This is a genomic window from Micromonospora sp. URMC 105 (assembly GCF_051386295.1).
Classification (GTDB): Bacteria; Actinomycetota; Actinomycetes; order Mycobacteriales; family Micromonosporaceae; genus Micromonospora.
Genome location: NZ_JBPQTL010000043.1, coordinates 1 through 45850, shown reverse-complemented (window position 1 = coordinate 45850; position 45850 = coordinate 1). Strand labels below are relative to the sequence as shown.

Sequence of the window (45850 nt, the reverse complement as noted above, 5' to 3'; positions counted from 1 at the left end):
GGGCGGAGGGACCGGGTGGGTGGGGCGGAGGTCCCGGGCGCGGGAGCGCGTGATCTTCTAGGGTGAAGGGCGTGGCCCGCAGCGTCTACCTGACCAGCGTGGGGTCCGGCGGGGGGAAGTCGACCATCGCCCTCGGCCTCGCGGAACTCCTCTCCCGACAGGTCGAGCGGATCGGCGCGTTCCGGCCGCTGGTCGCCGACACCGGCCCCGACCCCATCCTCGCCCTGCTCATCGACCGCTACCGGGTGGAGCTGCCGCAGCAGGAGCTCACCGGTGCCACGTACGCCGAGGCGAGCGCCCTGGTCGCCGACGGGCGCCGGGAGGAGCTGATCTCCCGGATCGTCGAGCGCTACCGCGAGGTCGAGCGGCGCTGCCCGGCGGTGGTCGTGGTGGGCAGCGACTTCGCCGACGGCGGCGACGGCGCGGGCCCCCGCGAGCTGGCCTTCAACGCCCGGCTGGCCACCGACTTCGGCAGCGTGGTGGTACCGGTGATCGACGGCTTCGGGCAGGAGCCGGAGTCGATCGCGGCGGCGGCGCGCGGGGCGTACCACGATCTGGAGGACCTGGGCGCGACGGTGCTGGCGGTGATCGCCAACCGGGTGCCGGGGCCGATGACCCTGCCGGAGCTGCCCGTCCCCGCGTACGCGATCCCGGAGGTGCCGACCGTGTCGGCGCCGACGGTGGCCGAGGTGGCGGCGGCGCTCGGCGCCACCCTGCTGGCCGGGGACGACGCCGCGCTCGACCGTGACGTGCTCGACTACGTGGTCGGCGCCGCGCACGTGCCCACCCTGCTCGACCACCTCACCGAGGGCGCGCTGGTGATCACCCCGGGCGATCGGGCCGACCTGCTGGTCGCCGCCAGCGCCGCGCACGTCGCCGGGCAGGTCTCGGTGGCCGGGCTGGTGCTCACCCTCGGCGAACAGCCCGACCCCCGGGCGATGCGGCTGGTCGAGGGGCTCAACACCGGGCTGGCGGTGCTCTCGGTGCGCAGCGACAGCTACGACACGGTGGCCGCGTCCAGCCGGATCGAGGGCCGACCGAGCCCGGCCAACCCGCGCAAGGTCGAGGCGGCGCTCGGCGCGTTCGAGGGCAACGTGGACACCGTCGACCTGGCCCGCCGGCTGCGGGTCAGCCGGTCCGAGCGGGTCACCCCGCTGATGTTCGAGTACGACCTGATCGACCGGGCCCGGGCCGAGCGCCGCCGGCTGGTGCTGCCCGAGGGGGCCGAGGAGCGCATCCTGCGGGCGGCGGAGGTGCTGCTCCGGCGGGGCGTGGCCGACCTGACCCTGCTCGGCCGCCCCGACGAGATCGCCCGCCGGACCCGGGAGCTGGGCATCGACGTCAGCGGCGCGGACGTGGTCGACCCGGCCACCAGCAACCGGCGCGACGAGTTCGCCGTCGAGTACGCGCGGCTGCGCGCCCACCGGGGGGTCACGGCGGAGCTGGCGCACGACATCGTGGCGCAGCCCAACTACTTCGGCACCATGATGGTCGCCACCGGGCACGCCGACGGCATGGTCTCCGGGGCCACCCACACCACCGCGGCGACCATCCGCCCGGCGTTCGAGATCATCCGGACCGTGCCCGGGCTCTCGGTGGCCTCCAGCGTCTTCTTCATGCTCCTCGCCGACCGGGTGCTGGTCTACGGCGACTGCGCGGTCAACCGCGACCCGGACGCCGCCCAGCTCGCCGACATCGCCATCTCCTCGGCGGACACCACCGCCCGGTTCGGCATCGAGCCGAGGGTGGCGATGCTGTCGTACTCCACCGGCGACTCCGGGGCCGGCGCGGACGTGGAGAAGGTCGCGGCGGCCACCAAGCTGGTCCGCGAGCGCCGCCCGGAGCTGCTGGTCGAGGGCCCGATCCAGTACGACGCGGCGATCGACCCGCAGGTCGCGGCGACGAAGCTGCCGCAGAGCGCGGTGGCCGGCCGGGCGACGGTCTTCATCTTCCCGGACCTGAACACCGGCAACAACACGTACAAGGCGGTGCAACGCTCGGCGGGCGCGGTGGCGGTCGGCCCGGTGATGCAGGGCCTGCGCCGGCCGGTGAACGACCTGTCCCGGGGCGCGACCGTCGCCGACATCGTGAACACCGTGGCGATCACCGCCATCCAGGCCGCCGCGGAGGCGTCATGACCGACCGGGTGCTCGTGCTCAACTGCGGTTCGTCGTCGGTGAAGTACCGGCTGTACGACGGCGAGACCGTCCGGGACTCCGGCACCGTGGAGCGGGTCGGCGAGCCGGGGGGCGGGCCGGCCGACCACGGCAGCGCCGTGCGGCAGATCCTCGACCGGCTCGACCTGACCGGGCTGGGCGCGGTCGGGCACCGGGTGGTGCACGGCGGCCGGCGCTTCAGCGAGCCGGTGCTCATCGACGACGGGGTCCTCGCCGCGATCCGGGAGCTGGTGCCGCTCGCGCCGCTGCACAACCCGGCCAACCTGGCCGGCATCGAGGTGGCCCGGGAGGCGCTGCCCGACCTGCCGCAGGTCGCCGTCTTCGACACCGCCTTCCATCACACGCTGCCCGAGGCCGCCGCCACCTACGCCATCGACCGGGAGATCGCCGAGCGCTACGACGTCCGCCGGTACGGCTTCCACGGCACCTCGCACTCGTACGTCTCCCGGCGCACCGCGGAGCTGCTGGACCGCCCGTACGAGGAGCTGCACACGATCACCCTGCACCTGGGCAACGGGGCGAGCGTCTGCGCCGTCTCCGGCGGGCGCAGCGTGGCCACCTCGATGGGCATGTCACCGCTGGAGGGCCTGGTGATGGGCACCCGCAGCGGCGACCTGGACCCGGCGGTCATCTTCCATCTGCGCCGCGAGGGCGGGCTGGGGGTGGACGAGATCGACGACCTGCTCAACCACCGCAGCGGGCTGCTCGGTCTCACCGGCGTCAACGACATGCGCGAGGTGCTGGCCCGGCGGGCCGCCGGGGACCCGGCCGCCGCGCTGGCCTTCGACGTCTACTGCCGCCGGATCACCGGGTACGTCGGGGCGTACTACGCGCTGCTCGGCCGGGTGGACGCGGTCACCTTCACCGCCGGGGTGGGCGAGCACGCCGCCGAGGTCCGGGCCGCGGCGCTGGCCGGGCTGGACCGGCTCGGCATCACCGTGGACCCGGCGCGCAACGCCGGCGGCGGCGACCGGGTGATCTCACCCGACACCGCCGAGGTCAGCGTGTGCGTGGTCGGCACCGACGAGGAGCGGGAGATCGCGCGGGAGACCCGGGCGGTGGCCACAACCGCCGGCTGAGGCGGAGCGGACCGGCTCCGAAGCTGCTGAGGGCGGCGCTCAGCCCAGGGCCAGCCAGGCGGCGACGGTGACCAGCAGCACCGCGACGACCGCCGTGGCGACGATCAGCGGCAGCCGGGACGCCGCCTCGACGGACGCGGCGGGTTCCGCGTGGGCAAAGGCGCGGAACTGCTCGGTGTTGCCGCTGGGGTCCAGGTACTCGTCAGACATGCCGGAGACCCTAGCGAAACCCCGCACCTCGCACGGCCCCGCCGAACCGAGGGTGAGGCCTCCGATCCGAGCGGTGGAGGCGAACCGGCCGGGCGGCGGGCGGCACCCGGTCCGGACGGTGGGGCCGGGACGGGCCGCCGGGCACCTACGGTGGAGGGATGGGGGTGCAGCGGCCGGTCGCCGCGCTGCTGACGGCGCTGCTGGCCGGCTGCGGCCCGGCCACCGCCGCGGTCGGTGGGCCGCCGCCGGCCGGGCACGCCCCGGACCGGCCGCACCCGGTGGCGGTACGCACCCTCACCGTCGACCCGACCGGGCCCCGGCCCCTGCCGGTGACGCTCTGGTACCCGAGCGAGGGCGGACGGGTCGCCCCGGGACGGTTCCCGGTGGTGCTCTACAGCCACGGCCTGCACAGCCTGCCCGAGCTGCACAGCGGGCTGACCACCCGCTGGGCGGCGGCGGGTTTCGTGGTGGCCGCGCCGACGTACCCGCACACCAACCTGCGGGCGCGGCAGTTCACCCGGGCCGACGTCCGGCACCAGCCGGCGGACGGCTGGCGGCTGGTCCGGCACCTCGACCGCCTCGACCGCCGGCGGGGAGACCCGCTGGCCGGGCACCTCGACGTCGACCGGGTCGCCGCCGCCGGCCACTCGGCGGGCGGCTTCACCACCGCCGGCATGTTCACCTCGGGACACTCGGCCCGGCTGCGCTCCGGCATCGTGATCGCCGGCGGCGCGCTGGCCGGGAGCTTCGCCGGGCCGCCCGCTCCCCTGCTCTTCGTGCACGGCACCGCCGACCCGGTCGTGCCGCTGGGCGTCGCCCGGGCCGCGTACGACCGGGCCGGCCCGCCGGCGGCCTTCCTGAGCGTGCTGGGGCAGGGGCACGGCGAGTACCTCACCCCGGGCCGTCCCGGCTTCGACCAGGTCCTCGCCACCACCACGGACTTCCTCCGCTGGACCCTCTACGACGACCGGGAGGCCGCCCGGCGGCTGCCGGTCGACGCCGCCGGCCCCGGCCTCACCGCCCTGCACGACCGCCTGCACCCGTGAGGCGTCACCCTGCGGCCAACAGTGGTCGCTCCCCCCGGTGACCCAGGCACAATCGGATTCATGTCCCGTCGCCCCACCCCCGCCCTGCTCGCCGCCGCGCTGCTCTCCGTCGGTCTGGCCGGCTGCTCGACGGCTCCCGCCCCGGCCGCCCGCCCGGCCGTCCCGGCGGAGCCGCCGAAGGCCGCCACTCCCACGCCGCGGGTCCCCGCCGGCACCGCCCCGGCGGAGACCTTCGCCGTCGGGGTACGGCAGCTGAAGCTGAACCGCGACGGCGCCCGCCCGCTGCCGGTGACCCTCTGGTACCCGGCCCGGGGCGAGGCCGGCGGCGCGCCGCAGCGGGGAGCGAGCGTGGCGGACGGGCGGTTCCCGGTGGTGATGTTCAGCCACGGCCTCAACGGCCGGCCGGACGACTACGCGGACCTGCTCACCCGCTGGGCGACGGCCGGGTTCGTGGTGGCCGCGCCCACCTTCCCGCACACCAGCCGGGGCGCCGACGGCAACGTGCTCGACGTGCTCAACCAGCCCGCCGACGTGTCGTACGCGCTGGACAAGGTGCTCGCGCTGGACGGCACGGCCGGCGACCCGCTGCGTGGCCGGCTGGCCACCGACCGGGTGGCCGCGGCCGGGCACTCGGCCGGCGGGGTGACCACCATCGGCCTGTTCACCGCCGGGCGGGACGAGCGGCTGGACGCCGGGGTGGTCTTCGCCGGCACCGCGCTCGGGGTCGGCACCGCCTTCGCCGGGGCCGCCGCGCCGCAGCTCTTCGTGCACGGCGAGGCCGACGAGGTGGTCGACTACGCCGCCGGCAAGGCGGTGTACGACGCGGTCCCCTGGCCCAAGGCGATGCTGAGCCTGCCGAAGGGCGACCACGGCCGGGCCCTGCTCACCGACGGCGCGGCGCTGCGGGTGGTCGCCGACACCACGTCGGAGTTCCTCCGCTGGACCCTCTACGGCGACGCGACCGCCCGGGACCGCCTCCCCACCGACGCCGCCCGCGGCAACCTCGCCACCCTCGACAACCGCCTCTGACGGGCGCACCTACCGAGAAAGAGTGGCCATCCGACGCGGAATGGCCACTCTTTCTCGGAAAGTGCCGGGATCTCGGGGGTGCGGGTGGGGGTCAGGCGGTGTGGTCGAGGACGACCTTGCCGAAGACGTCGCCGGAGTGCAGGCGGGCGAAGGCGTCCTCGACCTTGCTGAACGGCACCACGCTGTCCACCACCGGGCGCACCTCGTGCTCGGCGCAGAAGGCCAGCAGGTCGGTCAGCTCGTCCGGGGTGCCCATGGAGGTGCCGAGGATCTCCAGCTGCATCGCGAAGACGCGGCGCAGGTTGATCTTCGGCTCGTGCCCGGCGGTGGCTCCGGAGACCACGATCCGGGCCAGCGGGGCGGCGGACTTCAGCGAGTGGTCGAAGGTGGCCGCGCCGACCGTCTCGATCACCACGTCGACCCGCTCGGGCAGGCGCGCGCCGGGTTCGAGGGCGGTCGCCCCGAGGGCGGCGATCCGCTCCCGCTTGCCGGCGTCGCGGCTGGTCGCGTACACCCGCTTGCCGTGTCCCACGGCGAGCGCGACGGCGGCCGTCGCCACGCCGCCGCCCGCGCCCTGGACCAGGACCGACTCGGCGTCGTCGATCCGGCCCTTGGTGGTCAGCATCCGCCACGCGGTCAGCCAGGCCGTCGGCAGGCAGGCCGCGTCGGTCGCCGACAGGCCCGCCGGCAGCGGGATCAGGTTCACCCGGGGTACGGCCACCCGCTCGGCGAGGGTGCCGGGGAAGTGCTCGGAGAGGATGGAGACGCCGCGCGGGTCGCCGGCGGTGGGCACCACCGGGTAGATGACCACCTCGTTGCCGTCCGGGTCGGTGCCGACCGCGTCGCAGCCCAGGATCATCGGCAGCTGGTCGCGGGTCAGTCCCACCCCGCGCAGGGACCACAGGTCGTGGTGGTTGAGCGAGCTGGCCCGCACCTGCACGGTCACCCAGTCGTCGTACGGGTGGGCCGGCTCGGGGCGGTCGCCGACGGTCAGCGCGGCGAGCGGATTGTCGGTGTCGAAGCTCGAGGCATAGGCGGCACGCATGGTCGGCACCGTAACAAGCGGAGCCGCCCCGGACCCAGGGTCAAGCGCCGTAACCTACGCCGCACGTCGGCGAAAAGGGTGGCCGCCCGACACCGGGAGGCCACCCTTTCCGAGGAACTGCCGGGGTGCGGGTCAGACCCGGGCGACGCCGTCGCGGCGGGCCGCCTCGGCGACCGCCGCCGCCACCGCCGGGGCCACCCGCGGGTCGAGCGGGGAGGGCACGATCGCGTCGGCGGTGAGCGCCCCGGCCACCACCCCCGCGATCGCGTCCGCCGCGGCCACCTTCATGCCGTCGGTGATCCGGGTGGCCCGGGCGTCCAGCGCGCCCCGGAACACGCCCGGGAAGGCCAGCACGTTGTTGATCTGGTTGGGGTAGTCGCTGCGCCCGGTCGCCACCACCGCGACGTGCCGGGCAGCCACCTCGGGGTGCACCTCGGGGTTGGGATTGGCCAGCGCGAAGACGATGCCGCCGGGCGCCATCCCGGCGATCGCCGCCTCGGGGATCTGCCCGCCGGAGACGCCGACCAGGACGTCCGCGCCGCGCAGCGCCTCGGTGATGTCGCCGTGGCGGCCCTCGGCGTTGGTGGACTCCGCCAGCTCGGCCTTGGTGCCGGTCAGCCCGTCGCGGTGCCGGCCGATGATGCCCTTCGAGTCGCAGACCACCACCTGGTCGGCGTTCACTCCCCCGGCGACGAGCATCTTCGTCACCGCCACCCCGGCCGCGCCGGCGCCGCTGACGGCCACCCGCAGGTCACCGAGCTTGCGGCTGAGCAGCGTCGCCGCGTTGCGCAGCGCGGCCAGCACCACGATGGCGGTGCCGTGCTGGTCGTCGTGGAAGACCGGGATCGCCAGCGCCTCGTCCAGCCGGCGTTCCACCTCGAAGCAGCGGGGGGCGCTGATGTCCTCCAGGTTGATTCCGCCGAACGAGGGGGCGAGCGCGGTCACCGTGGCCACGATCTCGTCCACGTCCTGCGTGTCCAGGCAGATCGGTACCGCGTCCACGCCGGCGAACTGCTTGAACAGCACCGCCTTGCCCTCCATCACCGGCAGCGCGGCGCGCGGGCCGATGTTGCCGAGGCCGAGTACGGCGGAGCCGTCGGTGACCACGGCGACGGTGTGCGACACCCACGTGTAGTCGTCGGCCAGGGCCGGGTCGGCGGCGATCGCCTCGCACACCCGGGCGACGCCGGGGGTGTAGGCGAGGGAGAGGTCCTCCCGGCTGGTCAGCGGGACCGTCGAGGTGACGGCCATCTTGCCGCCGACGTGCAACCGGAAGACGGGATCAGCGGGATCCACGGTGGACGCAGACATGGTGACTCCAGGATCTGTCGAGCAGACGGAGCGGCCGGCGCGGGCGCGAGGTGAGGCGCCTGGCGGCGGCACGCGGTGCGGGGGGTCACCCGGGCACTTCCCGAGCATAGTCACGCGACGGGTGCGTCGATGTGAGCAGGGTCATAACGGCGCGCGGGGCAGCCGGCCGGGACGGGGCCAGTAGCGATACACCACCCGGCCGAGCACGTCGGCCACGCCGTACGCCCGGGAGTCGTCGGTGACGAGCCCGTTGTCGCCGCGTACCCACCAGCCGCCGTCCTGCGGGCGGACGGCGCGCTTGACCACCAGCAGCTCCGGCCGGGTCCGGAAGACCGCGACCACGACGTCACCCGGCCGGACCGCCCGGCCGCCGCGACGGACCAGTACGGCGTCCCCGTGCCGCAGCGTCGGCGCCATGGACGGGCCGGTCACCCCGACGGCGGTGAGCCGCCGGGGCAGCCGTGCCGGCGGGCGCGCCCCCTCGACGGTCATCACGTTTCCCCTCCGCCCCTGACGGGCACGCCCCCAGGAGTAATGTCGGCTTGGATCATCGCAAACATCCCGTGGAGGACTCTGATGCGACTTCCCCGCATCCTTTCGCCCCGTCTGACCGCCAGCGCCCACTGCGACCTGCCGTGTGGCGTCTACGACCCGGCGCAGGCCCGGATCGAGGCCGAGTCGGTCAAAATGATCTGCGAGAAGTACCAGTCGAACACCGACCCGGAGTTCCGCACCCGGGCCATCCTCATCAAGGAGCAGCGGGCCGATCTGGTCAAGCACCACCTCTGGGTGCTCTGGACCGACTACTTCAAGCCGGCCCACTTCGAGAAGTACCCGCACCTGCACCAGCTCTTCAACGAGGCCACCAAGATGGCCGGTGCGGCCGGCGCCAAGGGCGCGACCGACCCGAGCAAGGCCGACGAGCTGCTGCAGAAGATCGACGAGATCTCGAAGATCTTCTGGGAGACCAAGAAGGCGTGAGCCTGGCCTCCCCGGCACCGACGATCCGGCCGGCGCGTCCCGAGGACGTGCCGGCCGTCGTCGCCATGGTGCACGAACTCGCCGACTACGAGCGCGCCGCCGACCAGTGCCGGCTGACCCCGGAGCAGCTCCACGCCGCCCTGTTCGCGACTGCTCCAGGTCGCGGCGCGGCGTCAGACGCGCCGAGCTGGAGTGGTCGTAGGACTGCGCCGGCGTTGTTCGGGCACGTCGCGGTGGACGACCGGGACGAGCCGGTGGGGTTCGCGCTCTGGTTCCTCAACTTCTCCACCTGGGCCGGCGTGCACGGCGTCTACCTGGAGGACCTGTACGTCCGCCCCGAGTACCGGGGCACCGGCGCCGGCCGGCTGCTGTTCGCCGCACTCGCCGCGATCTGCGTGGAGCGCGGCTACGAGCGGCTGGAGTGGTGGATGCTCAACTGGAATCCGGCGGCCCGCTTCTACGCCTCGATCGGCGCGGTGCAGCTGGACGAGTGGGTGCCGTACCGGCTCAGCGGCCCGGCGCTGCACGGGCTGGCCGCCCAGTCGGCCACGGCCCCCGCCCGGCCGGACGCCTGAGAGGGTAGAGTCCCCGACCGGGGGGATGAGGCGTGACTCAACTGACCGGCCAGCCGACGACCGACGACGACGTCGTGCACCTCACGGTGCCCGCCGACGGCGGTTACCTCGGTGTGCTGCGCACCGCCACGGCGGGGCTCGCGGCCCGCCTCCAGTTCGCCCTCGACGAGATTGAGGATCTGCGCATCGCGGTCGACGAGGCCTGCGCCATGCTGCTCGCCATCGCGACCCGCGACGCCGAGCTGGAGTGCCGCTTCTCGGTCACCGAGGACGCGCTCACCGTCGAGGTGACCGTGCCGACCGTGCGGGGCGCCACCCTGCCGTCGGAGTCCTCGTTCGCCTGGAAGGTGCTCACCGCGCTGACCACGGCCGCCTCGGCCGACGCGGCCGGCGGCCGGGCCACCATCTCGCTGCTGACCCGCCGCTCCTCCGGCTACTGAGCCGCCCGGCGGCCACCGCCGGGGGTCACCGGAACCCGAGGGCCCGCGTGGTGGGCGGGCTGACCAGCAGCGCGCAGACACCGACACCGAGCACCATCAGCGGTACGCCGAGCCACCCCATGCCGCCGGAGATCATGAACCAGCCGACCGGCAGCAGCATCAGCTGAAGCACCATTGCGGGCGCCCGGGCACCCGCCCGGCGACGGGCCAGCGCCCCGCCGAGGGCCCAGAGCGCCACGGCGCCGGCGACCGCGAACCCGGTCACGAAGAGTGCCGACGCCAGATCGGTCTTGGCGGCGGTCAGGTCGGCCCAGATCAGCCAGGCGGCCAGCAGCGCCAGCGCGACCGCCTCGCCGCGCAGCAGCCGTACCGCCCAGCGGAGGGTGTCGGGTACCGGGTCGGAGTCGATGGTCACGCGCGCCACGATACTCGTGGCGGATCGCGGTACAGTGCCGCCCATGCGGGCCGTCCTGGTGGTCAATCCGAAGGCCACCACCACCAGCGAGCGCAGCCGGGACGTGCTGGTCCGGGCGCTGCGCAGCGAAGTAGACCTGTCGGTGCGGTACACCCGGCGACGGGGTCACGCCATGGACATCGCCAAGGAGGCGGCCGCCGAGGGGGTCGACGTCGTCGTCACCCTGGGTGGCGACGGGACGGTCAACGAGGTGGTGAACGGCCTGATGGCGGCCGCGCCGGTGGCCACCCGTCCCGGCCGTACCTCCGCCGAGCGACTGCCGGCCCTGGCCACCGTGCCGGGCGGTTCGACCAACGTCTTCGCCCGCGCCCTGGGGCTGCCCCGGGAGTGGCCGGAGGGCACCAGCATGATCCTGGAGGGGCTGCGGCTGGGGCGCTCGCGGACGATCGGGCTGGGCCGGGCCGACGACCGGTACTTCACCTTCTGCGCCGGCTTCGGGGTGGACGCGGCGGTGATCCACCGGGTGGAGCAGGCCCGCCGGCGCGGCCGGGTCTCCACGCCCGCGCTCTACTTCCGCTCCACGCTCAGCCAGTACTTCCTCGGCTCGGACCGGCGGCACCCGGCGATCAGCCTGGAACGTCCCGGTGAGGTGGCCGAGGAGGAACTGGCGACGGTCATCATCCAGAACTGCTCGCCGTGGACGTACCTGGGCGACCGGGAGATCAACCCGAACCCGGAGGCGTCGTTCGACCTCGGGCTGGACGTGCTGGCCCTGCGCCAACTCCGGGTCGCCAGCACCACACGCACAGTGACGCAGTTCCTGTCTCGACACCCCGATCCGCGGGGCAAGCAGGTGCTCCGGCTGCACGACGTGGCCGAGTTCACGCTGATCAGCGCTCGTCCGCAGGCGTTCCAGCTCGATGGCGACTACCTTGGCGAACGGGAGAAAGTCAGATTCACATCCGTTCCCGACGCACTGAGAGTAATCTGCTAGGTCTCGGGTAACGCCCTAGGTCGGCGGTCGTTACACCGCACGACGCGGTGGCCGTCGCCACGCAGAGGGGTGGTGCCGGAAATGTCAGCAATGTCACGCGCAGTGTACTATATTGATCCTCGACTGTGGTACGCCGGGTAACCAGGGACGCCTGAAAACCGGACAAAAGGGTCGTGAGCTTGCTCACCGTGCGGAGTTTTTCCTCGCGTCACCCTTGACATCGACGGCGTTCGTGAAAGTATTCACAAGCGAACTTGAGTTACCGGGACATTGCCTGGATATGCTCGTCAGGTTGAGCTGTTCCAGCAGGTCCAGGGGCTGAACAAACCTGCTCACGCAATGCCGAATAGTCGAACGCGAACCGTCACGACCGGCACTGCGGACGCATATAGGAAAAGCACCAGCGATATCTGCCACCCATCCAGAATGAGGAGTGTTGCCGCCATGGACTGGCGCCACGATGCCGTCTGCCGCGACGAGGACCCGGAGCTGTTCTTCCCGATCGGGACGTCCGGTCCGGCCCTCCTGCAGGTGGAGCAGGCCAAGGCCGTCTGCCGGCGCTGCCCGGTGACCGACCACTGCCTGCAGTGGGCGCTGGAGTCCGGTCAGGACGCCGGCGTCTGGGGCGGAATGAGCGAAGAGGAGCGCCGCGCGGTGAAGCGCCGCGGCGGCATCCGGGTGCTGCGCGCTCACTCTGCCTGACCCACCACACAGTCGTACGCCCCGGCCGGGTCCACCGGCCGGGGCGTTCTGCTGTCCGGACGCCGCACGGCTGCTCCGGTACCCGGCGGGGCACCGATTCGATCATCACCGGCACGGTGAGCCCGGTCACGGCCGCCGCACCGCGTCGACCCGCCGCAGCACCAGCTCGGCCAGCTCGGGCGCATCGGTCAGCGGCGCGCTGACCGCCACCGCCCCGGCCTCGCCGGCGGCCTGCACCACCCCGTCGTGGAAGAGCCCCGGCGCCAGGAAGTACGCCGCCACGGCCACCCGGCGGGCGCCGGCCGCGCGCAGCCGGGCCACCGCCACGTCCACCGTCGGCGGCGCCGCCGAGGCGTACGAGACGGTGCAGGGCACCCGCAGGTCGGCGGCGAGCGCCGCGGCGACCCGGCCCACCGAGCCGCGCGCCCGGGCGTCCCGGGTGCCCGCCGCCGCCAGCACCAGGGCGTCGAAACCATCCGGTGTGGCCTCCGCCAGCCGGCGCCGCAACCCGGCCAGCAGCCGGGCGTCGACCGTGCCGTCGGCGGGGCCGAGCACGTCGGTGACGCGTACCCCCAGCTCCGTCGCCGTCTCGCGGGCCGCCGCCACCGCCGCCGGGATGTCCACCCGCCGGTGGTAGGCGGCGGTGAGCAGCAGCGGCACCAGCACCGCCCGGGTGTGCCCCGCCGCCGCCAGCGTGCGCAGCACCGCCGTCGGGTCCGGTGCGGTGTGATCCAGCCAGCTCGGCAGGACCACCGTGCCCGGCTGGGCCGCCTCGACCGCCCGGGCCAGGTCCCGGGTCGCCTCGGCCGCCCGGGGATCACGGCTGCCGTGCGCCACCAGCACCACCGGCGAGAGGGTGCCGGGCGCCGCCCCGGTCAGACGTGCAGCCCGCACTCGGTCTTCTCGAACATGGCCCAGCGGCCGGCCCGTGGGTCCTCGCCCGCCTTCGTACGCCGGGTGCACGGCCAGCAGCCGATCGAGCCGTAGCCCCGGCTGAACAGCTCGTTGACCGGGATGTCGTAACGGGAGATGTAGGAGTCCACGTCGGCCTGGGTCCAGGCCGCGATCGGGTTGACCTTCACCCTGCCGCGCCGCGCGTCGAAGGTCACCACCGGCGTGTTCGCCCGGGTGGGCGACTCGTCCCGGCGCAGCCCCGCGGCCCAGGCGTCGTACCCGGACAGGGCCCGCTCCAGCGGCTCCACCTTGCGCAGCTGGCAGCAGTCGTCGGGCGAGCGGTTGAACAGCCGGGGCCCGTACTCGCCGTCCTGCTGGCCCACGGTGAGCCGGGGGCGGATCGAGCGGACGGTGACCGGCAGCCGGCGGGCCACCTCGTCGCGCACCTTCAGCGTCTCCGGGAAGTGCAGGCCGGTGTCGAGGAAGACCACGTCGACGCCGGGTGCGACCCGGGAGACCAGGTGGGCCAGCACCCCGTCGGCCATCGAACTGGTCACGCAGAACCGGTCGCCGAAGGTCTCGGCGGCCCAGCGCGCGATCTCCAGCGCCGGGGCGCCCTCCAGCTCCCGGCCGGCCCGCTCGGCCAGCGCGCGCAGCTCCTCGGGGTCGCGCCCGGCCGGTTCGGCCGGCTTCGGGCCGCCGATGCCGACCAGGCCCAGGTTCGCGGCGGACGTCAGCGTCATCGGGTCACCGCCCTGGCCAGCAGGCCGGCGAACTTGACGGTGAAGACGCGGGCGCAGGCGTGGCACTCCCAGGCGCCGTGCCCGGCCTCGTTCGGCCGCAGGTCCTCCTCGCCGCAGTACGGGCAGTACAGCGGTGCGGAACGGGTCTCGCTACTCATCGAAGCTCCTCCTCGTCGACCCTGATCACCCAGTTGGCGAACGTCTCGCCCTCGGTCCGGCCGGCCAGGTAACGGCGGGCCAGTCGTTCCACGTACTCGGGAAGCTCCTCGGCGGTGGTCTTCAGGCCGCGCAGCTTGCGCCCGAAGCCGGCGGTCTGCCCCTGGGCCATGCCCAGCCCGCCGCCGAGGTGCACCTGGAAGCCCTCCACCTGCCGGCCGTCGGGGCCGACCACCAGCTGCCCCTTGAGGCCGATGTCGGCGACCTGGGTGCGGGCGCAGGCGTTCGGGCAGCCGTTGAGGTGGATGGAGATGTCGGCGTCGAAGTCGCGCAGCCGCTCCTCCAGGCGAGCCACCAGTTCCTCGCCGCGGGCCTTGGTCTCGACGATGGCCAGCTTGCAGAACTCGATGCCGGTGCAGGCCATGGTGCCGCGCCGCCAGGCCGACGGCCGGGCCTCCAGGCCGATCCGGCGCAGCGCGCCGACCAGGGACTCCGTCCGCTCCGGCGGCACGTCGAGCACCAGCAGCTTCTGGTACGGGGTGAGCCGTACCCGGTCGCTGCCGTGCGCCTCGACCGTGTCGGCCAGCTTCGCGAGCTGGCCGCCGGAGACCCGCCCGACCACCGGGGCAGCCCCGACGTAGTTGCGGCCGTCGCGCTGCCGGTGCACGCCGATGTGGTCGACCGGCCGGTCCGGCAGCTCCGGGGCGGGACCGTCGAGCAGGGTGCGGCCGAGGTACTCCTTCTCCAGCACCTCGCGGAACTTCTCCACGCCCCAGTCGGCGACCAGGAACTTCAGCCGGGCCCGGTTACGCAGCCGGCGGTAGCCGTAGTCGCGGAAGATGCCGACCACCCCGGCCCACACGTCCGGCACCTCGTTCAGGGGCACCCAGACGCCGAGCCGCTTGGCCAGCATCGGGTTGGTGGAGAGGCCGCCGCCGACCCAGACGTCGAAGCCGGGGCCGTGCTCCGGGTGGTCGACACCGAGGAAGGCGACGTCGTTCGCCTCGTACGGGGTGTCGACCAGCCAGGAGATCGTCGTCTTGAACTTGCGCGGCAGGTTCGAGTACGCCTTGTCGCCGACGTACCGGCGGACGATCTCGTCGATCGCCGGGGTCGGGTCGAGCAGTTCGTCGCGGGCCACCCCGGCGACCGGACTGCCGAGCACGATGCGCGGGCAGTCGCCGCACGCCTCGGTGGTCTGCAGGCCCACCGACTCCAGCCGGCGCCAGATCTCCGGCATGTCCTCGACCCGGATCCAGTGGTACTGGATGTTCTGCCGGTCGGTGATGTCGGCAGTGTCCCGGGCGAACTCGCGGGAGATGTCGGCGATCACCCGGAGCTGGGCCAGGTTGAGCTGCCCGCCGTCGACCCGCACCCGGAGCATGAAGAACTCGTCCTCCAGCTCGTGCGGCTCCAGCACGGCCGTCCGGCCACCGTCGATGCCCGCCTTGCGCTGGGTGTAGAGGCCCCACCAGCGGAACCGGCCCCGCAGGTCCTGCGGGTCGATGGAGGCGAAGCCACGGTGGGCGTAGATGTTCTCGATCCGGGCCCGCACGTTCAGCGGGTCGTCGTCCTTCTTGATCCGCTCGTTGGCGTTGAGCGGCTCGCGGTGGCCGAGCGCCCACTGCCCCTCGCCGCGCGGACGGCGGGGTGCCCGGCCGGCGGGTGCCGTCGGGGTCTCCGGGCGGGCCGGGGTGCTGCTGACCGCCATCGCGGCGTCCTCCGTTGTCTGCTGTGCCTCAGTGGATGCGCGGGCGCGGCGGCCGACCCGTGGGACGGGCCGAGGACAACGGTGTCGGAACGGCCGGCGCGCACTACGCGCCCGAGACGGATGGGTCGGGCGTCGTCAGTGGGCCGGACAGATCGCGCTGCGCACGCGGCCGTAGTCGACGTGGCGACGGGCCACGAAGCGGCGGACGACAGCGGCGGTCATGGGGTCATGCTGCCACACCCCCAGGGGGCCAGCCAACGAGCGCGTGCGGCATCCCACATCACGGGCCGCACCCCCGCCGTCACCGTCCACCACGCTGCCGCCGGGCGCGAGAGGTGTCGATGCTCTCCACGCCCCGGTCGGCTCTCACCGCCTTGGGCTTCCGCGCTCCTCGGACCGCTCCGCTGCCGGGCTCGAATCGCTGCCACCAATCACCTCGTGCGGGCCCTGCAAATCTGATGTCGTAGCTGAATCAACCAGCAGGCACCGGCTGCTCTGCGGGTCGATTCGCTACGCCTGTCGAGTCGTGGGCACAGCCGGAGGGAGAGCGGCGCACCTGCCGCCGCACGGGGTGAATCATCTACGACATCAGATTTGCAGGACTCGCATCGGAGGTGCCTGGTCGAGCCAGGCGGGTTCCTGAAGCAGGACCGCCGTCCGGGCGACCGGGCGCTCTCGGCGGAAGGGGCGTCACGGCAGCTGTGGCAGCGCGGCCCGGCGCGGTGTGGGACGCTCGGGCGCGTGGGCAGTATGTCCGGAAAGCGGCATGCGATGGAGGGCTGGGCACGGCTCGTCTGGGTGCCGCCGCTGCTCGCCACCCTGGCCGCCGGGCTCTACGGCATCGGCCGTGCCCAGCCCTGGCGGGACGAACTGGCCACCTGGAGTGCCGCCACCCGCCCGCCGGGCGACCTGCTCCGGCTCACCGGCACCGTGGACGCCGCCACCGGCCCGTACTACCTGCTCATGCACGGCTGGGTCCGGCTCTTCGGGGACTCGGCGACGGCGCTGCGGCTGCCCTCGGCGCTGGCCATGGCCGGGGCGGCCGGGCTCACCGCCGTACTCGCCAGGTGGCTGCTGGGGACGCGGGCCGGCCTGCTCGCCGGCCTGCTCTTCGCGGTCCTGCCCGGCACCTCCCGGTACGCCCAGGAGGCCCGCCCGTACGCGCTGGCCGGTCTCTTCGCGGTGCTGGCCGGCGTGCTGCTGGTCGCGGCGCTGCGCCGGCCGTCGTGGGCCCGCTGGGCGGGCTACTCGGCCGCCGTCGCCGCGCTCGGCCTGACCCACCTGCTGGCCCTCACCGTGCTGGCCGCGCACGCCGTGGTGGTGCTGCACGCCCGGCGGCACGGCCCGGCGGCCCGGCGGCTGCCCCTGGGCTGGGTGCTGGCCCTGCTGCCGGCGCTCGCGCTGCTCACCCCGTTGCTGCTCGCCGCCCGGGCGCAGCGCTCCCGCCAGCTCGACTGGGTCGAACCGGCCCGGCTGGCGGACCTGGCCGCGCTGCCCGGCGGGGTGGCGCAGAGCGGGGTGGTGGGCGGCCTGCTGGTGGGGCTGGCCGCCCTCGGCGCGGCGCGGGCGGGTCGGCGGGCGCTGCTGCCCGGGCTCTGCGTGCTCCTGCCCGTGCTGCTGGTCTTCGCCGCCGGGCTGGTGGTGCCGCTGTGGGTGCCCCGCTACCTGGTCTTCACGGTGCCCTTCGCGAGTGTGCTCGCCGGCGCGGCGCTGGCGGGCACACCGACAGCGACTCCGGGGCCGCCGGAACCGCAGCCGCCCACGGCGACGGCGCGAGTCGGCGGCGCTGCCGCACCGGCGGGGTTGCCGGGGGCAGTGGCGGTCGTGGTGCTCGCCGGTCTGCTCGGCCTGCCCGACCAGGCGGCACTGCGGCAGACCCACGGCTGGCCGCGCAGCGCGACGGTCGACTACCGGGGCGCCGCGCACATCGTCGCGGCCGGACAGCAGCCCGGCGACGCCGTCGTCCTGCACCCCCGGGAGGGCTGGCTCTTCCTCGACCTCGGGCTGGCGTACCACCTCGGGGACGCGCGACCGCGCGACGCGCTGGTGGTCCGCGACCAGTGGCGGCGCGCGGACCTCTGGGTCACCGAGTGCGCCCGGCCGGTCGAGTGCCTGGCCGGGGTGCGGCGGGTGTGGCTGGTGGTCGCCGGGCGGCGGGCCGATCCGCTGGCGGCGGTGCCCGGCGGCAAGGGCGACGCGCTGCGGGCGGACTTCGTCGTCGGCCAGGTCTGGCAGCGCCCCGGCGTCACCGTCGCCCTGCTCACCGCGCGCGGCTAGCCGCGCTTTCTCGGCCGGCCGAAGCCTGCCGTGCCCGCGCTGAGTCAGCCGCGCTCCCCGCGGGCCAGCGGGACCACCAGCACCGCCTCGGTGCCGCCAGCCGCGCCCGGGCGCAGCTCGATGCTGCCGCGCAGCTCCCCGGTGACGAGCGCCCGGACGATCTGCAGGCCCAGCCGACCGCCGCGCTCGGCGTCGAACTCGGCCGGCAGGCCGCGCCCGTTGTCGGCCACCGAGACGTGCAGCTGTTTGCGGAACCGGTGCGCGGTGACCACCACCTGCGGGGTGGCGGCGCCGTCCGGGCCGGCGGCACCGTCCTCACCGGCCGGCGGAAAGCCGTGCTCGACCGCGTTGAGCAGCAGCTCGTTGAGGACCATCACCAGCGAGGTGGCGATCTCGGCGGGCAGTACGCCAAAGCTGCCCTTGCGGCGCATGCCAACGCTCACCTCGGTCGCCGCGACCTCGGTGGCCGCGCTGGCCACCCGGTCGACGATCCCGTCGAACTCGACCGCCTCGTCGCTGGACATGGAGAGCGTCTCGTGCACCAGGGCGATCGAGGCGACCCGGCGTACCGACTCCTCCAGCGCGACCCGGGCCTCCGGCATGGAGACCCGGCGGGCCTGGAGGCGCAGCAGCGCGGCGACGGTCTGCAGGTTGTTCTTCACCCGGTGGTGGATCTCCCGGATGGTGGCGTCCTTCGTGATCAGCGCGCGGTCCCGGCGACGGACCTCGGTGATGTCGCGGACCAGCACCAGCGCGCCGATCGGCACTCCGGCCGGCATCAGCGGCAGCGACCGGGTGAGCATGGTGGCGCCCCGGGCGTCGATCTCCCGGCGGGGCGGGGCCTCGCCGCGCAGCGCGGCGAGCACCCCGTTGGCCGCGTCGGTGCCCTCCAGCGGGTCGCTGGCCAGCCGGCGGTGCAGCTTGGCGAGGTCCTCCCCGACCAGGTGGGAGGCGAATCCCAGCCGCCGGTACGCGGACTGCGCGTTCGGGCTGGCGTAGGTGACCTTGCCGTTGGCGTCCAGCCGGACCAGGCCGTCCCCGACCCGGGGCGCCGAGGTGGTCTCCCCCGGGTGCCGGGGCGGCGGGAAGGTGCCGTCGGCGATCATCTGGGCCAGGTCGTCGGCGGTCGTGAGGTAGTTCAGCTCCAGCTGGCTGGGCGTACGGGCGGTGGAGAGGTTGGTGTCCCGCCCCACCACGGCGACCACCTCACCGGCTTCCCCGTCGGCGGTGCGCAGCCGGACCGGGATCGCCTCGTGCCGGGCCGGCACGTCGCCGTACCAGACCGGGTCGCCCTCCCGCCAGATCCGGCCCTGCCGGTGGGCGACCTCCAGGTGCGCCACCTCCGGCCCGCCGACGATCCGCCCCACCTGGTCGTCGAGGTACGCGGTGGGGGCGGTCGTCGGGCGGACCTGGGCGACGCAGAGGAACGTGCCGTCGCCGTCCACCGGCACCCAGAGCAGCAGGTCGGCGAAGGAGAGGTCGGACAGCAGCTGCCAGTCCCCCGCGATCCGGTGCAGGTGGTCGATGTCGGCCGGCCGGAGCTGGGTGTGCTCCTCGGCGAGGTCGCGCAGCGTGGACACGGGACACAGCGTGCCACGCCGAACCTCACCGCGTCGCGGTGACCTTCTTCAGCCCGCGCGGCGCGTCCGGGTCCTCGCCCCGGGCTAGCGCCAGCGACAGCGCGAGTCGTTGCAGGGGCAGGATGTCCAGCAGCGGGGCGTACCGCTCGTCGACCTCGGGCACGGCCATCCGGGTGGCCCCCTCGACCTCGGCGGAGCCGACCACCACCACGTCGGCGCGGCGCTCGCCGAGCCGGGGCAGCACCTCGCCCATGGACCGGCCGCCGGGACCGGAGCCGACCACGGCCAGCACCGGCACGTCCGGGTCGGTCATCGCCAGCGGGCCGTGCAGCAGGTCGGCGCCGGAGAAGGCGAGCGCCGGCAGGTAGGAGGTCTCCATCAGCTTCAGCGCGGCCTCCCGCGCGGTCGGGTACGCGTACCCCCGGCCGGTGGTGACCAGCTGGCCGGCGAAGCGGTAGCGCGGGGCGAGCTGGGCCGGGGTGGGGTCGGCCAGGGTGCGCTCGGCCAGCTCGGGCAGGGCGTCCAGCGCGGCCCGCTCCTCGGCCGGGAGCACCCCGTCGCCGGCGCGGACGCCCTCGACGAGCATCAGCAGGGCCAGCAGCTCGGCGGTGTACGTCTTGGTGGCGGCGACCGCCCGCTCGTGCCCGGCGGCGATGTCGACGGAGAGCTCGGCGGCCTCGGCCAGCGGCGAACCGGGGGCGTTGGTGACCGCGAGGGTGAGCGCCCCGGCGGCGCGGGCGGCCCGCAGCACCTCGGTCAGGTCGGGCGATTCGCCGCTCTGGCTGACCCCGACGACCAGGGCGTCGGAGAGGTCGGGGCGGGCGCCGTAGAGGGTGACCACGCTCGGCGAGGCGAGCCCGGCCGGCAGGCCGAGCCGGATCTCGGTCAGGTACGCCCCGTAGAGCGCGGCGTGGTCGGAGGTGCCCCGGGCGGTGAAGACCACGTGCCGGGGCCGCCGCTGCGCGATCACCGCCGCGACGCGGGCGATCGCCCCGGCGTACTCGGCGGTGAGCAACCGGGCGTAACCGGCCGGCTGCTCGTCGATGTCGGCGGCCATCCCGGCCCCTGGACGCATCACGGAAGCTCCTCCCACTGCGCGGTTGCCGCGCGTTTCGTGCTCAGTCTTGCACCATTGCTCGCATCTGATCAATCGTACGAGCAGTAATGCGCAGTGGATCACCAAATCCGGGCACCATCCCCTAGGCTTGCCCAGCCCCGGGAACTGCGAGTGAGAGGCCGACGTGACGGAGGGACCTGACGAACCCGTGCTGTCCGCCGCGGAGGAGCTCGCGCTCGCCCGGCTGGCGCTCGACGAGGGCGACCTGCCGCACGCCGCCGGCCACCTCGCCGCGGCCCTGGTCCAGGCCCCGACCCTGCCCGAGGTGCACGAGACGCTGGCCCGCATCGCGGCGGCCTCCGGCGGCGACCTGGAGCTCTTCCCGCTCGGCCAGCGGGTATTCGTCGGCGCGGTGGTGGCCCGCGCCCACCTGCTCGCCGCCGCCGGGCGCCCGGCCGAGGGGCTCGACCTGCTGGTCGCGGCCACCGGGCACGCGCCCGGCGTCGACTGGGCCGGCGTGCCCTGGGTGACCGCCCCCGAGCTGGCGCAACGACTCGACCCCGAACGCACCGCCCGCATCCTGATGCAGGTCTGCGCCGCCGTGCCCGACCCGGTGCCCCGGGCCGCCCGGCCGCCGCTGCTGCCGTACCTCACCCTCGCCCGGCACGCGGTGGCCGCGCATCCGCGTCACCCGCTGCTGCTGGGGGCGGCGTCCGCGCTGGCCCGGCGCCTCGGCGAGGTCACCCTCGCCGTCACCTGGGCCGGCCGGGGGGTACGCGCCGAGCCGTCCAAACTCGGCGAGGTCTGGCTCGGGTACGCGTACCGCAGCGCGGGCCGCACCCGCGACGCCCTGGCCGCCCTGGAACGGGCCGTCGGCCACGACCCCGACGACCTCGCCGTCTACGCCGACATCGCCGGCACGCTGGCCGACACCGGCCGGCTGGACGCGGCGCTGGAGTGGATCGACCGGGCGCTGGCCCGGGACCCGACCTTCGACTGCGCCGTGCACACCGCGCACCGGCTGCGCTACCTGCGCGACGGAAACGTGGCGCACCTGGTCGCCCTCGCCGACTTCGCCCGGGAACACCCCGACGACAGCCACGAGCACGGCGACCTGGCCGAGTGCTGCCGGAGCCGGCCCTGGCTCGGGCAGGTCACCCCGGCGGCCGGCGCGATGGTCGACGCGCTCCGCCGCGCGCTGGCCGCCGACGGCGCGCCCACCGCCGTACGGCTGGCGGCCGTCGAGCCGCCGAGCGCGATGCGTACCGTGACCGCGGCCGTGCCGGGCCTGGACGTCGAGGTCACCGGCGTGGCCGATCCCGACCCGCGGGAGCCCCGCCGGGCCACCACCTGCCAGCTCTGGCGCTACGAGGGCAGCACGGCCGCGCCCACCCTGCCGGTCCCCTCCGACGACGCGGCGGAGCGGGTACGCCACCTGGCACACCCGGCCTGGCCGCACCCGCCGGCCGCCTACGACGCCGCGGTGGGACTGGCCACGCTGGAGCTCGGCGACCTGCTGGGGCTGCTGGTGCACCCGCCCGAGGCGCCGGCCACCGCGCTGGGGCGGGTGCTGACCGGTCAGGACCCGTCGCTGTGGGTGCGTTGCGTGCAGGTCTGGGCCTGCCTCGGCCTGCTGCACCACCGCACGGACGAGGCGTGGGCGGACTCGATCCGGCGCCGGGTGCTGGTCGAACTGGTCTGGGGTGTCGAGGACTGGATCACCGAGGCGGCACTGTTCGCCCTGGTCACCGCCGCCTGGGTCGACCCCTCGGTACGCCCCGACGTGGCCGGCGTGGTCGCCGAGCGGCTCGCCGACGTGGCCGAGGTGACCCGCGACCGGCCGGTGCCGATCGCCACGTCGCTGGCCCACCTCGCCCTCGCCACCCCGGACCTGGACCAGGAGACCATGGCGCTCGCCGAGCGGATCGTCGCCGCCGCGGGGCAACCGTCCCGCCGCCCGGGGCTGCTGACCCGCCTCCTGTCCCGCCTGGCCCGCGCCTTCCGCCGCCCCTGACCCGCCGCTGCCCACCGCCGCCCGGCCCGCGGCCCGACCGGGTCGGCCGGGCCGGCTCACGGTTTGCGGCGTGTGGGCGTGTCCGGCGCCCCGGACAGGCCGACACGCCGCAAAGCGCGTCGATCATGGGCCGGGCGGTCGCGCCCCGTGGCGAGAGGGCGGACGGAGCCGGAAAACGGCGCGGGCGCGCCGTACCCGGGAAGGGACGACGCGGCCGCGACGGAGCGGGTCAGGCGACCGGGGCCTTGCCGAGGGCGGTCTCGGCCTGCTCCTCGCCGGTCGCGTCGGCCGGGGCGTCGTTGGACGACCGCAGCGGGACCTCCTTGATGAACCAGGCGAGCACCGGCACCACGACGGTGAAGAGGATCGCCCACAGGAAGACGTGGGAGATCGCGTCGGAGAGGCCGCCCAGCACCAGCTCGCGCGTCTGCGCCGGCAACTCTCTGAGCTTCGCCAGGTCCATCCCCTGGCCCTCGCCGACGCCGCCGCTGAACGCGCTGCCCGCGGCGGAGTCGGCGAGCCGGTTGGCGAAGATGGCGCCGAAGAGCGAGATCCCGAACGAGCCACCGATGGAGCGGAAGAAGGTGGCCGCGCCACTGGCCGCCCCGAGGTCCTTCTGCTCGACGCTGTTCTGCGCGATCAGCATCGAGGTCTGCATCAGGAAGCCCATGCCGACCCCGAGCACGACCATGTAGAGCGAGGACTCGATCTTGCCGGTGTCCACGTCGAGGCGGCTGAGCAAGGCCATGCCGGCGGCCATCACCACGCCGCCGACGATCGGGAACATCCGGTACCGGCCGGTCTTCGTGATCGCCCGGCCGACGACCAGGGAGACCACGAGCATGCCGAACATCAGCGGCAGCAGCAGCAGGCCGCTGTTGGTGGCCGAGGCGCCCTGCACGGTCTGCTGGTAGAGCGGCAGGAAGTTCATCGCGCCGAACATCGCGAAGCCCAGCAGGAAGCCGATCACCGAGATCACCGCGAAGTTGCGGTTGGCGAAGAGCCCCAGGGGCAGGATGGGCTCCGGCACCCGGCGCTCGACCAGCCCGAAGGCGATCAGGGCCAGCACGGCCAGCGCCGCCAGGCCGAGGATCTGCGGCGACACCCAGTCGTAGGAGTTGCCGCCCCAGGTGGTCAGCAGCACGATCGCGGTGATGCCGACGGAGAGCAGCGCGGCGCCCAGCCAGTCGATCCGGTGCTCGGTCCGGTACTTCGGCAGGTGCATGGTGGTGGCCAGCACCAGCAGCGCGACACCGCCCAGCGGCAGATTGACGTAGAACGCCCAGCGCCAGGAGAGGTTGTCGGTGATGAAGCCACCGACCAGCGGGCCGGCCACCATGGCGATGGCCATGATGCCGGCGATCATGCCCTGGTAGCGGCCCCGCTCACGGGGCGGCACCAGGTCACCGATGATCGCCATCACGCCGACCATCAGGCCACCGGCGCCCAGGCCCTGCACCGCGCGGAACGCGATCAGCTCGACCATGCCGTCGTCGGGACCGCCGAGCAGCTCCGAACCGGCCATGCCGCAGAGCGCCGAGCCGATCAGGAAGACGACCACCGAGGTCAGGAAGACCGCCTTGCGGCCGTACAGGTCACCGAGCTTGCCCCAGATCGGGGTGGAGACGGTGGTGCCCAGCACGTACGCGGTGACCACCCAGGTGAAGTGGTCGAGGCCGCCGAACTCGCCGACGATCCGCGGCAGCGCGGTGCTGACGATCATGTTGTCGAGCATCGCGAGCATCATCGCGATCATCAGGCCGAACAACACGACCCGGATGTTGGGGCTCGCCGCCCGCTGGCTTTCCTGGCTCATGGGTAAGCTCCCCCGGAGATCCGTCGCACTTACTTGCCGCCCGGCTAGTTACCTTACTAGCCGCACGGTAAGTTGGACAGCGAAAGACCGTCAAGCGAGTTGGGTGGTGCGGGTGAGGGAGAGCACAGGCGGCACGCGCGAGCGTATCCAGGCCGTCGCGCTGGAGCTCTTCACCGAGCAGGGGTACGAGCGGACGTCGCTGCGGGAGATCGCCGAGCGGCTCAACGTCACGAAGGCGGCGCTGTACTACCACTTCAAGAGCAAGGACGAGATCGTCAACAGCCTGGTCGAGGACCGCGTGCAGCGGATGGACGAGCTGATCGCCTGGGCCCGGTCGCAGCCGGCCACCCGGGCCACCCGGCGGACGCTGCTGAACAGGTACGCCGACATGATGTTCGCCAGCGAGCAGCCCTCGGTGATGCGGTTCTTCGAGCAGAACCAGACGGTGCTGAAGAGCCTCTCCGCCGGGATGCAGATGCGCGAGCGGCTGCTGGGCCTCGCCGACCAGCTGTGCCAGGGCGACAAGTCACCCGCCGCGCAGCTGCGCGCGACCCTGACCCTCTTCGCGGTGCACAGCAGCTGGTTCGCCGTGCGCGCCCCGAACATCACCGACCAGGAGCGCAAGAAGATCGCCCTGGAGGTCGCCGACGAACTCCTCGCCGGGATCGGCGAGCCGGCGCCCGACGCGGGTCAGGACTGAGCGGTCAGGTCCAGTCGCAGGCCCAGCAGGTCCACCCCGGGCACGGGCGACCAGTCCTTCTCCGGCAGCCGGACGAAGCCCATCCGCCCGTAGAGCCGATGCGCCGACCCGGCGAATCCGCCGCGTACGCAGATCACCACGGCCGAGCAGCCCAGCGCGGCGGCCCGGTCGACGCAGGCGCGGGCCAGCGCGGCGCCGGCCCCGCGGCCTTGGGCCGCCGGGTCCACGGCGAGCATGCGGAACTCCGCCTCGCCGGGACCGGAGAGCTCCGCGTACGGGGTGCCGGGCAACACGAAGGTCACCGAGCCGAGCACCTCGCCGGTCGCCTCGTCGACGGCCACCAGCACCTCGCCGTGGGTCGCCCGGTGCGTCACGTCGGCGAGCACCTCGGCGTACCCGTGCTCGCCCTTGAGCTGCCCGTCCGCCTCGTACGCGGCCACCGTCAGCCGGGCGACCGCGGCGAAGTCGGCCGGGGTCGCCGTCCGGACCAGCAGGCCGGTCAATCGATCACCGCGATCAGGTCACCGTCCTGCACGACGTCGCCCTCGTTGACCGCGAGCTGCTTGACCACGCCGTCGGACTCGGCGACGACGGGGATCTCCATCTTCATCGACTCCAAGATCACGAGCGTGTCCCCTTCGGACACGGTGTCCCCGGCCGACGCGACGACCTTCCAGACGTTGGCCACCATCTCGGCGCGGATCTCCTCGGCCATGTCCCGGCCCTCCCTCTCCCGATTGCCTGCCGACGTATCCAATCATGCGGCGGCATCCGATGGGCGGGGAGCGGGCCGGGCCACGCCCGCGGCCGGAAACACCGGGCGCTCCGGCCGCCCCGGCGGAGGACGGCGGGGACCGCGCGCACTAGCATCAGCGGGTCGGACCCGGGCGCCGGGAGGACCGGTGCGTGCACCGGCGCCGAGGGTCGCCGAACAGGGATCCGACCATCACGAGGAGGTCACCATGGCGAAGAAGGCCCGGAAGAAGAAGGCCCGTAAGAAGAGCGGCGCGAACCACGGCAAGCGCCCCAACTCCTGATCTCGCACGGCGGGTGACCCGCCGTCGCAGTCAGCACCGCCGGCCCAACGGGGGCCGGACAGACCGGTGGCCCGGGTCGGATCGACCCGGGCCACCGTCGTGTCGTGCGTAGCGTTCAGTCGGCCAGTTCGCGCGACTCGGTGGTCTCGAAGACCACCAGCTCGGTCAGGCGGATCCGCAGCCGCTCGCGCAGCTGGTCGGGGGCGATCTCGTTGCCGCAGCAGCGGGCCACGAGCGCCTTCACCTCCTGCTCGATGCCGTACTCGTGCAGGCACGGCCCGCACTCGTCGAGGTGGTGCCGGATCAGGGTGCGCCGTTCCTCCGCGCACTCCAGGTCCAGGTAGAGGTAGACCTCCGCGAGCACCTCTCGGCAGTCCGTCTCGTGCGGCTTCCCACAGCTCACGTCACACCTCCCGGCCGGCAGCGGCGGTCGAGCCCTTCGAGGACCGCGCGGAGCTGAAACCACGCTCCGCGGCGTAGCGCTCGAGCAGCTTCCGCAGATTACGACGGCCCCGGTGCAGGCGGGACATCACGGTGCCGATCGGCGTACCCATGATGTCCGCGACCTCCTTGTAGGAGAACCCCTCGACGTCGGTCAGGTAGACCGCCAGGCGGAACTCCTCCGGCAGCTGCTGGAGGGCCTCCTTGACGTCGCTGTCCGGCAGCCGGTCCAGCGCCTCGGTCTCGGCCGAGCGCAGACCGCTGGAGGTGTGCGACTCGGCCTCGGCGAGCTGCCAGTCGGTGATCTCGTCGGTGGGCGCCTGGATGGGCTGGCGCTGCCGCTTGCGGTAGGAGTTGATGTAGGTGTTGGTCAGGATCCGGTAGAGCCAGGCCTTCAGGTTCGTGCCCTGCTCGAACTGGTGGAAGGCGGCGTACGCCTTCAGGTACGTCTCCTGGACCAGGTCCTCGGCATCCGCGGGGTTGCGTGTCATCCGCAACCCGGCAGCGTAGAGCTGGTCGACGAAGGGCATCGCGTCCCGCTCGAAGCGGGCCCTACGCTCGTCCGTCTTCTCGGTGGTCAACCGCACATCCCCTCGCGTCGGATGCTTCCTCGCCGAGGATACGCGCACGGACCTGCCCACAGATTCGGTTCCACCGGGTGTGCCCGCTCTCACCACCGCCGTGCCGCCTGCCGTCGCGGGCCAGTCGGGTCCGCCCAGCAGCTGCCGGAGCTGCCGCGTCTCCCGTACGTCCCGTTCCCGGCTCCATGTCTCGGTCGGCACCGGTCACCCCCCTCGCCAGATGTGTCGTCCGGTGGTGGTAACGCCCGTTCGGGGTCCGGGCATTCCGCCGGCGGCCCCCGTTCCTGGTCCCGGCCTCGGCAGAACCGACGCTGGGACCAGGAAGGGCCTGGGAGGGACGGTGCCGTCGCCCGAACCGGTCCGCCGGCACCACCCATGCAACGACCCTGCGCCGCACCGGTCACGCTCGCCGGGGGTTGGGGGCGGCGACGCCGGCCGTTCCGGCCACCCGTCGCGGCTCAGGGCAACGGCCACCCGCCCGTGGCTCAGGGCAACGGCCACCCGCCCGTGGCTCAGGGCAACGGCCACCCGCCGTGGCTCAGGGCAACGCCCAGCCCCGCTCGCGGAGCCAGGCGAGCACGGCCGTGGCCACGGCGGCCGGATCCTTGCGCAGGTCGTGACGCTCACCGGGGCGGACGACCACGCGTACCGGGTCGGCGGCCCCGGGCACGCCGAAGGGGTCGCGGTCGCCGTTGACCACCAGGGTCGGCAGCCCGGTCAGCAGCTCGGCCGCGCGGGACCGCTCCGGGCGGCCCGGCGGATGCAGCGGGAACGCCAGCGCGACCACGCCGGCCGCGCCCACCGCCGCCGCCGTGCGGCAGGCCACCCGGGCGCCGCTGGACCGCCCGCCGACCAGCAGCGGCACGTCGGGATGCCCGGTACGCAGCGCGGCGACCACCGTCGTCCACGCCTCGTCGAGGTGCCCGGCCGGTGCCGGCGCCCGCCGCCCGGCCACCCGGTACGGCTGGGTCACCCGCGCCACCACCACCCCCGCCCCGACGGCCGCATCCCGGACCGCGACCAGGTCGGGTGCGTCGACGTCCCCGCCGGCACCGTGCCCGAGCACGAGCAGGGCGACCGGCGGGCCGGTCGGCAGGTCGGTCTCGACCCGGGCCCGGCCCCGTGGCGTGTCGATCTCGTCGTGGTGCGGCACCGGCCCATTCTGCGCCGCCGGGCGCCCCCGCACGGCGAGCAGGCCGACAATGCCCAGCGGCCCGGCCACGACGAAACAGCCCGGCACGGCGACGCGTACCGGCCGGAGCGCCGCGGTGGGCGTTCGGGCCGGTACCCGTCGACGAGCGGTGACGTGGGCGTGCGGTACGCGCTAGCTCAGCGGCACCAGCGTCAGGAGACGGTCGCGCACCGGCGGGCCCGCGTCGTCGGCGGCGTCCGGATCCGGTTGCACCTCGCTGCGCCAGGCGACCAGCATCGCCCGGCGTTCGCGCGGCGTGGTGCCGCCCCAGACGCCGTGGCAGTCGCCCACCTCCAGCGCCCAGGCCAGGCACGACCCCTGCACGTCGCAGCTGCGGCAGAGCGCGACGGCGGCGTCGGCCGGCTCGTTCGGTGCCGGAAAGAAAGTTTCCGGATCGACGCTCTGACAGGTCCCTCTGGTCCGCCAGGCCTCGTCCTGGCGGCGTTCGCGCAACGCCCGCAACAGTCGCGGATCTCGTCGTGCGGCGGCCACCTCGTGCGGTCGGGGCATACGCGCCCGGGTCATCACACCCACCTCCCCCGTGGGACCGGCAAGATCGACGGGCGTCGTTCGCACCGCGCGAAGACGCTCCCAGTGCCGGCGCTGTGTTCTATCGCACCCGCGGACACGGAGACAAGGGGGTGTGCACAAAGATGACTGAAGATCCGAGCGAAATTTCGCCCGGAACTCTGGCAATTCGTACGCGACAATGTCGCGAATCGCACTCAGAACAGCGTCATTTCCTCCTCCTCGATCCGCTCCTCGGGCAGTGGTACGCGCGCGATAAGCCCCGGACCGTCGTTGCGGACGTCGCCCACCGCCGGTCCGACCGGCCGGATCTCCAGACCGGCGAGCCAGTCGAGCGGCGGCGGGGCGAGCAGCGTGGCCGGCTCGTCGACCGGCCCGAGCCAGGCCGCCCAGCGGTCGGCGGGCAGCAGCAGCGGCATCCGGTCGTGCACCTCGGCCAGCTCCCCCACTGCGGCGGTGGTGAGCACGCTGAAGGTGAGCAGCGACTCCCAGCGCGACCAGATGCCCGCGAAGGCCAGCACCGAGCCGTCGCGCGGGGTCATGTAGTAGGGCTGCTTGCCGCCGGCGGGGCGACGCACCCACTCGTACCAGCCGTCGGCGGGGACCAGGCAGCGCCGGCGGGCGAACGGGTCGGCGTACGCCCGGCTGGTGGCGACCGTCTCGGCCCGCGCGTTGATCATGCGGGCGGCGCCGGCCGCCGAGCGGGACCAGTGCGGCACCAAGCCCCAGCGCCCGGCCGACAGCACCCGGCCACCCTCGGCGTCGACCCGGACCAGGGGCACCGGGTCGGTCGGCGCGACGTTGTGGTCCGGGCCGAGCCGGCCGTCGGTGTCGTCGTACGACTCGAACAGCGCGCTCAGGTCACCGGCGCTCCGGGTCGTGGCGTACCTCCCGCACATGGCGCACACGCTAACGCCCCGTCGGCTTCCCGGCTGTCCCGCCAACCGGGAGCACGGCCGACGGCCGGCTTCCGCGGGTCGGCGACCTTGGCAGAATGTAACCGTGGGGAATCCGACCGCGACCCGGCCGCCGCAGCCGTGGACCGCACCGACCGCCAGCGACCCGGTCGCCTCGACGCTGCGCCTGCCCGGCTCGAAGTCGATGACCGCCCGGGCGCTGGTGCTCAGCGCCCTGGCCAACGGACCGTCGACGCTGCACGGGCCGCTGCGCGCCCGGGACACCGAGCTGATGGCCGGCGGGCTGCGGGCGATGGGCGCGCACATGTCCATCTCCGACGACGAACGCTGGCTGGTCCGCCCGCACCGGCTGGTCGGGCCGGCCCACGTCGACGTCGGGCTGGCCGGCACGGTGATGCGCTTCGCGCCGCCGGTTGCCGGACTGGCCGAGGGGCGGGTCACCTTCGACGGCGACCCGCAGGCCCGGGTCCGACCGCTCGGCCCGCTGATCGGCGCGCTGCGGTCGCTCGGCGTCCGCGTCGAGGCCCCGGCCGAAGGCAGCCTGCCGCTGACGGTGCAGGGCACCGGCCGGGTCACCGGCGGCGAGGTGGTGATCGACGCCTCCGCCTCCAGCCAGCTCGTCTCCGGCCTGCTGCTCGCCGGTGCCCGCTTCGACCGGGGCGTGGTGGTCCGCCACGAGGGCCCGCCCGTCCCCTCCGCCCCCCACCTGCGAATGACCGTGCAGATGCTGCGGGCGGCCGGCGCGGCGGTCGACGACAGCGTCCCGGACGTCTGGGTGGTCGAGCCCGGCCCGCTGGCCGGGCGCGGCTGGGAGATCGAACCGGACCTCTCCGGTGCGGTCCCGTTCTTCGCCGCCGCGCTGGTCACCGGCGGCGAGGTGACGTTGCAGGGCTGGCCGCGCAGCAGCGCCCAGCCGGTCGAGCAGCTCCGGTCGCTGCTGCACCGGATGGGCGGCGAGGTGAGCCTCGGCACCGCCGGGCTGACCGTGCGCGGCACCGGCACGGTGCACGGCCTGGAAGCCGACCTCTCCGACGTCAGCGAGCTGACCCCGGCGCTGACGGCGCTGGCCATGCTGGCCGACTCCCCGTCCCGGTTCACCGGTATCGCGCACATCCGCGGTCACGAGACCGACCGGATCGCCGCCCTGGCCCGCGAGTTCACCAGCCTCGGCGCCGACCTGACCGAGTCCGCCGACGGGCTGGAGATCCGGCCCCGCCCGCTGCGCGGCGGCACCTTCCGCACGTACGCCGACCACCGGATGGCGCACGCCGCCGCGGTGGCCGGGCTGGCCGTCCCCGGCATCGAGGTGGACGACATCGCGTGTACCTCCAAGACCATGCCCGAGTTCCCGGCACTATGGTCGGCAATGGTGACCGGTAAGAACTGAGGCGACGAGGGGGCGGTCCTGGCGACCAGACGGCGGGAGTACGACGAGGACGACGTACGGGTCCGGCCCGGGAAGTCCTCGCGTCCGCGCACCCGCACCCGCCCCCGGCACTCCGACGCGGTCGACGGCTTCGTGATCGCCGTCGACCGGGGCCGCTACACCTGCGTGCTGCCCGGCGGCACGGTGGCGGAGACGGTGACCGCGATGCGGGCCCGGGAGCTGGGGCGCAAGTCGGTGGTGGTCGGCGACCGGGTCGGGCTGGTCGGGGACACCTCCGGGGCGGCCGGCGCGCTGGCCCGGATCGTCCGGATCGCCGAGCGCAGCTCCGTGCTGCGGCGCACCGCCGAGGACGACGCGACCACCGCCGAGGGGCGGCTGGAACGGGTCGTGGTCGCCAACGCCGACCAGCTGGTGATCGTCAGCGCGCTGGCCGACCCGCCGCCGCGTACCGGTTTCATCGACCGCTGCCTGGTGGCCGCGTACGACGCCGGGATCGAACCGCTGCTCTGCCTGACCAAGGCCGACCTGGCCGGGCCGGAGCAGGTGCTCGGCTACTACACCGAGCTGGAGCTGCCGTACGTGCTGGTTCGCCCGGACTCCGACCTGGACGCGCTGCGGGCGCTGCTCGCCGGCCGGGTGTCGGTGATGGTCGGGCACTCCGGGGTGGGCAAGTCGACGCTGGTCAACCGCCTGGTGCCGGAGGCCGCCCGGGCGGTCGGCGTGGTCAGCGCGATCGGCCGGGGCCGGCACACCTCCACCAGCGCCGTGGCGCTGCGGCTGCCGCCCGCGCCGGGCGTCGACGGCGACCCCGGCTGGATCGTCGACACCCCCGGGGTACGCAGCTTCGGGCTCGCGCACGTCTCGGCGGAGAGCCTGCTGCACGGCTTCGCCGACCTGGTCGAGGCGACCGTGGACTGCCCGCCGAACTGCCCGCACACCGCCGACGCGCCCGACTGCGCGCTGGACGCCTGGGTGGCCGCCGGCAAGGCCGACCCGCGCCGGCTGGCGTCGTACCGGCGGCTGCTGGCCTCCCGGTCCGGGGAGGGTGACCCGCGCGGCGAGCCCGAGCGGAATCCGGGCGACCCGCTCGCCGGGTCCTGAACCGGGCGTGGCTACCGTTGCGCCCATGACCGGGTACGCCGACGACATCGCCCTCGCCCACCAGCTCGCGGACGCCGCCGACGCCATCTCCACGGCCCGCTTCCGCGCCCTCGACCTGCGGGTGCAGGCCAAGCCGGACCTCACCCCCGTCTCCGACGCGGACACCGCCGTGGAGCGGGAGATCCGCGCGCTGCTGGCCGAGCGGCGCCCCGGCGACGGCCTGCTCGGCGAGGAGTACGGCGAGCAGCCCGCCGCCGGGCCGGGTGGCCGGCGCTGGGTGGTGGACCCGATCGACGGCACGAAGAACTTCGTCCGCGGGGTGCCGGTCTGGGCCACCCTGATCGCGCTGCTGGAGGGAGACCGTCCGGTGGTCGGGCTGGTCTCCGCCCCGGCGCTGGGCCGCCGCTGGTGGGGCGCGCTCGGCGAGGGCGCGTACGCCGGGCCGGACGCCGGCTCCGGGACTCCGATCCGGGTCTCCGCCGTCGGCGACCTGGCCGACGCGAGCTTCTGCTACTCCTCGCTCACCGGCTGGGAGGAGGCGGGCCGGCTCGACGCGATGCTCCAGCTGATGCGGGACACCTGGCGCAGCCGCGCGTACGGCGACTTCTACGGCTACATGCTGCTGGCCGAGGGTGCACTCGACGTCATGGTGGAGCCCGAGTTGTCGCTGTGGGACATTGCCGCGCTGGTGCCGGTCGTCACCGAGGCCGGGGGCTGCTTCACCGACCTGTCGGGGCGTCCCGCCCCTGCCGGGGACGGTTCCGGGGAGAGCAGCGCGGTGGCCAGCAACGGCCTGCTGCACGCCGACATCCTCGACCGGCTGGCTCGGCCAACCGAGCGCTGACCCCCGGGCACCCTCTATCCTCGCCAGGTGGTGTCCTCCGGTTGGTGCTTCCTCGCGGCCATGATCGTCGCGTACGGCTTCGCCAACATGTTGCAGTCGGTCGCCGCCGCCCGCACGACCGTGCATCACACCTTCGATCCGGGGCTGCTGCTGCGGCTGGCCGTGCACCGCACCTACCTGGTCGGCCTGCTCTGCCAGGTGGCCGGCTTCGTGCTGGCCTTCCTGGCCCGCCGGGACCTGCCGCTGTTCCTGGTGCAGGCCAGCGTGGCCGCCGGCCTGGGGGTCACCGCGGTGCTGGGCGTGGTGGTGCTCAAGTGGCGGCTGCCGAAGGCGGAGGTGGCCCTGCTGGTGCTCCTCTTCGGCGGGATCACCGCGTTGGTGCTCTCCGCCCAGCCGGCCCCGTCGAAGTCCCTCGGCACCGCCGGTGTGGTCGCCCTGGCCGTGGCGCTGGGCGGCATCGGAGTGCTCGGCTTCTTCGCCGTACGCCTGCACGGTCCGCCCGGGTCGGTGGCGCTCGGCTCGCTGGCCGGGATGGCGTTCTCCGCCGCCGCGGTCGCGGCCCGGCCGCTGGCGTCGGCGTCGTCGACCGAGGCGCTGCTCCAGGACCCGCTGCTCTACCTGCTGATCGCGCACTCGCTGGTCGGGCAGCTGCTGCTCGGGCTGGCGATGCAGCGCGGCTCCACCACGGCCGCCGTCGCCGCGATGGACGCCGCCGGGGCGGTGCCCGCGGCGATCGTCGGCCTGCTGCTGCTCAACGACCGGATCTGGCCCGGCCGGGAGTGGCTGGCCGCGGCCGGCTTCCTGGCCACCCTCGCCGCGGTCATCGGGCTCACCCGGTACGCCGAACCGCAGCACCACCACACCGTGGTCCGGCCCCGGGCGCGGGTCGCGGTGGGCGCCGGCTCCGGCCGGCCCCCACTCTGAACCGCCGGGGTCAGGCCTCGACCGGCTTGCGCCGGAGCACCACCCGCTCGTAGAGCCGTTCCAGCGCGCTGGCGGTGCGCTCCCACGTGTAGCTGCACCGCACCCGGTCCACCGCCGCGTGCCCGTACGCGAACCGCCCGGCGTTGTCGGCCAGCAGCCGGCGCAGCGTCACGCCCAGCGTGCGGACGTCACCCGGGGGCACCAGCCGCCCGGTGACCTCGTCGACCACGGCGTCGGCGATGCCGCCCATCGCGTACCCGACGACCGGGACGCCGCAGGCCATCGCCTCCAGCGACACCCGCCCGGCGGAGGAGTAGTGCGGGGTGCAGGCCACCACGTCGGCCGAGCGGTACCAGGTGGCCATCTGGTCGTGCGGCACGGCTCCGACCAGCTTCACCTGGTCGGCGACCCCGGTCCGCTCGGCCAGCTCGCGCAGCCGCCGGGCCTCGGCGTGGGTGGCCAGCTGCTCCGGCGGCGGGCCACCGGCGATGACCAGTTCGGCGTCGCCGACCAGGCGCATCGCCCGGATCAGGTCCTCCTGGCCGTGGCCGGGCGAGAGCCCGCCGACGGAGAGGATGCGGGCTCGCCGGTCGCGGGGGGCCGCCTCGCCGTCGGGGTGGAACTGCTCGATGTCCACCCCGGCGGGGACCATCGCCACCGAGGTGCGTTGCAGCCCCATCCGGGTCAGCTCGTCCACCTCGTCGTTGCACTGGGCGACCGCGATGTCCACCGCCCGGGTCAGCGCCCGCTCCAGCGGGATCCGCTCCCCCGGGCCGCCGTACTGCCGGCCGAGGTGGCGCAGCTGCTCGACGCCGAGGGAGTGGAAGGTCTGCACGACCGGGATGTCCGTCTCGCGTACCGCGTGGGCGGCGGCCAGGCCCCCGATCCAGTAGTGCCCGTGCACCACCTCCGGGGTCCACTCGCCGGACCAGCGGTCGGCCAGCCAGCGGCCGAACTCCGACACGTGGGGCACCAGCTCGGCGGTGGGCAGCGGGGCGGGCGGGCCGACCGGCACCCGCTCGAGGCGGTAGCCGTCCACCTCGACCACCTCGGGCAGGGCGGGGTCCTCCCGGCGCTCGTAGACCCGTACGTCGTGGCCGCGCCCGGCCAGCTCGGCGGCGACCCGGGCGATGTGTTCGTGGGTACCGACGGCGGGGGCGTCCGCATGCCGGGCCGTGCCGGCGTGCGCGCAGACGAGGCCGACGCGCATGGTGCACCTCCATGCGATTCGTGAGGGATGGTCCTCCGGTCAGAGGGTCCCATTAACCGAGCCCCGGCGAGCCCAAACCTGGCAGATCGGGAGCAGTCGGAAGGGCTCCGGCACTTGGGTCCCGACACCGCGGCACCGGGTGGCGCACGGGCCGCCGCCGCCCGGATTTCCGCAGGTCCGACGCGCCGTGCCGAGGTGCCTGGTCGGGCGGGTGGGGCCCGGCGGACGGCCGGACCGGGTGATCCGTTTACGTCATCAGCTCCACAGCGTCCGAAGCGGGCGTCCGGCGGCCGGCCCCGGCCGCCGGACGCGGCGGCCCACGGCGGCTGCGGGCCGCCGGCCGCGATCCGTCCCGGCCCGGCTGCATGACCCACCCGGGGCGGGGTACCGACGAAGAATGCCGCTAACCCGCAGTCTCTCGGATGCCGTCGTGGTCGTCACCGGCGCCTCCAGCGGCATCGGTACCGCCACGGCGTACGCACTGGCCCGCCGGGGCGCCGACGTCGTCCTCGCCGCCCGCAGCGAGTCCGCCCTCGAGGAGGTCGCCCGGCGCTGCCGGGAACTCGGCGGACGGGCACTGGTGGTGCCCACCGACATCACCGATCCGGTGGCGGTCGAGGAGCTGGCCGCCCGCGCGGCGGCCGAGTACGGCCGGATCGACGGCTGGGTGAACAACGCCGCGGTCAGCGCGGTCGGGCTCTTCGACGAGATCCCGGTGGCGGAGTTCCGCCGGGTGCTGGAGGTCAACCTGCTGGGCGCCGCGTACGGCATCCGGGCCGCACTGCCCTGGCTGAGCCTCTCCGGCGGCGGGGTGCTGGTCAACAACGCCTCGGTGCTGGCCGAGGTGGCGATGCCCTACCAGTCGGCGTACAACGCCACCAAGCACGGCATCCGGGGGCTGGCGGACACGGTCCGGCAGGAGCTGCGGGTCACCGGCCGGGGCAACATCTCGATCTGCACGGTGCTGCCGGCCACCATCGACACCCCGTTCTTCCGGCACGCCGGCAACCACACCGGCCGCGAGCTCGTCCCGCCGCCGCCGGTGTACGCGCCCGAGATGGTGGCCGAGACCATCGTCCGGCTGCTGCGCAGGCCCCGCCGGGAGGCGTACGCCGGCGGCGCGGCCCGGCTGCTCGGCCTGCAGTGGCGGCTCGCACCGGCGCTGGCCGAGCGGGCCCTGGGCTGGTACGCGCACCGGACGCAGTTCGGGCCGTCCGGAGCGGCGGACAGCACCGGCAACGTCTTCCGTGCCGACGCCGCGGCGGAGCGCGAGGGTGGCTGGCAGGGGCGGCGCCGGCAACTGGTCCGGGTGAGCGCCGCCGTCGGGCTGGCCGCCGCCGGCACCGCGGTCGGTACGGTGGCCGCGATGACCCGCCGGTCACGGGCCGAACGACGATGAGCGGCCCAGAGCGGCCGGGTGCGCGCACGGCCCCCGGCATGCACAATGGGACGATCATGCCGACCGACGCGCGATGCCTGGTGGAGGCGGACGAGACGTCCGCGACCGTACGGCTGAGCGGCGTGCTGGAGCCGATCGCCGCCGACCGGGTACGCGACGCCCTGCTGGCCCGGCTCACCGACCGGCCCGGCCCGATCGTGGTCGACGTGGCCCTGCTGCGCTCCACCGGCGACACCGCCGCGCGGCTGCTGGCCGAGGTCCGCCGCACGGTCGCCGACTGGCCCGCCGCCGACCTGCTGGTGCTCGACCCGGCCGGCACCGTCACCGGCGCCGGCGCGACCGGGCTGCCGGTGTACCCGACCGCCGACGAGGCGACCGCCGCGCTGGCCCGTACCCCGATGGCGGCGCTGCTCGCGGCCGACCTCGCGCCCGTGGTGGGTGCGGCCCGCCACGCCCGGGAGATGGTCGCCGACGGTTGTGCCCGCTGGGGCGTGCCGGAGCTGGCCGAGCCGGCGGCCATCGCGGTGACCGAGATGGTCAACAACGTGGTGGCCCACGCGCGGACGGCGATGACGGTCCGGCTCGCGCCGCGCAACAGCTCGCTGCACGTGGCGGTCCGCGACCACTCGCCGCGGCAGCCCGCGTACGCCGGCTTGGCCCCGCTCACCTCGACCGGCGGCCGTGGGCTGCTGCTGATCGACACGGTGGCCCGGCGTTGGGGCAGCACGCCTGTCCCGGGCGGCAAGGTGGTCTGGTGCGTGCTGCACGCCGAGGACGAAGCCGCGCGCCAGGGCTGACTTCTCCCGTTTCATCCCGATCGCGGAGTCCGTTCCCGGTTACCCCGGGCATGGCAGTGGGTAGTGATCAGTCATGCGCGACGACGAGTACCCGACCCCCCTCTCCGACCCTGAGGCGGAGGGTCTGCCGCAGACGGCCGACGACGACTCCACCGCCAACGACGACATCAACACCGGCCGCGAGGCGGACGGCCCGGAGCCGGCCCAGCTGCCCGGCGACCGGACGCCCGTCGCGGTGGACAAGTTCGGCACCACGGCCGAGGAGCAGCTCGACGGGGAGTCGCTGGACTACAAGCTCCAGCGCGAGCAGTACGAGCGCCCTGCCGACGACCCGCTGGCCGGCCCGGTCGACCCGGACATCGCCGCCGAGGCGGACAGCGACGAGGCCGCCGCCGAGGCGCAGCTGGACGCCGACGTGATGAACCCCGGTCCCACCTCGGACCCGCGCTCCCCGGTCTCCCTCTACGACCACGGTCAGCTCGGCACGATCGCCGACTCCCAGGTGGGCCGGCTGGTCGAGCCGGACGAGGGGGCGCACACCGACCAGGAGACCGACTCGGTCGCCTACGACGCGGGCTCGGCCGGTGGCGGGGCCAGCGCCGAGGAGCTGGCGATCCACGAGACCCGGCCGCCGGAGTCGCACTGACTCAGTCGTCGAGCCCGCGCTCGATCGCGTAGCGGGTCAGCTCGACCCGGTTGTGCAGCTGGAGCTTGCCCAGCGTGTTCTGAACGTGGTTCTGCACGGTGCGGTGCGAGAGCCCCAGCCGCTCGGCGATCTGCCGGTACGACAGACCCTTGGCGACCAGACGCAGCACCTCGGTCTCCCGCTCGGTGAGCCGGGGTGCCGCGTCGTCCGGGCCCGGCCGCGCCCCCACCTCCCCGGCGACGGCCAGCCGGCGGTACTCCCCCAGCACCAGTCCCGCCAGACCGGGCGTGAAGACCGGCTCCCCTGCGGCGGTGCGGCGGACCGCGTCCAGGAACTCGGCCGGGGCGGCGGACTTGACCAGGTAGCCGGTGGCACCGGCCTTCACCGCGTCCAGCACCCCCTGCTGCTCGCCACTGGCCGAGAGCATCAGCACCCGCACCTCGGGCAGCGCGGCCCGCAGCCCCCGGATCACCTCCACCCCCGAGATGTCGGGCAGCTGGAGGTCGAGCACCACGACGTCGGGCCGGGCCGCCGCGGCCACCCGGACCGCCTGCCGCCCCTCGCCGCTGGTCGCCACCACCGTGTGGCCGGCCTCGGTGAGGTCGCGGGCCACGCCCTCCCGCCACATCGGGTGGTCGTCGACCACCATCACCCGTACCCCGCTCACGCGTCCTCCCTCGGTACCACCAGCTCCACCTCGGTGCCCTCCCCGGGCGCGGAGACGATTCGCACCTCGCCGCCGAGTTCGGCGATCCGGCCCCGGATCGACTGGCTCATGCCCAGCCGCCCCTGCTGCGCCGCCTCGACCAACCGGCCCTCCGGGATGCCCGGGCCGGCGTCGCGCACCGACACGGTCACCGTCTCCCCCTCGTCCTCGACCAGCACCCAGGCGCGGCCGTCGGCGTGCCGGCGCACGTTGTCCAGCGCCGCCCCGGTGGCCGCGGCCAGCTCCCGGGCGACCTGGGTGGGCAGCGGGACCGGGGTCGCCGGGGCGGAGACGGAGACCGCCGCCGAGGCGTACCTGCCGAGCAGGGCGCGCAGGTCCAGGGTGCCGCCCGCCTCGTCGGCGGCGGGCACCGGGTCGACCCCGGCGATCAACGCGCGCAGCGCCGCCTCCTGCTCGCCGGCGAGCCGGGCCAGCTCACCGGCCTCCCCGTCGAGGTGGGCGCCGCGCCGCTGCACCAGGGCCAGCACCTGGAGCACCGAGTCGTGGATGCCCCGGGCGAGCCGCTCCCGCTCCCGGGTGGCCGCCTCCAGCTGCACCGCCCGGTGCAACCGCTCCTCGGCGGTCACCGCCAACCGCGCCACGTGCCCGACGATCACCCCGGCCAGCAGCAGCAGGATCACCCCGGTGAGCGAGGAGGTGCCGATCCGCCCCCGGCTGGCCAGGTCCGCCGCGCCGAGCGCGAGCGCCGCGACCGCGCCGCGCCGCCGCCCGCCGGAGACCGCCCAGGCCAGCACCGGGCCGGCCAGCCAGACCACGGCCAGGGTCGGCACGCCGGTCGCCAGCGCCGCCCGGCCGACCACCCACGGGGAGACGGCGAGCACGACGAGCACGACGCCGAGGTCGGCCAGGAGCAGCGGCCAGCGCCGGTTCGCCGGCCGGGCGTAGCCGGCGGCGGTCACCCCGGACCACGCCAGCATCCCCAGCAGGACGGTGCCGGCGGCGAGCGGGTGGGCGTACCGGTCGGCGTCGCGGAGCACCAGCAGGCAGACGTACGCCAGGGAGGCGAAGCGGAAGACGGCGATGGAGCGCCAGAGCGGCCCCTCGAGACCGGCCGGTGGCGACGACATGGCCGTCACGATGCCACAGCCGGCGGTCCGCCCGGCGGGGCCGCCGGTCGCGGGACGGAGAACCCTGACGTACGGTGGAAATGTCGCGAAAACTGCAAGACCCGCTGTCGGGACAGGGCCATGACGAACGCAGAACCACCCACGCCGCGTACGGTTGTGCCCATCGAATCCTCCCTCCTCATCGCCGAAGCCTTCGACCAGGCCCAGGTGACCGAGCTGCGACACTCGGTCACCTCCTGCGCGCACGCCGCCGGCCTGGACGGCCAGCGCCTGGACGACTTCGTGCTGGCCGTCAACGAGCTGATCACCAACGCGGTGCGGCACGGTGGCGGCCAGGGCTGGCTGCGGCTGTGGCGGGCAGCCGACGAGCTGGTCTGCGAGGTCTCCGACCACGGCCGGGGCATCAGTGCGCAGCGGCTCGGCGACCGCAGCCGCCCGGCCCCGGACACCGCGGGCGGGTGGGGCCTCTGGCTGGCCCGGGAGCTGAGCGACGCCATGGAGGTCGAGACCAGCCCGGCCGGCACCACGGTACGGATCAGCGCGCTGACCCACGCGCTGCGCCGGGCGGGCGGCCCGAGCGTCGACTGACCCGGCCGGTCTCAGCCGAAGAGCGCGCTGACCGACTCGCCGTTGTGGATCCGCCGCATCGCCTCGGCCAGCGCGGGCGCCACCGAGAGGATCTCCAGCTTCGGCACCCGCTTCTCCGCCGGGATCGGCACGGTGTTGGTGCAGACGATCTCCAGCACCCCCTCCTGCCCGCTGAGCCGCTCCAGGGCGCCGCTGGAGAAGAGCCCGTGGGTGCAGGCGAGCCGGATCGAGCGCACCTTCCGCTCGCGCAGGTGCGCCATCAGCTCGATCACCGTGCTGCCCTTGGCGATCTCGTCGTCGAGGACGATCACGTCCCGGTCGTCCACGTCCCCGATCACCGTACTGATCTTGACCCGGTCGTCGCTGAACCGCTGCTTCGCCCCGGCCGCCACCGGGGTGCCGAGCATCCGGGCGAAGGCGGCGGCCTCCTTGGCGTTGCCCAGGTCCGGCGAGACCACCACGGTGTTCGTCAGGTCGTAGCGCCGGAAGTGGGTGGCCAGCTCGCGCAGCGCGTGCAGGTGGTCGACGGGGACGCTGAAGAAGCCGTGCACCTGCGGCGAGTGCAGGGTCAGCGCCAGCACCCGGTGCGCCCCGGCCGAGGTGAGCAGGTCGGCGACGAGCCGCCCGCCGATGGAGATCCGCGGGGCGTCCTTCTTGTCCGACCGCGCGTACGCGTAGTGCGGCAGCACCACGGTGATCCGGCCGGCGGACGCGCCCCGAGCCGCGTCGATCATGAGCAGCAGCTCGACCAGGTGCTCCTGCACGGGCGGCACCAGCGGCTGGATGAGGAAGACGTCGCGCTCCCGGCAGTTCGCCTGCAACTGCACCTCCAGGCAGTCGTTGGCGAACCGGGAGACCCGCACGGGATGCAACGGGACGTCGAGGTGGGCACAGATCTCGGCGGCGAGTTCGGGATGGGCGGTTCCGCTGAACACGGCGATGTCACGCACGTCGAAGATCGTACGGACGTCAGCGGGCGGGCAGGCGCGTGGGCGACGGCGCGTCGGCCTTCCGGGTACGGTGCCGCAATGACCGGAGAGTACGTCGCCGCCATCGATCAGGGCACCACCTCGTCACGGTGCATCGTCTTCGACCGGGCCGGGGAGATCGTCTCCGCGGCGCAGCGGGAGCACCGGCAGTTGTTCCCGCAGCCCGGTTGGGTGGAGCACGACGCCGAGGAGATCTGGGACAACGTCCAGCAGGTCGTCCGGGAGGCCCTCGCCGCCGCCGGCACCGGGCCGGAGGGGCTGGCCGCGGTCGGCATCACCAACCAGCGGGAGACCACCGTCGTCTGGGACCGGGCCACCGGCCGCCCGGTGGCCAACGCGATCGTCTGGCAGGACACCCGCACCGGCCCGCTGCTGCGCGAGCTGGACGAGGCGTACGGCGAGCAACGCTTCCGGGAGCGCACCGGGCTGACCCTGGCCACCTACTTCGCCGGCCCGAAGCTGCGCTGGCTGCTGGACAACGTCGAGGGGCTGCGGGAGCGGGCCGAGCGGGGCGAGGTGCTCTTCGGCACGATGGACAGCTGGCTGATCTGGAAGCTGACCGGCCGGCACGTCACCGACGTGACCAACGCCAGCCGGACCATGCTGATGGACCTCAAGACCCTGGACTGGGATCCGGAACTGCTCGACGCGATGCGGGTGCCGGCGGCGATGCTGCCGGAGATCCGCTCCTCGGCGGAGGTGTACGGCACCGCCGAGGGGCTGCTGGCGGGGGTGCCGGTGGCCAGCGCGCTCGGCGACCAGCAGGCGGCGCTGTTCGGGCAGACCTGCTTCCAGCCGGGCGAGGCGAAGTGCACCTACGGCACCGGCAGTTTCCTGCTGCTCAACACCGGGGCCAGCCCGGTCGTCTCCCGGCACGGCCTGCTGACCACGGTCGCCTACCGGATCGACGGGCAGCCGGCCGCGTACGCGCTGGAGGGCGCGATCGCGGTCACCGGCTCGCTGGTGCAGTGGCTGCGCGACAACCTCGGGCTGATCTCCACCGCGCCGCAGGTGGAGGAGCTGGCCCGCACGGTCGACGACAACGGCGGCTGCTACGTGGTGCCGGCCTTCTCGGGGCTCTTCGCGCCGCACTGGCGCAGTGACGCCCGGGGGGTGATCGCCGGGCTGACCGGCTACATCACCAAGGGTCACCTGGCCCGGGCGGTGCTGGAGGCGTCGGCCTGGCAGACCCGCGAGGTGGTCGACGCGATGGACGCCGACTCCGACGTGGCGCTGCGCCGGCTGCGGGTGGACGGCGGCATGACCGCCAACGGCCTGCTGATGCAGTTCCTCGCCGACGTGCTGGACGTGCCGGTGGTCCGCTCCCGGATCACCGAGACCACCTGCCTCGGCGCGGCGTACGCGGCCGGCCTGGCGGTCGGGTTCTGGCCGGACCTGGCCACCCTGCGCGCCCAGTGGAGCTCGGACGCGCAGTGGGAGTCGACGATGACGCCCGAGCACCGGGAGCGCGAGCTGCGCCAGTGGCGCAAGGCGGTGGCCCGCACCCTCGACTGGGTCGAGTGACTACGCCCAGCGGTTGCCGGTGAGCTTCTCGTAGACGTCGACGTAGCGGGCCCGGGTCGCCTCGACCACCTCGGCAGGCACCTCGGGGGCCGGGCCCTGCTTGTCCCAGCCGCTGCTGGTCGCCCAGTCCCGGACGTACTGCTTGTCGTAGGAGAACTGCGTCCGGCCGGGCTGGTACGACTCGGCCGGCCAGAACCGGGACGAGTCGGAGGTGAGCAGCTCGTCGCCGAGCATCAGGGTGCCGTCCGGCGTCCAGCCCAGCTCGATCTTGGTGTCGGCGACCAGGATGCCCCGGTCGGCGGCGAGCTCCGCGCCGCGGCAGTAGACGTCGATCGTGATCTGCCGCAGCCGCTCGGCGGTCTCCGCGCCGACCTTGTCCACCACCTCGGCGAAGCTGATCGGCTCGTCGTGCTCCCCCACCGGCGCCTTGGTCGACGGGGTGAAGATCGGCTCGGGCAGGATCGACGCCTCGACCAGGCCGCGCGGCAGCGTCACGCCGGAGACGGCGCCGGTGCGCTGGTACTCGGTCAGGCCGCCGCCGGTCAGGTAGCCGCGCGCGACGCACTCCACCGGGACCATCTCCAGCCGCCGGCAGCGGATCGCCCGGCCGGCGAACTCGGCGGGCACGTCGGTGGTCGAGATGACGTGGTTCGGCACCAGGTCCGCGAGCTGCTCGAACCACCAGACGGAGAGGGCGGTGAGCAGTCGGCCCTTGTCCGGGATCGGCGTCGGCAGCACCACGTCGTAGATCGAGATGCGGTCGGAGGCGACCAGGATCAGGTCGTCGCCGTCGGCGTAGACGTCCCTGACCTTGCCCGAGTGCAGAAGTTCCACGCGCCCTAGTACACCAGACGATGGTCGGACGCCCGGTGCGGCCACCGGCCGTCCCACCGCCGCCGGGTCCGGGATCGGACCCCGGCCCCGAAATCGGTCGGCGACCGGATGGGCGGCGGGCGTTGACACCCGGGCTCGGTCCCTGCGTGAATGGTCCGGCCCTCACCACCGCGCATCAGGAGCGCCCCGTGCCCGCTGCCCGCCCCCCGCACCTCCGGCCCGGCGCCGACCCGGCCCGACGGCGGCTGCTCGGCGCGCTGCTGGCGGTGCCGGCACTCGCCACCGGCGGGCTCGCCGGGTGCAGCGCCGACCCGGGCGCTCAGGCCGACGCCGACGGCCCGATCGAGCTGTCCGTCTTCTGGTGGGGCAACACCCGGCGCGCGCAGGCGACCGAGCGGGCGCTGCGGCTCTACTCCTCGCGCAACCCCCGGGTCACCTTCCGAATCACCTGGCAGGCCCTCGGCGGCTACTACGACCGGCTCGCCACCCAGGCGGGCGGCGGCAACGTGCCGGACCTGTTCCAGGTCGACGACGCCGTGCTGGCTGAGTACGCACAGCGGGGCATCACCCTCGACCTCAGCCCGTACGCCGCGGACGGCCGGCTCGACCTGGGCGGCCTGCCGCCCGGGCTGGCCGACTACGGCCGGGTGGACGGGCGGCTGCACGGGGTCGCGGCCGGGCAGACCCACGTCGCCGTGGTCTACAACAAGGACCTGCTGCGCCGGCTCGACCTGCCCGAACCGACGATCATGCCGTGGTCCGACTACCTCTCCTGGGCGGCGCGGGTCACCCGGGCCAGCGGTGGCCGGGTGGCCGGCACCATGGACCCGTCCGGCGACCACCGGGCGCTCTGGCTCTGGCTGCGCGGCCAGGGCGGCAAGTTCTACCAGGGGCGGCAGCTCGGCTTCAGCTCGGCGGCCCTGGTCGACTGGTTCGAACTCTGGCAGCGGGCCCGCAACGACCGGGCGACGCCGGCCGCGGCCCTGGTCGACCGGGCCGACGGCGGCGAACCGGCCCGGCAGCTCGTGGTGACCGGCCACACCGCCGCCTCGTTCGCCTGGTCGCACCAGCTTCCCGAACTCCAGCGCTACACCGACGACGAGTTGGCGCTGGCCGCCTTCCCCGGCCCGCCGGCCGCCCAGTGGGACCGGGCCGCCATGTACTGGGCCGGTTTCCACGGCACCCGGCACCCCGGGGTGGTGGCCGACGTGGTCAGCTTCCTGACCACCAACGTCGAGGTGGGCCGCATCCTCGGCACCGAACGCGGGCTGCCGGCCGACCTCGCCGTACGACAGGCCGTCACCCAGACGCTCGACGATCCCGTCGTCTCGCGGGTCGCCGCCCTCGGCACCACCCTGAGCGACCTGGTCGGGCCCGCCCCGGCACCACCGCCACGGGGGCACGCGCGGGTGCGTGCGCTGCTCACGGCGGCGGCCCAGGCCGTCCGGTCGGGCCGGGCGGGCGCGCGGGCCACGACGTCGAAGTTCATGGCGCAGGCGCAGGGGGCGCTGGCGGAGTGAGCCCGGCCGGCGTCGCACAGGGCGCCGGCCGGGCTCGACCGGATCAGCTCGGCGGACGGTTGCGGCGGTTGCGCATCAGCCGCAGCACCAGGAAGACGATCAGCCCCACCACGACGAGGCAGCACAGCAGACCCAGGATGCCGCCACCGCCGCGGCCCCTGCGTCGTGCGGCTTCCACCACCAGCTCGCCCTGGCTCGTGGACGCCCAGGCCGCGACCGGTACGAAGACCGAGAGCACGACCGCACCGAGGACCGCGCTCAGCCGGCCCCACCACCTGTTCCAAGATGACATGACCCCATCCTCGCCGAGACGGGCAACCGGGGCACGCCGGACGGGCGGAGAGCCCCTCGGTCGGCGGAAATGGCGAACGGCCCGAGGATCAGATCCTCGGGCCGTTCGTCGTGGTAGCGGGGACAGGATTTGAACCTGCGACCTCTGGGTTATGAGCCCAGCGAGCTACCGAGCTGCTCCACCCCGCGTCGGCTCCATAAGCCTAGCGCATCCCCTGGACCGAGATCACCCGGGTCCCCGATCTGCCGCCGAAGGCCTTTGCGCGGGGGCGGAAAAGGCGAACGGCCCGAGGATCAGATCCTCGGGCCGTTCGTCGTGGTAGCGGGGACAGGATTTGAACCTGCGACCTCTGG

Annotated in this window: 47 protein-coding genes, 1 tRNA gene and 1 pseudogene; 23 read left to right on the top strand and 26 right to left on the bottom strand. The window is 74.3% G+C overall.

Annotated elements, in window-relative coordinates; translation table 11 throughout:
• Positions 1 to 71: 71 nt before the first annotated feature.
• Both pta and ACSNN7_RS16115 read left to right on the top strand, forming a co-directional pair.
• Positions 72 to 2138, top strand: a complete 2067-nt coding sequence (pta, locus tag ACSNN7_RS16120; protein WP_436681612.1) for a phosphate acetyltransferase — start codon at positions 72 to 74, stop codon at positions 2136 to 2138.
• The gene (locus ACSNN7_RS16115) at positions 2135 to 3256 is read left to right on the top strand and encodes an acetate/propionate family kinase (protein WP_436681611.1); all 1122 of its coding nucleotides are present in this window, start codon (positions 2135 to 2137) and stop codon (positions 3254 to 3256) included. Before pta ends, ACSNN7_RS16115 begins: the two co-directional genes overlap by 4 nt.
• 39 nt (positions 3257 to 3295) lie before the next feature.
• On the opposite strand, the gene ACSNN7_RS16110 is transcribed toward ACSNN7_RS16115, so the two are convergent.
• Positions 3296 to 3466, bottom strand: coding sequence for a hypothetical protein (locus tag ACSNN7_RS16110; RefSeq protein ID WP_334449081.1), 171 nt, complete (start codon positions 3464 to 3466; stop codon positions 3296 to 3298).
• Positions 3467 to 3624: 158 nt separating this feature from the next.
• Between ACSNN7_RS16110 and ACSNN7_RS16105 the strand changes: the two genes are divergently transcribed.
• Together ACSNN7_RS16105 and ACSNN7_RS16100 are read left to right on the top strand one after the other, a co-directional pair.
• Positions 3625 to 4512, top strand: a complete 888-nt coding sequence (locus ACSNN7_RS16105; protein WP_436681609.1) for an alpha/beta hydrolase family protein — start codon at positions 3625 to 3627, stop codon at positions 4510 to 4512.
• 60 nt (positions 4513 to 4572) lie between these two features.
• The gene (locus ACSNN7_RS16100; protein ID WP_436681608.1) at positions 4573 to 5541 is read left to right on the top strand and encodes an alpha/beta hydrolase family protein; all 969 of its coding nucleotides are present in this window, start codon (positions 4573 to 4575) and stop codon (positions 5539 to 5541) included.
• Between the two features lie 91 nt (positions 5542 to 5632).
• On the opposite strand, the gene ACSNN7_RS16095 is transcribed toward ACSNN7_RS16100, so the two are convergent.
• The 3 genes from ACSNN7_RS16095 to ACSNN7_RS16085 all read right to left on the bottom strand — a co-directional run bounded on the left by ACSNN7_RS16095 (position 5633) and on the right by ACSNN7_RS16085 (position 8389).
• Positions 5633 to 6595: a zinc-binding dehydrogenase gene (locus ACSNN7_RS16095; protein ID WP_436681607.1), complete on the bottom strand. Its 963-nt coding sequence runs from the start codon at positions 6593 to 6595 to the stop codon at positions 5633 to 5635.
• A 123-nt stretch (positions 6596 to 6718) separates the two neighbouring features.
• The gene (locus tag ACSNN7_RS16090) at positions 6719 to 7897 is read right to left on the bottom strand and encodes an NAD(P)-dependent malic enzyme (RefSeq protein ID WP_436681606.1); all 1179 of its coding nucleotides are present in this window, start codon (positions 7895 to 7897) and stop codon (positions 6719 to 6721) included.
• Positions 7898 to 8038: 141 nt separating this feature from the next.
• Positions 8039 to 8389 carry a S24/S26 family peptidase gene (locus ACSNN7_RS16085; protein WP_436681604.1) on the bottom strand — a complete coding sequence of 117 codons (351 nt, stop codon included), beginning with the start codon at positions 8387 to 8389 and terminating at the stop codon, positions 8039 to 8041.
• A gap of 84 nt (positions 8390 to 8473) precedes the next feature.
• Between ACSNN7_RS16085 and sodN the strand changes: the two genes are divergently transcribed.
• Genes sodN through ACSNN7_RS16070 form a run of 3 tightly spaced genes read left to right on the top strand, consistent with a single transcriptional unit; the run spans position 8474 to position 9893 of the window.
• Positions 8474 to 8878, top strand: a complete 405-nt coding sequence (gene sodN, locus ACSNN7_RS16080; protein ID WP_334449090.1) for a superoxide dismutase, Ni — start codon at positions 8474 to 8476, stop codon at positions 8876 to 8878.
• Between the two features lie 2 nt (positions 8879 to 8880).
• Positions 8881 to 9453 (top strand): N-acetyltransferase family protein, encoded by a 573-nt coding sequence (locus tag ACSNN7_RS16075; RefSeq protein ID WP_436681617.1) that lies wholly within the window; start codon positions 8881 to 8883, stop codon positions 9451 to 9453.
• A gap of 32 nt (positions 9454 to 9485) precedes the next feature.
• Positions 9486 to 9893, top strand: coding sequence for an ATP-binding protein (locus ACSNN7_RS16070; RefSeq protein ID WP_436681603.1), 408 nt, complete (start codon positions 9486 to 9488; stop codon positions 9891 to 9893).
• Between the two features lie 25 nt (positions 9894 to 9918).
• Here the strand turns inward: ACSNN7_RS16070 and ACSNN7_RS16065 are convergent, their stop codons facing one another.
• Positions 9919 to 10308, bottom strand: coding sequence for a hypothetical protein (locus ACSNN7_RS16065; protein ID WP_436681602.1), 390 nt, complete (start codon positions 10306 to 10308; stop codon positions 9919 to 9921).
• A gap of 43 nt (positions 10309 to 10351) precedes the next feature.
• On the opposite strand from ACSNN7_RS16065, the gene ACSNN7_RS16060 reads away from it, so the two are divergent.
• Together ACSNN7_RS16060 and ACSNN7_RS16055 are read left to right on the top strand one after the other, a co-directional pair.
• The gene (locus tag ACSNN7_RS16060; RefSeq protein WP_436681601.1) at positions 10352 to 11302 is read left to right on the top strand and encodes a diacylglycerol/lipid kinase family protein; all 951 of its coding nucleotides are present in this window, start codon (positions 10352 to 10354) and stop codon (positions 11300 to 11302) included.
• 444 nt (positions 11303 to 11746) lie between these two features.
• Positions 11747 to 12004: a WhiB family transcriptional regulator gene (locus ACSNN7_RS16055; RefSeq protein ID WP_088960482.1), complete on the top strand. Its 258-nt coding sequence runs from the start codon at positions 11747 to 11749 to the stop codon at positions 12002 to 12004.
• A 126-nt stretch (positions 12005 to 12130) separates the two neighbouring features.
• Here ACSNN7_RS16055 and ACSNN7_RS16050 read toward each other — a convergent pair whose 3' ends face one another.
• Genes ACSNN7_RS16050 through ACSNN7_RS16035 form a run of 4 tightly spaced genes read right to left on the bottom strand, consistent with a single transcriptional unit; the run spans position 12131 to position 15508 of the window.
• On the bottom strand, positions 12131 to 12898 hold the full coding sequence (locus ACSNN7_RS16050) for a sirohydrochlorin chelatase (protein ID WP_436681600.1): 768 nt from the start codon (positions 12896 to 12898) through the stop codon (positions 12131 to 12133).
• Complete coding sequence (locus ACSNN7_RS16045; protein WP_436681599.1) at positions 12880 to 13641, bottom strand: phosphoadenylyl-sulfate reductase; 762 nt, start codon at positions 13639 to 13641, stop codon at positions 12880 to 12882. Before ACSNN7_RS16045 ends, ACSNN7_RS16050 begins: the two co-directional genes overlap by 19 nt.
• On the bottom strand, positions 13638 to 13799 hold the full coding sequence (locus tag ACSNN7_RS16040; protein WP_436681598.1) for a hypothetical protein: 162 nt from the start codon (positions 13797 to 13799) through the stop codon (positions 13638 to 13640). The genes ACSNN7_RS16045 and ACSNN7_RS16040 overlap by 4 nt, the downstream gene beginning before the upstream one ends.
• Positions 13796 to 15508, bottom strand: coding sequence for a nitrite/sulfite reductase (locus tag ACSNN7_RS16035; RefSeq protein ID WP_436681596.1), 1713 nt, complete (start codon positions 15506 to 15508; stop codon positions 13796 to 13798). Before ACSNN7_RS16035 ends, ACSNN7_RS16040 begins: the two co-directional genes overlap by 4 nt.
• A gap of 771 nt (positions 15509 to 16279) precedes the next feature.
• Between ACSNN7_RS16035 and ACSNN7_RS16030 the strand changes: the two genes are divergently transcribed.
• Positions 16280 to 17785 (top strand): glycosyltransferase family 39 protein, encoded by a 1506-nt coding sequence (locus ACSNN7_RS16030; RefSeq protein ID WP_436681595.1) that lies wholly within the window; start codon positions 16280 to 16282, stop codon positions 17783 to 17785.
• A 44-nt stretch (positions 17786 to 17829) separates the two neighbouring features.
• Here ACSNN7_RS16030 and ACSNN7_RS16025 read toward each other — a convergent pair whose 3' ends face one another.
• Together ACSNN7_RS16025 and ACSNN7_RS16020 are read right to left on the bottom strand one after the other, a co-directional pair.
• Positions 17830 to 19365, bottom strand: coding sequence for a histidine kinase N-terminal domain-containing protein (locus tag ACSNN7_RS16025; protein WP_436681594.1), 1536 nt, complete (start codon positions 19363 to 19365; stop codon positions 17830 to 17832).
• A gap of 25 nt (positions 19366 to 19390) precedes the next feature.
• Positions 19391 to 20422, bottom strand: coding sequence for an SIS domain-containing protein (locus ACSNN7_RS16020; RefSeq protein ID WP_436681615.1), 1032 nt, complete (start codon positions 20420 to 20422; stop codon positions 19391 to 19393).
• 184 nt (positions 20423 to 20606) lie between these two features.
• On the opposite strand from ACSNN7_RS16020, the gene ACSNN7_RS16015 reads away from it, so the two are divergent.
• Complete coding sequence (locus ACSNN7_RS16015) at positions 20607 to 22436, top strand: tetratricopeptide repeat protein (protein ID WP_436681593.1); 1830 nt, start codon at positions 20607 to 20609, stop codon at positions 22434 to 22436.
• A 229-nt stretch (positions 22437 to 22665) separates the two neighbouring features.
• On the opposite strand, the gene ACSNN7_RS16010 is transcribed toward ACSNN7_RS16015, so the two are convergent.
• Positions 22666 to 24252 carry an MDR family MFS transporter gene (locus ACSNN7_RS16010; RefSeq protein WP_436681592.1) on the bottom strand — a complete coding sequence of 529 codons (1587 nt, stop codon included), beginning with the start codon at positions 24250 to 24252 and terminating at the stop codon, positions 22666 to 22668.
• Positions 24253 to 24358: 106 nt separating this feature from the next.
• Between ACSNN7_RS16010 and ACSNN7_RS16005 the strand changes: the two genes are divergently transcribed.
• A complete protein-coding gene (locus tag ACSNN7_RS16005; RefSeq protein ID WP_436681591.1) occupies positions 24359 to 24952 on the top strand; it encodes a TetR/AcrR family transcriptional regulator in 594 nt (197 codons plus the stop codon).
• Here the strand turns inward: ACSNN7_RS16005 and ACSNN7_RS16000 are convergent.
• Together ACSNN7_RS16000 and ACSNN7_RS15995 are read right to left on the bottom strand one after the other, a co-directional pair.
• A complete protein-coding gene (locus tag ACSNN7_RS16000) occupies positions 24943 to 25455 on the bottom strand; it encodes a GNAT family N-acetyltransferase (protein ID WP_436681590.1) in 513 nt (170 codons plus the stop codon). The two genes, ACSNN7_RS16005 and ACSNN7_RS16000, sit on opposite strands and share 10 nt — an antisense overlap.
• Positions 25452 to 25667, bottom strand: coding sequence for a biotin/lipoyl-binding carrier protein (locus ACSNN7_RS15995; protein ID WP_088973021.1), 216 nt, complete (start codon positions 25665 to 25667; stop codon positions 25452 to 25454). The genes ACSNN7_RS16000 and ACSNN7_RS15995 overlap by 4 nt, the downstream gene beginning before the upstream one ends.
• Positions 25668 to 25914: 247 nt before the next feature.
• Between ACSNN7_RS15995 and ACSNN7_RS15990 the strand changes: the two genes are divergently transcribed.
• Positions 25915 to 25989, top strand: a complete 75-nt coding sequence (locus ACSNN7_RS15990; protein ID WP_369700219.1) for a 50S ribosomal protein bL37 — start codon at positions 25915 to 25917, stop codon at positions 25987 to 25989.
• Positions 25990 to 26104: 115 nt separating this feature from the next.
• Here ACSNN7_RS15990 and rsrA read toward each other — a convergent pair whose 3' ends face one another.
• From rsrA to ACSNN7_RS15965, 5 genes are all read right to left on the bottom strand, one after another.
• Entirely contained in the window at positions 26105 to 26392 is a 288-nt protein-coding gene (gene rsrA, locus ACSNN7_RS15985; RefSeq protein ID WP_436681589.1) for a mycothiol system anti-sigma-R factor, read from the bottom strand.
• A gap of 1 nt (position 26393) precedes the next feature.
• Positions 26394 to 27212, bottom strand: coding sequence for a sigma-70 family RNA polymerase sigma factor (locus ACSNN7_RS15980; RefSeq protein WP_436681588.1), 819 nt, complete (start codon positions 27210 to 27212; stop codon positions 26394 to 26396).
• Positions 27213 to 27549: 337 nt separating this feature from the next.
• Complete coding sequence (locus tag ACSNN7_RS15975) at positions 27550 to 28164, bottom strand: alpha/beta hydrolase family protein (RefSeq protein ID WP_436681587.1); 615 nt, start codon at positions 28162 to 28164, stop codon at positions 27550 to 27552.
• 171 nt (positions 28165 to 28335) lie between these two features.
• Positions 28336 to 28728, bottom strand: a complete 393-nt coding sequence (locus tag ACSNN7_RS15970) for a WhiB family transcriptional regulator (protein ID WP_088979381.1) — start codon at positions 28726 to 28728, stop codon at positions 28336 to 28338.
• Between the two features lie 200 nt (positions 28729 to 28928).
• Positions 28929 to 29630, bottom strand: a complete 702-nt coding sequence (locus tag ACSNN7_RS15965) for an SOS response-associated peptidase (protein WP_436681586.1) — start codon at positions 29628 to 29630, stop codon at positions 28929 to 28931.
• A gap of 103 nt (positions 29631 to 29733) precedes the next feature.
• On the opposite strand from ACSNN7_RS15965, the gene aroA reads away from it, so the two are divergent.
• The 4 genes and pseudogenes from aroA to ACSNN7_RS15945 all read left to right on the top strand — a co-directional run bounded on the left by aroA (position 29734) and on the right by ACSNN7_RS15945 (position 33957).
• Positions 29734 to 31035 (top strand): 3-phosphoshikimate 1-carboxyvinyltransferase, encoded by a 1302-nt coding sequence (aroA, locus tag ACSNN7_RS15960; RefSeq protein WP_436681585.1) that lies wholly within the window; start codon positions 29734 to 29736, stop codon positions 31033 to 31035.
• Positions 31036 to 31200: 165 nt separating this feature from the next.
• A complete protein-coding gene (gene rsgA / locus ACSNN7_RS15955) occupies positions 31201 to 32136 on the top strand; it encodes a ribosome small subunit-dependent GTPase A (protein ID WP_436681614.1) in 936 nt (311 codons plus the stop codon).
• A gap of 25 nt (positions 32137 to 32161) precedes the next feature.
• Entirely contained in the window at positions 32162 to 32980 is an 819-nt protein-coding gene (gene hisN / locus ACSNN7_RS15950) for a histidinol-phosphatase (RefSeq protein WP_436681584.1), read from the top strand.
• 60 nt (positions 32981 to 33040) lie between these two features.
• A pseudogene (locus ACSNN7_RS15945) lies at positions 33041 to 33957 on the top strand (hypothetical protein).
• Here ACSNN7_RS15945 and ACSNN7_RS15940 read toward each other — a convergent pair.
• Entirely contained in the window at positions 33915 to 35114 is a 1200-nt protein-coding gene (locus ACSNN7_RS15940; RefSeq protein ID WP_436681583.1) for a glycosyltransferase, read from the bottom strand. The pseudogene ACSNN7_RS15945 and the gene ACSNN7_RS15940 sit on opposite strands and share 43 nt — an antisense overlap.
• A gap of 397 nt (positions 35115 to 35511) precedes the next feature.
• On the opposite strand from ACSNN7_RS15940, the gene ACSNN7_RS15935 reads away from it, so the two are divergent.
• The 3 genes from ACSNN7_RS15935 (at position 35512) to ACSNN7_RS15925 (ending at position 37956) form a co-directional block, all read left to right on the top strand.
• Positions 35512 to 36513, top strand: coding sequence for an SDR family oxidoreductase (locus ACSNN7_RS15935; protein WP_436681582.1), 1002 nt, complete (start codon positions 35512 to 35514; stop codon positions 36511 to 36513).
• 56 nt (positions 36514 to 36569) lie between these two features.
• Positions 36570 to 37310 carry an ATP-binding protein gene (locus ACSNN7_RS15930; RefSeq protein ID WP_436681581.1) on the top strand — a complete coding sequence of 247 codons (741 nt, stop codon included), beginning with the start codon at positions 36570 to 36572 and terminating at the stop codon, positions 37308 to 37310.
• Between the two features lie 73 nt (positions 37311 to 37383).
• Entirely contained in the window at positions 37384 to 37956 is a 573-nt protein-coding gene (locus tag ACSNN7_RS15925) for a DUF5709 domain-containing protein (protein WP_436681580.1), read from the top strand.
• 1 nt (position 37957) lies between these two features.
• Here the strand turns inward: ACSNN7_RS15925 and ACSNN7_RS15920 are convergent, their stop codons facing one another.
• Both ACSNN7_RS15920 and macS read right to left on the bottom strand, forming a co-directional pair.
• Positions 37958 to 38605 (bottom strand): response regulator, encoded by a 648-nt coding sequence (locus ACSNN7_RS15920; RefSeq protein WP_436681613.1) that lies wholly within the window; start codon positions 38603 to 38605, stop codon positions 37958 to 37960.
• Positions 38606 to 38619: 14 nt separating this feature from the next.
• Positions 38620 to 39750 (bottom strand): MacS family sensor histidine kinase, encoded by a 1131-nt coding sequence (gene macS, locus ACSNN7_RS15915; RefSeq protein ID WP_436681579.1) that lies wholly within the window; start codon positions 39748 to 39750, stop codon positions 38620 to 38622.
• 120 nt (positions 39751 to 39870) lie between these two features.
• Here macS and ACSNN7_RS15910 point away from each other — a divergent pair, with 120 nt between their 5' ends.
• The gene (locus ACSNN7_RS15910; protein ID WP_436681578.1) at positions 39871 to 40338 is read left to right on the top strand and encodes an ATP-binding protein; all 468 of its coding nucleotides are present in this window, start codon (positions 39871 to 39873) and stop codon (positions 40336 to 40338) included.
• 11 nt (positions 40339 to 40349) lie between these two features.
• Here the strand turns inward: ACSNN7_RS15910 and ACSNN7_RS15905 are convergent, their stop codons facing one another.
• Positions 40350 to 41288, bottom strand: coding sequence for a ribose-phosphate diphosphokinase (locus tag ACSNN7_RS15905; protein WP_436681577.1), 939 nt, complete (start codon positions 41286 to 41288; stop codon positions 40350 to 40352).
• 78 nt (positions 41289 to 41366) lie between these two features.
• Here ACSNN7_RS15905 and glpK point away from each other — a divergent pair, with 78 nt between their 5' ends.
• Complete coding sequence (gene glpK, locus ACSNN7_RS15900; RefSeq protein ID WP_436681576.1) at positions 41367 to 42851, top strand: glycerol kinase GlpK; 1485 nt, start codon at positions 41367 to 41369, stop codon at positions 42849 to 42851.
• Here the strand turns inward: glpK and ACSNN7_RS15895 are convergent, their stop codons facing one another.
• Positions 42852 to 43685 carry a phosphoribosylaminoimidazolesuccinocarboxamide synthase gene (locus tag ACSNN7_RS15895; protein WP_436681575.1) on the bottom strand — a complete coding sequence of 278 codons (834 nt, stop codon included), beginning with the start codon at positions 43683 to 43685 and terminating at the stop codon, positions 42852 to 42854.
• A 188-nt stretch (positions 43686 to 43873) separates the two neighbouring features.
• Here ACSNN7_RS15895 and ACSNN7_RS15890 point away from each other — a divergent pair, with 188 nt between their 5' ends.
• Complete coding sequence (locus ACSNN7_RS15890; protein ID WP_436681574.1) at positions 43874 to 45205, top strand: ABC transporter substrate-binding protein; 1332 nt, start codon at positions 43874 to 43876, stop codon at positions 45203 to 45205.
• Between the two features lie 43 nt (positions 45206 to 45248).
• Here ACSNN7_RS15890 and ACSNN7_RS15885 read toward each other — a convergent pair whose 3' ends face one another.
• Entirely contained in the window at positions 45249 to 45497 is a 249-nt protein-coding gene (locus ACSNN7_RS15885) for a hypothetical protein (RefSeq protein ID WP_334449136.1), read from the bottom strand.
• A 111-nt stretch (positions 45498 to 45608) separates the two neighbouring features.
• Positions 45609 to 45685 (bottom strand) — tRNA-Met (locus ACSNN7_RS15880).
• Between the last annotated feature and the right edge of the window lie 165 nt (positions 45686 to 45850).

What these genes read in the sequence shown, in the direction of transcription:
- ACSNN7_RS16030 (WP_436681595.1), top strand. Translation starts at nt 16,280, where the DNA reads ATGGAGGGCTGGGCACGGCTCGTCTGGGTGCCGCCGCTGCTCGCCACC.
- hisN (WP_436681584.1), top strand. Translation starts at nt 32,162, where the DNA reads ATGACCGGGTACGCCGACGACATCGCCCTCGCCCACCAGCTCGCGGAC.
- ACSNN7_RS15965 (WP_436681586.1), bottom strand. Translation starts at nt 29,630, where the DNA reads ATGTGCGGGAGGTACGCCACGACCCGGAGCGCCGGTGACCTGAGCGCG.
- macS (WP_436681579.1), bottom strand. Translation starts at nt 39,750, where the DNA reads ATGTCGTCGCCACCGGCCGGTCTCGAGGGGCCGCTCTGGCGCTCCATC.
- ACSNN7_RS15885 (WP_334449136.1), bottom strand. Translation starts at nt 45,497, where the DNA reads ATGTCATCTTGGAACAGGTGGTGGGGCCGGCTGAGCGCGGTCCTCGGT.
- ACSNN7_RS15925 (WP_436681580.1), top strand. Translation starts at nt 37,384, where the DNA reads ATGCGCGACGACGAGTACCCGACCCCCCTCTCCGACCCTGAGGCGGAG.
- ACSNN7_RS16035 (WP_436681596.1), bottom strand. Translation starts at nt 15,508, where the DNA reads ATGGCGGTCAGCAGCACCCCGGCCCGCCCGGAGACCCCGACGGCACCC.
- ACSNN7_RS16020 (WP_436681615.1), bottom strand. Translation starts at nt 20,422, where the DNA reads ATGGCCGCCGACATCGACGAGCAGCCGGCCGGTTACGCCCGGTTGCTC.
- ACSNN7_RS15995 (WP_088973021.1), bottom strand. Translation starts at nt 25,667, where the DNA reads ATGGCCGAGGAGATCCGCGCCGAGATGGTGGCCAACGTCTGGAAGGTC.
- ACSNN7_RS15970 (WP_088979381.1), bottom strand. Translation starts at nt 28,728, where the DNA reads ATGACCCGGGCGCGTATGCCCCGACCGCACGAGGTGGCCGCCGCACGA.
- ACSNN7_RS16045 (WP_436681599.1), bottom strand. Translation starts at nt 13,641, where the DNA reads ATGACGCTGACGTCCGCCGCGAACCTGGGCCTGGTCGGCATCGGCGGC.
- ACSNN7_RS16110 (WP_334449081.1), bottom strand. Translation starts at nt 3,466, where the DNA reads ATGTCTGACGAGTACCTGGACCCCAGCGGCAACACCGAGCAGTTCCGC.
- ACSNN7_RS16055 (WP_088960482.1), top strand. Translation starts at nt 11,747, where the DNA reads ATGGACTGGCGCCACGATGCCGTCTGCCGCGACGAGGACCCGGAGCTG.
- ACSNN7_RS16060 (WP_436681601.1), top strand. Translation starts at nt 10,352, where the DNA reads ATGCGGGCCGTCCTGGTGGTCAATCCGAAGGCCACCACCACCAGCGAG.
- ACSNN7_RS15920 (WP_436681613.1), bottom strand. Translation starts at nt 38,605, where the DNA reads ATGGTGGTCGACGACCACCCGATGTGGCGGGAGGGCGTGGCCCGCGAC.
- ACSNN7_RS16090 (WP_436681606.1), bottom strand. Translation starts at nt 7,897, where the DNA reads ATGTCTGCGTCCACCGTGGATCCCGCTGATCCCGTCTTCCGGTTGCAC.
- ACSNN7_RS16100 (WP_436681608.1), top strand. Translation starts at nt 4,573, where the DNA reads ATGTCCCGTCGCCCCACCCCCGCCCTGCTCGCCGCCGCGCTGCTCTCC.
- ACSNN7_RS15940 (WP_436681583.1), bottom strand. Translation starts at nt 35,114, where the DNA reads ATGCGCGTCGGCCTCGTCTGCGCGCACGCCGGCACGGCCCGGCATGCG.
- sodN (WP_334449090.1), top strand. Translation starts at nt 8,474, where the DNA reads ATGCGACTTCCCCGCATCCTTTCGCCCCGTCTGACCGCCAGCGCCCAC.
- ACSNN7_RS16010 (WP_436681592.1), bottom strand. Translation starts at nt 24,252, where the DNA reads ATGAGCCAGGAAAGCCAGCGGGCGGCGAGCCCCAACATCCGGGTCGTG.
- ACSNN7_RS16040 (WP_436681598.1), bottom strand. Translation starts at nt 13,799, where the DNA reads ATGAGTAGCGAGACCCGTTCCGCACCGCTGTACTGCCCGTACTGCGGC.
- ACSNN7_RS15910 (WP_436681578.1), top strand. Translation starts at nt 39,871, where the DNA reads ATGACGAACGCAGAACCACCCACGCCGCGTACGGTTGTGCCCATCGAA.
- glpK (WP_436681576.1), top strand. Translation starts at nt 41,367, where the DNA reads ATGACCGGAGAGTACGTCGCCGCCATCGATCAGGGCACCACCTCGTCA.
- ACSNN7_RS16105 (WP_436681609.1), top strand. Translation starts at nt 3,625, where the DNA reads ATGGGGGTGCAGCGGCCGGTCGCCGCGCTGCTGACGGCGCTGCTGGCC.
- ACSNN7_RS16115 (WP_436681611.1), top strand. Translation starts at nt 2,135, where the DNA reads ATGACCGACCGGGTGCTCGTGCTCAACTGCGGTTCGTCGTCGGTGAAG.
- ACSNN7_RS15935 (WP_436681582.1), top strand. Translation starts at nt 35,512, where the DNA reads ATGCCGCTAACCCGCAGTCTCTCGGATGCCGTCGTGGTCGTCACCGGC.
- ACSNN7_RS15930 (WP_436681581.1), top strand. Translation starts at nt 36,570, where the DNA reads ATGCCGACCGACGCGCGATGCCTGGTGGAGGCGGACGAGACGTCCGCG.
- ACSNN7_RS16085 (WP_436681604.1), bottom strand. Translation starts at nt 8,389, where the DNA reads ATGACCGTCGAGGGGGCGCGCCCGCCGGCACGGCTGCCCCGGCGGCTC.